Raw genomic sequence first — 55,708 nt, 5'->3', positions numbered from 1 at the left:
TCGTGCAGGTAGAGCTCATAAAGCTCTTCCACATAGGCAGCGTTTCCACCTGAAAGGTGGGCACTGTTCCACATGCGCTGCATCACGCTTTCTTGCATGCTTGGTCACCCTCGGTTAGGGGAACACCACCGGCGTCGACACCGAGCAAACTTGCAGAAGTCCGAATGCAGCGACCAAAACAAGCCACTTAGGATCACGCTGATAGTCCGGGTACCAGCCCGGATGCCCCTGCTTGTCTCATTTCTTCAAAATAAGAGCGGCAGCTTTGTGAGCTGCTGCTCAGGTTAAAACTACGGCGCCGGTTGAAGCCTGCGCCGTAGCATCTACGGGTACAGCGGTCCTACGGGTACAGCAGCTGAATCACACGCCGCTTTGCAGCAACATGTTACGTACGTGACCGATGGCCTTAGTCGGGTTCAGGCCTTTCGGACAGACGTTGACGCAGTTCATGATCCCACGGCAGCGGAATACGCTGAACGGGTCATCCAGTGAAGCCAGACGCTCGGCAGTCTTGGTGTCGCGGCTGTCTGCCAGGAAGCGGTACGCTTGCAGCAGAGCAGCTGGACCCAGGAACTTGTCCGGGTTCCACCAGAAGGACGGGCAAGAGGTCGAGCAGCAAGCGCACAGGATGCACTCGTACAGACCATCGAGCTTTTCACGCTCTTCCGGAGTCTGCAGACGCTCGATGGCCGGAGCCGGCGTGTCGTTCTGCAGGAATGGCTTAACCTTCTCGTATTGCTTGTAGAAGATGCTCATATCGACGACCAGGTCACGGATAACCGGCAAACCTGGCAGCGGACGAACGATCAGCTTGTTACCTTTTACGACAGAAGACAGCGGCGTGACGCACGCCAGACCGTTTTTGCCGTTGATGTTCATGCCGTCGGAACCGCAAACGCCTTCACGGCAAGAGCGACGATAGGAGAAACCTTCGTCCTGCTCTTTAATCAGGGCCAGCACGTCCAGCACCATCAGGTCTTTACCACCGGTATCGACCTGGAATTCCTGCATGAACGGCGCAGCGTCCTGATCAGGGTTGTAGCGATAAACACTGACTTGCAACATGGCGGCCACCCTTAATAAGTCCGAATCTTAGGTTCAAAAGTCGGAACAGTCTTCGGCGAGAAGTTCACAGCACGCTTGGTCACGCGCTTGTCACCCGGGAAGTACAGGGTGTGGCACAGCCAGTTTTCGTCGTCGCGATCTTCGTAGTCTTCACGGGCGTGAGCGCCGCGGGACTCTTTGCGGATCTCTGCAGCGATGGCGGTGGCTTCGGCCACTTCCAGCAGGTTTTGCAGTTCCAGGGCTTCGATACGAGCCGTGTTGAATGCCTGGCTCTTGTCGTTGATCTTGACGTTGGCGATACGGCCACGCAGATCAGCCAGCTGAGCAATACCCTTCTGCATGTATTCGCCGGTACGGAATACACCGAAGTAGTTCTGCATGCAGCTTTGCAGCTCTTTACGCAGAGTAGCGACGTCTTCGCCTTCGGTGCGCGAGTTCAGGCCATCGAGACGTGCCAGGGCAGCGTCGATGTCAGACTGGCGAGGGCGGGCGTAATCAACGCCTTCTTTCAGGGTCTGCTCCAGGAACAGGCCAGCGGCACGGCCGAATACCACCAGGTCGAGCAGCGAGTTGCCGCCCAGACGGTTGGCACCGTGAACCGATACGCACGCCACTTCACCTACGGCGAACAGGCCAGGAATGATCTGGTCCTTGCCGTCAGCGTCTTGAGTGATTGCCTGACCATGAATGTTGGTGGCAACGCCGCCCATCATATAGTGGCAGGTTGGAACGACCGGAATTGGCGCCACGGCTGGATCGACGTGAGCGAAAGTCTTGGACAGTTCCATGATGCCTGGCAGACGGCTGTGCAGAACTTCTTCACCGAGGTGATCGAGTTTCAGCATTACGTGGTCGCCATCCGGACCGCAACCGTTGCCGGCGATGATTTCTTTAACCATCGAACGAGCAACAACGTCACGACCCGCCAGGTCTTTGGCGTTCGGAGCATAACGCTCCATGAAACGCTCGCCGTGCTTGTTGATCAGGTAGCCGCCTTCACCGCGGCAGCCTTCTGTAACCAGTACACCGGCGCCGGCGATGCCGGTCGGGTGGAACTGCCACATTTCAATGTCTTGTACCGGCACGCCAGCACGCAGAGCCATGCCGACGCCGTCACCGGTGTTGATCAGGGCATTGGTGGTGGACGAGTAGATACGGCCTGCACCGCCAGTCGCCAGAACGGTGGCGTTAGCGCGGACGTACGAGGTTTCGCCGGTTTCGATGCAGATGACGATCATGCCGACAAAGGCACCGTCTTCGTTCTTCACCAGGTCGACGCCATAGTATTCATTGAGGAATACGGTGCCGGCCTTCAGGTTGGCCTGGTACAGGGTGTGCAGCAGTGCGTGACCGGTACGGTCGGCAGCGGCGCAGGTACGGGCAGCCTGGCCACCCTTGCCGAAGTCTTTCGACTGACCGCCGAACGGACGCTGATAGATGCGGCCCTGTTCGGTACGGGAGAACGGCAAACCCATGTGCTCGAGTTCGAAGACCGCTTCCGGGCCTACGGAACACATGTATTCGATAGCGTCCTGGTCACCGATATAGTCGGAACCCTTGACGGTATCGTACATGTGCCAGCGCCAGTCATCGTTCGGGTCTGCCGAAGCGATGGCGCAGGTGATGCCACCCTGGGCGGATACAGTGTGCGAACGAGTCGGGAAAACCTTGGTAACTACGGCAGTCTTGTGACCACCTTGTGCCAGTTGCAGCGCAGCGCGCATGCCGGCACCGCCGCCGCCAATGATGATGGCGTCGAACGAAAGCGTATTAACTGTAGTAGACATGAATCAGATACCCCAGAGAATCTGCACACCCCAGACGAAGTAAGCGAACATCGCAACGCCGCATACTGCCTGGAAAAGGAAACGTACTGCAGTCGCGGACTTGCCCAGCGCCATCGGCGTCAGGTAGTCGGTCGCGATGGTCCACATGCCGACCCAGGCGTGAGCGCCCAGGGCTACAAGGGCCAGCAGACTGAAGATACGCATCCCGTTGTGAGCGAACAGGCCATGCCATTGGTCGTAGCCGATGCCCGGATTCGCTGCGAGATATCCGATCAGGAAGATGAAATAAGCCGCGAGAACAACCGCAGACACACGCTGTGCCATCCAGTCATAGAGGCCCGAACGCGAAAGGTTCGTAACGCTGGTTACCATATCCAAACTCCTGCCAGAACGATCAACACCACGGAAACGGCGATGATAATTTTCGAGCCCAGGCGGCCGCCTTCCAGCGTCTCACCGATGCCCATGTCCATGATCAAATGGCGCACACCGGCTACCAGGTGATACAGAAGAGCGGACAGGAGGCCCCATGCTACGAACTTGGCCAGAGGGCTGGTCAAGGTTGCCTTCACGTCGGCAAAACCTTCCTCGGAACCCAGGGATTTGCTCAATGCATACAGCATGAAGCCAAGGCCCAGGAAGAGGATGATGCCGGAAACACGGTGAAGAAACGACGTAACGCCGGTGATGGGGAGTTTGATGGTCCTTAGGTCTAGGTTTACAGGTCGTTGGCTTTTCACGGCTTTTTTCACACTGAAGAGCCCCTAACAATCAGGGCAAAGTTGTTGGGGAGTGCACTGGTCAGGTAACCACCACCCAGGGATGCGACCCCCAATAAAGCAGGCCCAAAAGCCCCTGGCGGTCGGTGGCCGAGTATAGACAGTTAGGCTACTAATGACAACGCGTTCGCCTTCCCCTAATAGCTCATTGCACAAGTTGGATAAAAGGCGTAAATGGCAGTCAATTTCGAGGAAAAAGTCCGGTTAAAGCCTTCTGGAGCAAGACTTTAGGCAAATTGACATTCGAATTTATCTCACTATAGTGGTGCGGGCCCTGCGTGGGGGGTCTGTCTGATGATTTCAAGCATAAATAGGAGGCCACATGGCTGACAAAAAAGCGCAGTTGATCATCGAGGGCGCAGCCCCCGTCGAGCTGCCCATTTTAACCGGCACCGTTGGTCCCGATGTTATCGATGTTCGGGGCCTGACGGCCACGGGCCGTTTCACGTTTGACCCTGGTTTCATGTCGACAGCTTCCTGCGAGTCGAAGATCACCTATATCGACGGCGACAACGGCATTCTGTTGCACCGCGGCTACCCGATCGAACAGCTGGCTGAAAAGTCGGACTACCTGGAAACCTGCTATCTGCTGCTCAACGGCGAATTGCCGACCGCAGAACAGAAGGCCCAGTTCGTCAGCACCGTGAAAAACCACACCATGGTTCACGAGCAGCTGAAGACGTTCTTCAACGGCTTCCGTCGCGACGCCCACCCGATGGCCGTCATGTGCGGCGTAGTCGGCGCCCTCTCGGCCTTCTACCACGACTCCCTCGACATCAATAACCCGCAGCATCGCGAAATCTCCGCGATCCGTCTGGTTGCCAAGATGCCGACCCTGGCAGCGATGGTTTACAAGTACTCCATGGGCCAACCCATGATGTACCCGCGCAACGACCTGTCGTACGCGGAAAACTTCCTGCACATGATGTTCAACACCCCGTGCGAGATCAAACCGATCAGCCCGGTACTCGCCAAGGCCATGGACCGGATCTTCATCCTCCATGCCGACCACGAGCAGAACGCATCGACATCCACCGTGCGCCTGGCCGGTTCTTCGGGTGCCAACCCGTTCGCCTGTATCGCCGCCGGCATCGCTGCACTGTGGGGCCCTGCCCACGGCGGCGCGAACGAAGCTGTTCTGACCATGCTCGATGAAATTGGCGATGTTTCGAACATCGACAAGTACATCGCCAAGGCCAAGGACAAGAACGATCCGTTCAAGCTGATGGGCTTCGGTCACCGGGTTTACAAAAACCGCGATCCACGGGCCACCGTGATGAAGCAAACCTGCGACGAAGTGCTGAAGGAACTGGGCATCACCAACGATCCGCAACTCGAACTGGCCATGCGCCTGGAAGAGATCGCCCTGACCGATCCGTACTTCATCGAGCGCTCGTTGTACCCGAACGTCGACTTCTACTCGGGGATCATCCTCAAGGCGATCGGCATTCCAACCAGCATGTTCACGGTGATCTTCGCTTTGGCGCGGACTGTCGGCTGGATCTCCCACTGGAAAGAAATGCTCTCCAGCCCGTACAAAATTGGCCGTCCGCGCCAGTTGTACACCGGCTACGAGTCGCGTGATATCACCAAGCTGGAAGACCGCAAATAAGACCTGTCTTGCGATAACGTCTTGAGTTGTATCGGGAACGGCCTCTATTTATATAGGGGCCGTTTTTGTTTGTGCCGGGTTTGGTTGCCACTTTGATCGGGGTATATCCGTTTCTTCGGTAACGGCGGCTGGCGGTTCCGCTTTTACAGCGGGTTACTTGGAAAAGCCCCAAGTAACCAAGGGCTTTTGCCCCTTTCGTTCGGTGCCTCGCTAATGCAGCTCGCCTGCAGCTCTTGATCTTGATCCACCCGCCCCTTCGGGAGGCTGAGTGGAGGTGTTCATCCGGGGAGTGGCGCGCAGCGTCGTTCGACGCAGTCGAACTCATCGCATGTAGGTGCCAGCGAAGCCAACCGGAGGGCGATGCCCCCGGATGAATACCGGAGCGAAGGAACGCCGAGCCTGAGCGAGGGGCCGGACGCTCGGGGCGAGCCTTTTTTTGCTTACTTTTTTTGGCGTTTGAAAAAAAAGTGAGTCGCCGTAAGGGCGAAACCGCCAGCGGCCGTTACCGCAGGAATGGATATGGACTCGGTCAACAAACAGACAGGTCGGCTGTCAGGCCGCCTTCGCCGGCAAGCCGGTCTCGCTCCTACAAAGGGCGATAACCGCACAATAAAAAATGCCCCGATCTCTCGACCGGGGCATTTCTATTCAACCCAACTTACACAAACAATCTCGAAGCCTTAGTGCGAAACCGCCCCACTCGCCCCCAAACCAGTCTGCGAACGAACAAACTGCGGGAAAAACAACGCCCGCTCATTATCCGCAGCAGTCGACTTATCAGTGATCGAGAAGAACCAGATCCCCACAAACGCAATGATCATCGAGAACAGCGCCGGGTACTCATACGGGAAGATAGCCTTCTCGTGATGCAGGATCTGCACCCAGATGGTTGGCCCGAGGACCATCAAGCCCACGGCACTGACCAGACCCAACCAGCCACCAATCATCGCACCGCGCGTGGTCAGCTTCTTCCAGTACATGGAAAGCAGCAGCACCGGGAAGTTACAGCTCGCCGCGATGGAGAACGCCAGGCCCACCATGAACGCGATGTTCTGGCTTTCGAACAGAATGCCCAGACCGATCGCCAGCACCGCCAGGGCGATGGTGGTGATTTTCGAGACACGGATCTCGTCCTTCTCGTTCGCCTTGCCTTTCTTGATCACGCTGGCATACAGGTCATGGGACACCGCCGAAGCACCGGCCAGGGTCAGACCGGCAACCACCGCCAGAATGGTCGCGAACGCTACCGCCGAGATGAAGCCCAGGAAGATACTGCCACCGACCGCGTTGGCCAGGTGCACCGCTGCCATGTTGTTGCCGCCCAACAGCGCACCCGCCGCATCTTTGAAGGCCGGGTTGGTGCTGACCAGCAGGATCGCGCCGAAGCCAATGATGAAGGTCAGGATGTAGAAGTAACCAATGAAGCCGGTTGCGTACAGCACGCTCTTGCGAGCTTCTTTTGCGTCACTCACAGTGAAGAAGCGCATCAGGATGTGTGGCAGGCCAGCGGTACCGAACATCAGCGCCAGTCCCAGGGAGAACGCAGAGATCGGATCTTTCACCAGACCGCCCGGGCTCATGATCGCTTCACCTTTAGGGTGAACCTTGATCGCCTCGGAGAACAGTGCGTTGAAATCGAAGTTGACGTGCTTCATCACCATCAGCGCCATGAACGAGGCACCGGACAGCAACAGCACAGCCTTGATGATCTGCACCCAGGTGGTCGCCAGCATGCCGCCGAACAACACGTACATGCACATCAGGATACCGACCAGGATCACCGCAACGTGGTAGTCGAGACCGAACAGCAGCTGGATCAGCTTGCCGGCACCGACCATTTGCGCGATCAGGTAGAACGCCACCACCACCAGCGAACCGCAAGCGGACAACGAGCGAATCTGGGTTTGCCCGAGGCGGTAGGACGCCACGTCGGCAAAGGTGTATTTACCCAGGTTACGCAGACGCTCGGCGATCAGGAACAGAATGATCGGCCAGCCCACCAGGAAGCCGATCGAGTAGATCAGGCCGTCGTAGCCGGAGGTGAACACCAGCGCGGAAATACCCAGGAAGGACGCCGCGGACATGTAGTCACCGGCAATCGCCAGACCGTTCTGAAAGCCGGTGATCTTGCCACCCGCCGCATAGTAGTCGGCCGCCGATTTGTTTTTCTTGGAGGCCCAGTAAGTGATACACAAAGTCGCGCCGACGAAGACCACGAACATCAGGATCGCGGCGACGTTCAGCGGTTGTTTGGTCACTGCACCGGTCAAGGCGTCAGCCGCCCAGGCACCCGGTGCGAACACTGCGATGCTCAATAAAGCCATTAGACGCCGGATCATTGCTGAGCCTCCTTGAGAATCGCATTGTTCAGGTCGTCGAATTCGCCATTGGCGCGTCGCACGTAGATCCCGGTCAGGATGAAAGCCGAAAGAATCAGCCCGACACCGATCGGTATGCCCCAGGTTATCGATGACTCAGGGCTGATTTTCGCGCCCAGAATATGCGGCCCGTAAGCGATCAAAAGGATGAATCCGGAGTAAAGCCCAAGCATGATCGCCGAAAGAATCCAGGCGAACCTTTCTCGCTTACTAACCAGCTCCTTGAAGCGCGGGCTGTTTTGAATCGAGAGGTAAATGCTGTCGTTCATTGTTTTTATCCTCGCAGCACAGATGAAGTTGCAACGTGATCCACTTTATGCGGCTGCGGAACTGGTTCCAGACGACCTTAGTATTAGAACGACATGACAGAATCGCCATTTTCCAGCATGCAGAAAATAAAAGGCCCCTTGGCATTTGTGCCAAGGGGCCTTTAGAGGTGCTGACCAAACGCGTCAGCTCAGATTATTTGGTCCAGTCCGCAACGCGCTCCGGATGCTTGGCGACCCAATCCTTTGCGGCGGCTTCAGGTTTGGCACCGTCCTGAATCGCCAGCATGACTTCGCCGATTTCGTCTTTCGACGCCCACTGGAAGTTCTTCAGGAATTTGGCCACTTCCGGCGCCTTGGTGGCCAGCTCTTTGCTGCCGATGCTGTTCACGGTTTCAGCCGCGCCATAAACGCCTTTCGGGTCTTCCAGGAAGCGCAGTTTCCACTTGGCGAACATCCAGTGCGGCACCCAACCGGTGACGGCAATGGATTCGTTTTTCTTCTCGGCACGGGTCAGCTCGGCAATCATGCCGGCGCCGGAACTGGCCTTGAGTTGGTAACCGGTCAGGTCGTAGTCCTTGATGGCCTGCTCGGTCTTGAGCATCACACCCGAACCGGCGTCGATGCCGACGATACGTTTTTTGAAGCTGTCGTCGGTTTTCAGGTCATCAAGGGTTTTAGCCTTGACGTACTCAGGCACGATCAAGCCAATTTTCGCGTCCTTGAAGTTCGGGCCGTAGTCGACGACCTGGTCCTTGTTTTTGGTCCAATATTCACCGTGAGTCACCGGCAGCCAGGCGGACAGCATGGCGTCGAGTTTGCCAGTGGCCACGCCCTGCCACATGATCCCGGTCGCGACGGCTTGCAGCTTCACGTCATAACCCAGTTTCTGCTTGATCACTTCGGCCGCCACGTGGGTGGTCGCGACGCTGTCGGACCAGCCGTCAACGTAACCGATGCTCAGGGTTTTGCTCTCGGCATTGGCCATGGTGGAGCCAATCGCAAGCACCAGAGCGGCACCTGCGCCTAAAAGTCGTCGCATCTTCATCGTTACTTCCCCGAAAGTGCTGCGCTCGACGGATGCCGAGTCGCGTCAACGTATTGTTATGGTGCACAGCGCCCCCATCACGCCTCACCGCAAACTCGTTCGATCATCAGCGCGATTTATCAACGAGGGTACTGACGCCTCGATAATCAACCTGACGCCAACCGGAACCTGTGCTGTCTGCGACCTCAAGGCATCGAGAAACGACATCAGAAAGCCATTAATCACGACCACCTCTGATGCTCCCGCCGATCCGCCCGAACTTTGCATGTCAAAATCATGCAGGCCACCAAGCGTGGGGCAATTGCAGGTAACATGCGCGGCTTTGCTCCCAGACGGCCTGACCATGCCCGCGACATCACGCTTTCCTTTTTTTGCTTATTTATTTGCCTGCCTGCTGGGGCTTTTTGCCCTCGGCGGTTTTTGGTACGGACTCGGCAAACCGGTGATTCTGCCGGACGTGGCCAGCGCGACGCACAAGCTGCAATGCGCCTCCTACACCCCATTCGACAAAGATCAATCGCCGTTTGATCAGCCGTTCAAGTTGCGCCCCGAGCGCATGGACGCCGACCTCGCCCTGCTGGCCACCCGCTTCGAATGCATCCGCACCTATTCCATGACCGGCCTCGAGGCCTTGCCCGATCTGGCGCGCAAGCATGGCTTGAAGTTGATGATCGGCGCCTGGGTCAACAGCAATCCGGTGGACACCGAGAAAGAAGTCGACCTGCTGATTGCCTCCGCCAACGCCAACCCGGACGTGGTGACGTCGGTGATCGTCGGCAACGAAACCCTGTTGCGCAAGGAAATCACCGGCACGCAGCTGGCCAGGTTGATCAACAAGGTCAAAAGCCAGGTCAAGCAGCCTGTCACTTATGCCGACGTCTGGGAGTTCTGGCTCAAACACCCGGAAATCGCCCCGGCGGTGGACTTCCTGACCATCCACTTACTGCCGTACTGGGAGGATGAGCCTTCGAACATCGACGCCGCGCTGCAGCATGTTCGCGAAGTGCGTCAGGTGTTCGGCAACAAATTCGCGCCCAAAGACGTGATGATTGGCGAAACCGGCTGGCCAAGCGAAGGCCGTCAGCGCGAAACCGCCCTGCCGAGCCGGGTCAATGAAGCCAAGTTCATTCGCGCATTCGTCATCATCGCTGAACAGGAAGGCTGGCATTACAACCTGATCGAAGCCTTCGACCAGCCCTGGAAACGCGCCAGTGAGGGTGCGGTCGGTGGTTACTGGGGGCTGTTTGATGCTGATCGCCAGGACAAGGGCGTGCTGGCGGGTCCGGTGTCGAACGTGCCGTACTGGTCGCAATGGCTGGCGGTGGGGGGAGTGATTTTTCTCGGTACGTTGATCCTTGGCGGACGCGTACGCAGCACTCGCGCGGCACTGATTCTGCCACTGCTGGGCGCGCTGGCGGCCTGCTCGATTGGCGCGTGGGGCGATCTGGCGCGGGTGACCACGCGGTTTGCCAGTGAGTGGTTGTGGGTCGCGCTGCTGACGGGTTTGAATCTGTTGGTGTTGGCGCATGCAGCGCTGACGTTGAGTGCTCGCACGGGCTGGCGTGGGCAAGCCTTCACTGTGCTGGAACGCCGGGCGGGCTGGTTGCTGGCCGTGGCAGGTTTTGCGGCGGCGGTGATGATGCTGGAGCTGGTGTTCGATCCACGTTATCGCAGCTTCCCGAGTGTCGCGTTCATCCTGCCGGCGCTGGTTTACCTGTGCCGTCCGGTAAGCGTGCCACGTCGAGAGATTGCCTTGCTGACCTTCATCATCGGTGCCGGCATTGCGCCGCAGTTGTATCGCGAAGGTTTGCAGAACCAGCAGGCCTGGGGCTGGGCTCTGGTTAGTGTGTTGATGGTGGCGGCGTTGTGGCGCAGTTTGCGTGTTCGCAAGGGCTGATCTTCAGCGCAGCTGATGGCCCTTTCGCGAGCAGGCTCGCTCCCACATTTGATCTCCGTCGAACACAGAATGTGTGTTCACTGAGGATCTACTGTGGGAGCGAGCCTGCTCGCGATGACGGACTATCAGGCGCTACGAGACGCTCTGACCAACCGCAACCCCGCAATCACCATCGCAAACACCGCCATCGTCGTGTTGTACAACGCCAGCGCCGGAAACCCGAACACCAGCGCCAGCACCGCCAACCACCACCCTGCCCGGCCCGGCAACACAAAGCCGATCACCGCTGCCGCCAGGGCCGCCCAGCCCAACACCTGAAAATGAATCATCAGGCCCAGGTTGGAACGAACCACGCATTCCCAGCGACTCGCATCGTCGACGCAGAGACCGACCCACTGCGCATCCTCCATGAAGCCATAACGCGCGCCATAACTGGCGGCCAGCCATAAAGGCAGCAAGACAAGCAGCAGAATCACGGGCAGACGGCGGGACATATGGCACTCCAATAAGCGAAAACGGCGGCCAGCTTAATCTGCCGACAGCCTGACGCAAGCGTTAACAACAGTTAACTGGGCAGTCATTCGCTGCAAAGTGTATCTTCCCAGCTACCATTACTCCGAAATTAGGCCTGTTTGGTGCCGATGCATGGCACTTTGGCGCAACCCCTGTGGTCATAGCCTGCGAACTTCATCCGGCACCTTTCTCTCTAAGGGATCTAGTCATGCTCCGTTCCTTGCGCTTCGCCGCCCTGTTTGGCGGCCTTATTTTGAGTGCGTCCGCACTGGCGGTCGATATCGACGCCGCCAGTTATGGCTACCCCTTGACCAATCCGTTCGAGGCGACCATTGCGACGACACCGCCGGACCTGCGTCCGGAATTGCCGCTGGACGATGACATCGACCAGGAAACCCGCACCGTCACGTTGCGCCCGGAGCGTGAGTTCGAATTGCCGGACAACTTCTGGCCTGTAAAGAAACTGACCTATCGCATCGCCACCCAGGATAAAGCCGCACCGCTGATCTTCCTGATCGCCGGCACTGGCGCGCGCTATGACAGCAGCCTCAACGAATACCTGAAAAAGCTCTACTACAAGGCCGGCTACCACGTGGTGCAACTGTCGTCGCCGACCAGCTTCGACTTCATGAGCGCCGCCTCTCGCTTTGCCACACCCGGTATCACCAAGGATGACGCCGAAGACATGTACCGGGTGATGCAGGCCGTGCGGGCACAAAACCCGAAAGTGGCCGTCACCGATTACTACCTGACCGGTTACAGCCTGGGTGCACTGGACGCCGCATTCGTCGCGCACCTGGACGAAACCCGCCGCAGTTTCAATTTCAAGAAAGTCTTGCTGCTCAACCCGCCGGTCAACCTCTACACCTCGATTACCAACCTGGACAGACTCGTCCAGACAGAGGTCAAGGGCATCAACAACACCACCACGTTCTATGAGCTGGTGCTGGACAAACTGACCCGCTACTTCCAGCAAAAAGGCTACATCGACCTCAACGATGCCCTGCTCTATGACTTCCAGCAGTCCAAGCAGCACCTGAGCAACGAACAGATGGCCATGCTCATCGGCACCTCGTTCCGCTTCTCGGCCGCCGACATCGCCTTTACTTCGGACCTGATCAACCGTCGCGGCCTGATCACTCCCCCAAAAACCCCCATTACAGAAGGCACCAGCCTCACGCCGTATCTCAAGCGTGCGCTGCAGTGCGACTTCGACTGCTACATCACCGAACAGGTAATCCCGATGTGGCGCGCGCGCACCGACGGCGGCAGCCTGCTGCAACTGATCGACCAGGTCAGCCTGTACGCTTTGAAGGATTACCTGCACGACAGCCCGAAAATCGCGGTCATGCATAACGCCGACGATGTGATCCTCGGTCCCGGCGACCTCGGTTTCCTGCGCAGGACCTTCGGCGATCGCTTGACCGTTTATCCACTGGGCGGCCATTGCGGCAACCTTAACTACCGCGTCAACAGCGACGCCATGCTGGAGTTCTTCCGTGGCTAAATACCTCCTGCTTATCGCAGCGTTACTCTGTGCAGGCGTCGCCAATGCCGACAACAGCAAAGCCAACGCGCCGGTGGTCATCGACAATGACGGTTTCAAGGAGCCGTTGAGCAAACTCAAATTCAACCCGGGCCTGGATCAGCGCGAATTCGAACGCTCCAGCCTCAACGCACTGAACGTGTACGACCCGCTGGAAGAGTGGAACCGCCGGGTGTATCACTTCAATTACCGCTTCGACGAATGGGTATTCCTGCCAGTGGTCGACGGCTATCGCTACATCACGCCAAGCTTCCTGCGCACCGGCGTCAGCAACTTCTTCAACAACCTCGGTGATGTGCCGAACCTGATGAACAGCCTGCTGCAGTTCAAGGGCAAGCGTTCGATGGAAACCACCGCGCGCCTGCTGCTCAACACCACCATCGGCATCGCCGGCCTGTGGGACCCGGCCACCGCCATGGGCCTGCCGCGCCAGAGCGAAGACTTCGGCCAGACGCTCGGTTTCTACGGCGTCCCGGGCGGCGCCTACTTCGTGTTGCCGATCCTCGGCCCGTCGAACATCCGCGACACCGGCGGCCTGGCCGTGGACTTCACCGCCGAGAACGCAATCAACTTCCTGAACGTCGCCGAAGTCAGCTCCAATCACCCTGAAGTGTGGGTCCTGCGCAGCATCGACAAGCGCAACCAGACCGGCTTCCGCTATGGCCAGCTGAACTCGCCGTTCGAGTACGAGAAGGTCCGCTACGTGTACACCGAGTCGCGTAAGTTGCAGATTGCCGAGTAATTCCGGCAGCAACAAAAAAGGCCATTCGATGGGAGTCGAATGGCCTTTTTCATGCGTTTTTTCCAACACCACAAATCCCATGTGGGAGCTAGCCTGCTAGCGATGAGGCCAGCACAGCCAACATTTATGCCGACTGACACACCGCTATCGCCGGCAAGCCGGTCTCGCTCCCACATTTTCGGACAGTGCAAGGCTTTAGTCTTTGACTGCCTTCCAGATTTTGCTGATGGCCATCACACCCGCCAACACCACCGCACCCGCCACAATCCCCGCCACTGCATTCAACAACGTCGGCACGACAAACCCGGCACCACCCGCCCCCGCACTGACACTTTCGATCCAGTGATGAACCACCGGCACGCCGTGGGTGAGAATCCCGCCGCCCACCAGGAACATCGCCGCCGTTCCGATCACCGACAGGCTTTTCATCATGTACGGCGCCGCACGCAGAATCGCGCCACCGATGCTTTTGGCCATCTGGCCGGGCTTCTGGGTCAACCACAGGCCGAGGTCATCAAGCTTGACGATGCCGGCCACCAGGCCGTAGACGCCGATGGTCATGACGATGGCGATGCCCGAAAGCACGATGACTTGCTGGGTCAGCGACGCATCCGCCACGGTGCCGAGGGTGATGGCGATGATTTCCGCCGAGAGAATGAAGTCGGTGCGGATGGCACCCTTGATCTTGTCCTTTTCGAACGCCACCAGGTCGACCGCGGGATCTGCTACGGCTTCGACCAGTTCCGCATGCTCGGCCTGGTCTTCAGCCTTGCTGTGCAGGAACTTGTGCGCAAGTTTTTCGAAACCTTCGAAGCACAGGTAGGCGCCGCCGACCATCAGCAACGGTGTAACCAGCCACGGAATGAACGCACTGATCGCCAGCGCCGATGGCACCAGGATCAGTTTGTTGAGAAACGAACCCTTGGCGACCGCCCAGACCACCGGGATTTCCCGCTCGGCGCGTACACCGCTGACCTGCTGGGCATTGAGCGCCAGATCGTCGCCGAGCACGCCGGCGGTTTTCTTGGCGGCCATTTTGGTCATCAACGCCACGTCATCAAGTACGGCGGCGATGTCGTCGATAAGCAACAGCAAACTGCTTCCTGCCATGAATCAGGTGCCCTTCTTGAATGAATGCTGCGCAGCATAGCGTGGCCGAGCGCCACACGGGGCATTCTTGAGCGCCGCGCGAGGCCGGTGCTACCATGCGCAACCGCCAGAACAGGCAAGGAACCACCTGGTTTATGAGCACTATCCGCGAGCGCAACAAAGAACTGATCCTGCGTGCCGCCAGTGAAGAATTTGCCGACAAGGGCTTCGCTGCGACCAAAACCAGTGACATCGCAGCCAAGGCGGGTTTGCCCAAGCCCAACGTCTACTACTATTTCAAATCCAAGGAAAACCTCTACCGCGAAGTTCTGGAAAGCATCATCGAGCCCATCCTGCAGGCCTCGACGCCGTTCAATGCCGACGGCGTGCCCAGCGAAGTGCTGAGCGGCTACATCCGCTCGAAAATCCGCATCTCCCGCGACCTGCCCTTCGCTTCCAAGGTGTTCGCCAGCGAAATCATGCACGGCGCCCCACACCTGAGCGCAGACCTGGTCGAACAACTCAACAGCCAGGCCAAGCACAACATCGATTGCATCCAGACCTGGATCGACCGCGGCCAGATCGCCCCCATCGACCCCAACCACCTGATGTTCAGCATCTGGGCCGCCACGCAGACCTACGCCGACTTTGATTGGCAGATCACAGCCATTACCGGCAAGGCCAAGCTGGATGAAGAGGATTATGAAGCGGCGGCGCAGACGATTATTCGGTTGGTGCTCAAGGGGTGTGAGCCGGACTGATAGACCGCGGTGCGGCCATCGCTGGCAAGCCAGCTCCCACAGGTTTCTCTGTTGAATTCAAATTCTGTGATCGACACAAATCTCTGTGGGAGCTGGCTTGCCAGCGATGAAGGCGACTCGGTGCCGCTTCAAACCCAGATGGCATCCCAAAGCGGATAGTCCCCAAGCTTTTCAACAAGCCCGGCCCGCAATGGGTTTGCCACGACATACCGGGCCAACTTCACCAAGTCATCCTCCCGCCTCAACGCCCGGTCGTGAAAACCCTGCTGCCAAAGCGGTCCACCTCTACTTCTCGAAAGATTCACCGCCCTCGTAATCAGGGATTTAGTCTGGCGCATCAGCTTTCTGAGCGAACAGTTTTCCAATTCGACCAGCCAATGAAAATGGTCGGGCATGACGACCCAAGCCAATGATTTTGCCAATCCAAGATCTTGTGCTCGGCGAAATTGATGAACCACCAATCTGCCCAAAGCGAAGTCGGCAAAAATCGGCTCGCGATCCAAAGTGTTGGTGGTCAGTAAATAGATTCGGTTGGGTTCGGCATAGCGCCCCGTTCGCAGGCGATGTGAAGCGGGTAAATCTGGCATTCCTTTGCTTCTCTCATAATGGGTTCATGAAAGGCTAGCCCCGGAAATGCCGGATGATGATGCAGACTTTTAGCTGGATGTGTCTGGTAGAAAGCCATCGCGGGCAAGCCCGCTCCCACAGGGTCTGTTGGTGCACATGAATTCTATGAACATCCGCGATCCTTGTGGGAGCGGGCTTGCCCGCGATAGCAATGTGTCAGTCAGCGCAAATCAAGCACTCACCCCCGCATCCGCCCGCAACCCCAACGCCTCGATCGCATTAATCGCACACTGCTCATCAACATCCGACAGATCCCCGCTGATCCCCACCGCTCCCAGCACATTCCCGTCCTGATCCCGAATCAATACACCACCCGGTGCCGGCACCACACTGCCCTGCCCCAGACTGTTCAAAGCCGCAATAAACGCCGGACGTTGCTGGGCGTCCAGCGCCAGCAGGCGTGAGCCTTTGCCCAAGGCGATGGCGCCCCAGGCTTTGCCGATGGCGATTTGCGGTCGCAGCAGGCTGGCGCCGTCTTCGCGTTGCAGCGAGAGCAGATGCCCGCCGGCATCCAGCACGGCGATGGTCAACGGGGCCGCGGAAATTGCACGCGCGGCGGAGATGGCCTGACTGGTCAGGTTGACTGCCACTTTCAAGGTTAAAGCGCTCATGGTGCCGTCCTCATTTTGTTATAGGGAAAGCGGATGGGCTGCGCGGTTGTGCCGCAGACCGATGCAACAAATAGAACACAATGAGTTATATTTTTGTATACAATAATTATCGAAAAGCGCCACATGCGACGAAAAGCCACAGCAGAACAGGCTTCCGACGAATGAAACAGTCGCTTGAGAAAATGGATTGACCTGCGCCGTCCGCCGTGAATACACTCTGCGCAAAGCCACTTGTATACAATTACAAAACGTAAGAGGCACAAAACCATGAGCAAAATGAGAGCAATCGAAGCCGCCGTTCTGGTGATGCGCCGTGAAGGGGTTGATACCGCTTTTGGCATCCCGGGCGCCGCGATCAACCCGCTGTACAACGCCTTGCAGAAGGTCGGTGGCATCGATCACGTCCTCGCTCGCCACGTTGAAGGCGCCTCGCACATGGCCGAGGGCTACACCCGCACCAAGGCCGGCAACATCGGCGTGTGCATCGGCACCTCCGGCCCGGCCGGTACTGACATGGTCACCGGGCTCTACAGCGCCTCGGCCGACTCGATCCCGATCCTGTGCATCACAGGGCAAGCACCCCGCGCCCGGATGCACAAGGAAGACTTCCAGGCTGTCGACATCACCAGCATCGTCAAGCCAGTGACCAAGTGGGCAACCACCGTTCTGGAACCGGGCCAAGTGCCTTACGCGTTCCAGAAGGCTTTCTTCGAAATGCGTTCCGGCCGCCCAGGCCCGGTGCTGATCGACCTGCCGTTCGACGTGCAGATGGCCGAAATCGAATTCGACATCGATGCCTACCAGCCGCTGCCATTGGCCAAGCCGAGCGCGACCCGCGTTCAGGTGGAAAAAGCCCTGGCGCTGCTCGATCAGGCCGAACGCCCACTGCTGGTAGCCGGGGGCGGCATTATCAATGCCGACGCCAGCGACTTGCTGGTGGAGTTCGCTGAGCTGACCGGTATCCCGGTGATTCCAACCCTGATGGGCTGGGGCACCATTCCGGATGATCACCCGCTGATGGTCGGCATGGTCGGCTTGCAGACCTCGCACCGCTACGGCAACGCCACGATGCTGAAATCCGACGTCGTACTCGGCATCGGTAACCGTTGGGCGAACCGTCACACCGGCTCGGTCGACGTGTACACCGAAGGCCGCAAGTTCATTCACGTCGACATCGAAGGCACTCAGATCGGCCGCGTGTTCACCCCGGACCTGGGCATTGTGTCCGACGCCGCTGCCGCGCTGACCGTGTTCATCGAAGTCGCTCGCGAATGGCAGGCCGCCGGCAAACTGAAAAACCGCAGCGCCTGGCTGCAAGATTGCCAGCAGCGTAAAGCCAGCCTGCAGCGCAAGACGCATTTCGACAACGTGCCGGTCAAGCCGCAGCGCGTGTACGAAGAGATGAACCAGGTGTTCGGCAAAGACACCTGCTACGTCAGCACCATCGGTCTGTCGCAGATTGCCGGCGCGCAGTTCCTGCACGTCTACAAGCCGCGTCACTGGATCAACTGCGGTCAGGCAGGCCCGTTGGGCTGGACCATTCCGGCAGCGCTGGGCGTGGTCAAGGCCGATCCGACCCGCAAGGTCGTGGCACTGTCGGGCGACTATGATTTCCAGTTCATGATCGAAGAGCTGGCCGTGGGCGCGCAGTTCAAGCTGCCGTACATCCATGTTGTGGTAAACAATTCGTACCTGGGGCTGATTCGTCAGGCTCAGCGCGGTTTCGACATGGACTACTGCGTGCAGCTGTCCTTCGATAACCTGAACGCTCCGGAACTCAATGGTTACGGTGTCGATCACGTCGCGGTCGCCGAAGGCCTCGGTTGCAAGGCGCTGCGTGTGTTCGAACCGGGTCAGATCCAGCCTGCCCTGCGCAAGGCTCAGGAACTGATCGAAGAGTTCAAGGTGCCGGTGATCGTCGAGATTATTCTGGAGCGCGTGACCAACATTTCCATGGGCACCGAGATCAACGCCGTCAACGAATTCGAAGACCTGGCGCTGGTTGGCAACGATGCGCCGACGGCGATTTCGTTGCTGGACTAACAGCTGAACGCTCCTACAGAGGGGCCACACACATATACGGGAGACCACCATGCCGCGTTTCGCAGCCAACCTGTCCATGCTGTTCACCGAACAGGATTTTCTCGCCCGTTTCGAAGCGGCCGCCAAGGCCGGCTTCACTGGCGTGGAATACCTGTTCCCTTACGACTTCAGCTCCGCCGAGATCAAAGCGAAGCTCGACGCCAACGGCCTGACCCAAGTGCTGTTCAACCTGCCGGCCGGTGACTGGGCCAAGGGCGAGCGCGGTATCGCCTGCCTGCCGGACCGGGTCGAAGAGTTCCGCGCCGGTGTCGATCTGGCCATCGCTTACGCAAAAGTACTGGGCAACACCCAGGTCAACTGCCTGGCCGGTATTCGTCCACAAGGCGTCGACGATGCCACCGTGGAAAAAACCTTTGTCGCCAACCTCAAGTACGCGGCCGACAAGCTGCACGCGGCGGGCATCAAATTGGTGATGGAAGCGATCAATACCCGCGACATCCCGGGTTTCTATCTGAACAACACGGCGCAAGCCCTGTCGATTCGCGAGCAGGTCGGCAGCGCCAACCTGTTCCTGCAATACGACATCTACCACATGCAAATCATGGAGGGTGACCTGGCCCGCACCATGGCCGCGCACCTGGGCGAGATCAACCACATCCAGTTGGCCGACAACCCTGGGCGCAACGAACCGGGCACCGGTGAAATCAACTACCGCTTCCTGTTCGAACACCTGGACCGCATCGGTTATCAGGGTTGGGTTGGCTGTGAATACAAGCCGCTGACCACCACGGAAGCGGGTCTGGGCTGGCTGAAAACCCACAACGCAATCTGACGCTGACGCAGGACCACTGTGGCGAGGGAGCTTGCTCCCGCTGGGTCGCGCAGCGGCCCCAAAGCCATCCACAGTGGTGCATCAGGCAGAACCGGAACTCAGGTTTTGCGACGGCTTCGCAGTCGAGCGGGAGCAAGCTCCCTCGCCACAAGGTGTGTCGCGAAAAATAATTGGCAAGACAAAAACAAGAGGAATTTCTCATGGCTAAAATCGGATTTATCGGCACCGGCATCATGGGCCACCCAATGGCGTTGAACCTGCAGAAAGCCGGTCACAGCCTGTTCCTGTCGGCGCATCACGACGCCGCGCCTGCCGACCTGGTCGCCGCAGGCGCCATCGCCCTCGCCAACCCGAAAGAAGTCGCGCAAGAAGCCGAATTCATCATCGTCATGGTGCCGGATACCCCGCAGGTCGATGACGTACTGTTCCGCGCAGACGGCGTAGCGGCCGGTGTGGGCAAAGGCAAAATCGTGATCGACATGAGCTCGATCTCGCCCACCGCCACCAAAACCTTCGCGTCCAAAATCAACGAAAAAGGTGCGCAGTACCTCGACGCACCCGTGTCCGGCGGCGAAGTCGGTGCCAAGGCTGCGACCCTGAGCATCATGGTCGGTGGCGATGCCGACGCCTTCGAACGCGCACTGCCGCTGTTCCAGGCCATGGGCAAAAACATCACCCTGGTCGGTGGCAATGGCGATGGGCAAACCGCAAAAGTGGCGAACCAGATCATCGTTGCGCTGAACATCCAGGCCGTCGCTGAAGCCCTGTTGTTCGCCTCGAAAAACGGTGCCGATCCAGCCAAGGTACGTGAAGCGCTAATGGGTGGTTTTGCGTCATCGAAGATCCTCGAAGTGCACGGCGAGCGCATGATCAAAGGCACCTTCGACCCGGGCTTCCGCATCAGCCTGCACCAGAAGGACCTGAACCTGGCCCTGCAAGGCGCCAAGGAGCTGAACATCAACCTGCCGAACACCGCCAACGCCCAGCAAGTGTTCAGCACCTGCGCGGCCATCGGTGGCAGCAACTGGGATCACTCGGCGCTGATCAAGGGTCTGGAGCACATGGCGAATTTCTCGATTCGCGATAAATAACGCCCTGCACAAAACCCTGTGGGAGCGGACTTGTGTGGCGAGGGAGCTTGCTCCCGTTGGGTCGCGAAGCGGCCCCAAAAGCTTTGCGACTGCTTCGCAGCCGAGCGGGAGCAAGCTCCCTCGCCACACAGGCTAGCTCCCACAGGAACCCGAGTTGCCCTTCAAATAACAAGAATTCCGGGAGCCCGCCATGTCGGTCGATCCGCAACAATTCCTGCGCGAGCTGTTTGCCACAGCCATCGACGCGGCCCATCCGCAGCACGTCCTTGAAGCCCATTTACCCACCGATCGCAGCGGTCGGGTGATCGTCATCGGTGCCGGCAAAGCCGCAGCCGCCATGGCCCAGGTGGTCGAGCGCTGCTGGCAGGGTGAAGTGTCCGGTCTGGTGGTAACCCGCTACGGTCACGGCGCCCCGTGCGAAAAAATCGAAGTGGTCGAAGCTGCGCACCCGGTGCCGGATGCTGCCGGCCAAGCGGTCGCCAAGCGCGTCTTTGAACTGGTGAGCAACCTGACTGAAGACGACCGCGTAATCTTTCTGCTTTCGGGCGGTGGCTCGGCATTGCTGGCCCTGCCCGCTGCCGGCATCACCCTCGCCGACAAGCAATCGATCAACAAAGCCCTGCTCAAATCCGGCGCGACCATCGGCGAGATGAACTGCGTGCGCAAGCACCTCTCGGCGATCAAGGGCGGCCGCCTCGGCAAAGCCTGCTGGCCAGCCACCGTTTACACCTATGCGATTTCCGATGTGCCGGGCGACCTCGCCACGGTCATTGCCTCCGGCCCTACCGTGGCCGACCCGAGCACCTCGGCCGAAGCCCTGGCGATCCTCAAGCGCTACGCTATCGAGGTTCCGGCCTCGGTGCGCAACTGGCTGCAAAGCCCCGAATCGGAGACGGTCAAACCCGGCGATCCGAGCCTGGCGCGCAGTCACTTCCAATTGATCGCCCGTCCACAACAGTCGCTTGAAGCCGCAGCGGTGAAAGCACGTCAGGCCGGCTTCAGCCCATTGATCCTCGGCGATCTCGAAGGCGAGTCCCGCGAAGTGGCCAAGGTGCACGCCGGCATCGCGCGGCAAGTGGTCTTGCATGGCCAGCCATTGTCGGCGCCGTGCGTGATTCTGTCGGGTGGCGAAACCACGGTCACCGTACGCGGCAATGGCCGGGGCGGACGTAACGCCGAATTCCTCCTCAGCCTGACCGACAGCCTCAAGGGCCTGCCCGGCGTCTACGCGCTGGCCGGTGACACCGATGGCATCGACGGCTCCGAAGACAACGCCGGCGCGATCATGAACCCGGACAGCTACGCCCGCGCCGCCGCACTCGGTCTGAGCGCCAGCGACGAACTCGACAACAACAATGGCTACGGCTATTTCGCGGCGCTGGACGCACTGATCGTCACCGAGCCGACGCGCACCAACGTCAACGACTTCCGCGCCATTCTGATTCTCGAGAGCCCTAAACATGACGCCTGATAAAAAGGTCAAAATCCTCGCCACCCTCGGCCCGGCCACCGATGGCCTCGAAGACATCCGCGAGCTGGTACAGGCCGGGGTCAACATCTTCCGGCTGAACTTCAGCCATGGCGATCACGCCGACCACGCCCAGCGCTATCAGTGGATTCGTGAAGTCGAGCGTCAGCTGAATTACCCCCTGGGCATTCTGATGGACCTGCAAGGCCCGAAACTGCGGGTCGGCAAGTTCGCCGAAGGCAAGGTGCAACTGCATCGTGGCCAGGCCCTGCGCCTGGACCTCGACCCGACACCGGGCGATCAACGCCGGGTCAACCTGCCACACCCGGAAATCATCGCTGCGCTGGAGCCGGGCATGGACCTGCTGCTGGACGACGGCAAACTGCGTCTGCGCGTGGTCACCAAGTACGCCGACGCCATCGACACCACGGTGCTCAATGGCGGTGAGTTGTCGGACCGCAAAGGGGTGAACGTGCCGCAAGCGGTGCTGGAACTGAGCCCGCTGACCGCCAAGGATCGTCGTGACTTGAGTTTCGGTCTGGAGCTGGGTGTGGACTGGGTCGCGCTGTCGTTCGTGCAGCGCCCGGAAGATATCCGCGAAGCGCGTGAACTGATCGGCGACAAAGCATTTTTGATGGCCAAGATCGAGAAGCCGTCAGCGGTCACTCAACTGCGGGAAATCGCTGAATTGAGCGACGCGATCATGGTTGCCCGTGGCGACCTCGGCGTCGAAGTGCCGGCCGAAAGCGTGCCGCAGATTCAGAAAAACATCATCAGCATTTGCCGCGAGCTGGGTAAACCGGTGGTGGTGGCGACGCAGATGCTCGAGTCGATGCGCTTCTCCCCGGCCCCGACCCGCGCCGAAGTCACCGATGTGGCCAACGCCGTGGCCGAAGGTGCGGATGCGGTGATGCTGTCGGCGGAAACCGCGTCCGGTGAGTACCCGATGGAAGCCGTGCAGATGATGAGCAAAATCATCCGCCAGGTGGAAAACGGTCCGGACTATCAGACGCAACTGGACGTGAGCCGGCCGAAAGCTGAGGCGACGGTTTCCGATGCGATCAGCTGTGCGATTCGTCGCATCAGTAACGTGCTGCCGGTGGCCGTGCTGGTGAATTACAGCGAATCGGGTGCGTCGAGCCTGCGTGCGGCGCGGGAACGGCCGACCGTGCCGATTCTGAACCTGACGCCGAACTTGCAGACGGCTCGCCGCTTGACGGTCGCGTGGGGCGTGCACTCGGTGGTGAATGATCGACTGCGCCAGGTGGATGAAGTGTGCTCGACGGCGCTGGAGATTGCGCAGGCGCAGGGCATGGCGCAGCGCGGGGACACTTTATTGATTACGGCGGGTGTGCCGTTTGGGCAGCCTGGGTCGACTAACTCGTTGCGTATCGAGACGTTGATTTAAAGAACTACCCCTGTGGCGAGGGAGCTTGCTCCCGCTCGGCTGCGTAGCAGTCGTCTTCGGCATGACGGATTCCACAGAGAAACCGCATTCACCGATTTTGGGGCTGCTTCGCAGCCCAGCGGGAGCAAGCTCCCTCGCCACAGGGTTTATGCAAGACCTTGGTTTTTCCCACTGCCCTAGACTTCATCATGCCTGCCAACCACTTCAACACCCACTGCCCCGACTGGGCGACTGCCCTGCTCAACGGTTTCAGCCAGATCTTCCTCCAGCGCCATCCGCTGTGCGGCCTGCTGTGCCTGTTGGCGATTCTTTTTACCGCGCCAACCCTGCTCGGCGGTGCCCTGCTGGGCGGCGTCGCCGGTTTGCTCACCGCGCAACGTCGCGACTACGCCAAGGTCGATCGTCAGGCCGGGCTGTTCAGTTACAACGGCGTTCTGCTCGGCTTGCTGCTGAGCCTGTATTTCCCTTGGTCCGCGCTGTTACCGCCGCTGATCATTGCCGCTGGCGGACTGAGTGCCATGCTTACCCAGCAATGCTTGAAACGCGCCCGCGACCATCATTGCCTGCCGGCCTACACCGCGCCCTTCGTCGGCATGAGCTGGTTGCTGCTGTCGTTTGCCGGGCCACAACACCCCGCGCCGCTGATCGAAATGAACACGCTCAACCTGCTCGCCGCCCCCCTGAAGGGACTCGGTCAGGTGATGTTTCTCGGTCATCCGCTGGCGGGTGCACTGATTGCCGCAGGCTTGCTGATCGCCGACCGCCGCGCGTTTTTGTGGGCATTGCTGGGCTCCGTTGCCGGACTCGGGTTCGCCTTGCTGCATCACGAAACGTCAACCGCGCTACCGGGACTGGGCGGTTACAACGCCGTGCTCGCCGCCCTCGCCTTCAGCGGACAACACCGCCGGCCCTGGTTGCCACTGCTGGGCATTGCCCTTGCCGTATTGCTCACACCGGGCTTCGCCGCGCTCGGTCTGGCCACGTTGACCGCGCCGTTCATCCTCGCCTGCTGGCTGATCCGCGCCGGCATTCGCGTGCTGCGCCAGGCCGCCGTCGACAGTGCGCCTTGCGCTACCGGGGAGAATCACCCTAGGCTTCGCTGATTCTCGATTCAGGCGTTTTCCATGGACAGCAGCAAAAACTGGCGTGAAGACCTTTACGTCATGGTTTTCCAAAGCGACACCAAGGCCGGACGGCGCTTCGACGGCATCCTGCTGTTGATCATCCTCGCCAGCATCATCATCGTGATGCTCGACAGCATCGACACCGTCCACAAGAACTACGCCAACGTGCTGGCGTACATCGAGTGGGGCTTCACCGTCATCTTCGCCATCGAATATGGCCTGCGGCTCTACTGTTCGCCGAAGCCATTACGTTACGCGTTCAGCTTTTACGGACTGGTGGATTTGCTGGCGATCGTGCCCGGTATCCTCGCGCTGTATTACGCCGATGCGCAGTATTTGCTGATTATCCGGATCATTCGGATGCTGCGGATTTTCCGCGTGCTCAAGCTCAGTCCTTATCTGAAACAAGCCAATTACCTGATGTCTGCGTTGCGCGGCAGCAAGCAGAAGATCGTGGTGTTTCTGGTCAGCGTCTGCACGCTGGTGACGGTATTCGGCACCCTGATGTATGTGATCGAAGGCCCGGAACACGGCTTCACCAGCATTCCGAAAGGTATCTACTGGGCTATCGTGACGCTGACCACCGTAGGCTTTGGCGACATCGTGCCTAAGACGCCGCTGGGTCAGGTGATTTCGTCGCTGGTGATGATCACCGGTTACTCGATCATCGCGGTGCCGACGGGCATTTTCACCGCGGAGCTGGCCAACGCCATGCGCGGTGAACAGTTGCAACACGACTGCCCGGTGTGCAAGAAAAACAGCCACGAGCATGGCGCTGCATTTTGCTCGCGGTGCGGCAATGCTCTGTTCAAGAAACTGGAATAAGCAAAGTGCTTTTTAATCTTTAAAGGACTATGCGAGCGCAGTTATAGTCGCTGGCAAAATGCCTCACTTTTAATTTAGAACAAGGAATGCGCAGTGAAAAAACTCTTTGGCGCCTCACTTCTGGCCGCTGGCCTGGCACTGACCAGCGTGGCTCAAGCCGCACCGACTCTGCTCAACGTTTCCTACGACGTGATGCGCGATTTCTACAAGGACTACAACGCTGCCTTCCAGAAACACTGGCAAGCCGAGCATAACGAAAACATCACCCTGCAGATGTCTTTTGGTGGTTCCAGCAAACAGGCGCGCTCCGTGATCGACGGCCTGCCGGCTGACGTCATCACCATGAACATGGCCACCGACATCAACGCTCTGGCGGACAACGGCAAACTGGTTCCGGACAACTGGGTCACCCGCCTGCCGAACAACAGCGCGCCGTTCACCTCGGCAACGGTGTTCATCGTGCGCAAAGGCAACCCGAAAGCCCTGAAAGACTGGCCGGATCTGCTCAAGGATGGCGTGCAAGTAATCGTGCCAAACCCGAAAACCTCCGGCAACGGCCGCTACACCTATCTGTCGGCCTGGGGTTATGTGCTGAAGAACGGCGGTGACGAGAACAAGGCCAAAGCCTTCGTCGGCAAACTGTTCAAACAAGCGCCAGTGCTCGACACCGGTGGCCGTGCCGCCACCACCACGTTCATGACCAACCAGATCGGCGACGTGCTGGTGACCTTCGAAAACGAAGCGGAAATGATTGCCCGCGAGTTTGGCCGTGACCAGTTCGAAGTCATCTACCCAAGCGTCTCCGCCGAAGCCGAGCCGCCGGTGTCTGTGGTCGACAAAGTGGTCGAGAAGAAAGGCACCCGCGCTGCCGCCGAGGAATACCTGAAATACCTGTGGTCGCCGGAAGGTCAGGAAATTGCCGCCGCCAACTACCTCCGTCCCCGTGATCCGGCGGTACTGGCCAAGTACACCGATCGCTTCCCGAAAGTGGATTTCCTGTCGGTGGAGAAGACCTTTGGTGACTGGCGCACCGTGCAGAAGACTCACTTCAACGATGGCGGGATTTTTGATCAGATTTACAGCGGCCAGTAATTCCTGAGCGCAATGAAAAAGGCGACTTGAGAAGGTCGCTTTTTTTGTGGGCGTTTTTTGCCAAGCCACAGAACCACTGTGGGAGCAAGCCTGTGTGGCGAGGGAGCTTGCTCCCGCTGGGTCGCGAAGCGGCCCCAAAGATTTGCGACTGCTTCGCAGCCGAGCGGGAGCAAGCTCCCTCGCCACAAAGGCTCGCTCCCATAGGATTTGCGACAGGCAGCTACATCGGCGGCGTCACGCCATCCTTGCCGGCCGAAATCGACTGCGCCGTCAGCGTCCCGTCGGCACTCTGCGTCACGAACGTCACGATCTTCACGCCCACTTTCAGCAAGCTGCGATCCCCTGGCAACAGGTTCACAATCGGCACATCCTCCGGCACCAGAATCTTCTGCTGACCACCCTTGTAGTTGACGGTCAGCACACGGCCGTTGCTGACCACCAGATCACCGACGCTGCCATTGGTCATGCTGCTGCCCTTGGCCAGATCGAAGGGCCGATGGCCGTCGCCGCTGCCGGCCAGCTCCGGTGGGAAGACATGGACTTCCAGGGCTTTGAGCGAGCCGTCTTCCTGCGCAATGGCCGCCGAGCCTATGTAACTGCCGGGCTTAATATCTTCGATATTGGCCAAGGTGACGGCCCGGACCTTGGTGTCACTGGTCAGGTGGATATTCACGTTATCGCCACTGTTGACGTGAACTTTCAAGACGTCGGGGCTTACCCCGGTGATCTCGCCGCGTACGCCGATGCGCATGCCCGGCGCGTCGGCCGCCTGGGCGAGACTTGCCATAAACAACCCGATCAAAGCGCCGCAAATCAGGTGACGGAACATCGCGTTCATGAAAGTGCCCTTCCGGTTGTGAATCGTGAAGAGAGAACATAAGCACGCTATCGAACAAGATGTAAGTGAATGTATCATCAGACTTCGAAATTCTGGCGCATGGCTCATCGGCACACGGCACACGCCGGCGTCACTCATTCCGCAATGGAATGATTGCTATCACTCCAATCCCACTTCCGCCGTTCCGGCCAGCCGCTTAGCCTGCACGCATTCCATTTTGCTCAGCGAGACACGTTATGAATCCAGCGAACCAGGCGCAACACGGCGCCGCGACAATGACCAAAGGCATGGTGCTGCTGTTCGCCTTTTGCTGCGGCGCCATTGTTGCCAACATTTACTACGCCCAGCCGATCATCGGCCTGATCGCGCCGGACATTGGCCTGACCAACACCATGGCCAGCCTGATCGTTTCGCTGACCCAGATTGGTTACGCACTGGGCCTGTTCTTCCTGGTGCCGCTGGGCGATCTGCTGGAAAACCGCCGGCTGATGATCATTACCACGCTGGTGGCGATTGCCAGCCTGTTGGGCGCAGCGTTTACCGATCAACCCAACGTGTTTCTGTTGATCTCGCTGCTGGTGGGGTTCAGCTCGGTGTCGGTGCAGATCCTGATTCCACTGGCCGCGCACCTGGCCCCGGAAGAGACTCGTGGCCGGGTGGTCGGCGGAATCATGGGCGGTTTGCTGCTGGGTATTCTGTTGGCGCGGCCGGTGTCCAGCGTTGTGGCGGATCACTTCGGCTGGCGCGCGATGTTCGTGATCGCAGCCGTGTTGATGGCAGCGATCAGCATCGTGCTGGCCGTGACGATTCCCAAACGCCAGCCGGATCACAGCGCCTCTTATGGCCAATTGCTGGGCTCGCTGTGGACGCTGTTGCGCCAACAACCGGTTCTGCGTCAGCGCGCGTTTTACCAGGGTTGCATGTTCGCCACGTTCAGCCTGTTCTGGACTGCCGTGCCGCTGGAACTGGCGCGCAATCACGGCCTGTCGCAAACCCAGATCGCGATCTTCGCTCTGGTGGGAGCCATCGGTGCGATCGCCGCGCCGATCGCCGGTCGACTGGCTGACGCCGGCCACACCCGCATCGCTTCGCTGTTGGCCCTGCTGTTCGCCAGCCTGAGCTTCCTGCCAGCGTTCATCCATCCGGCCTACAGCGTCATTGGCCTCGCCGTCACCGGTGTGGTGCTCGACTTCTGCGTACAGATGAACATGGTCCTTGGCCAACGCGCGGTCTACGCCCTGGACGCCAAAAGCCGCAGCCGCTTGAATGCGCTGTACATGACCAGCATTTTCATCGGCGGCGCGTTTGGCTCCTCGGTCGCCAGTGCGGTGTATGAGCACGGCGGCTGGTTGTGGATCGTGATTGTAGGCAGCGCATTCCCGTTGTTGGCGCTGTTGCGGTTCTTGAGTGTTTCGCGGGAGCGTTCATTGGCGACGGTATAGCGTGTCAAAAGCTTCGTCGGAATGCCGCCCAGACCAAGCCTCGCCCCTGCGTAGGAGCGAGGCTTGCCCGCGAAGGCGACGTACCTGATTTCACTCAGTGTCGAACCAGCTTCTCCATCGCCGCATCTGCCAGAAAGGATGAGCGGCTTTTGACATTGTGCTCGCGCACATACCGGTCAATCCGCTGAATCACATAGCCGGGCAACGTGACATTGACCTTCTCGGTCTTGCCCATGTACGGCGCGATGTCCAGCTCCAGCATTCCCCATCCCATGTCGGCAAAGTCCGGGTTGCCACGATGGACGGCTGCCGAAGAAGGCATAGGAATCGCTTCCCCGTCAGCCGCTATTTCCTGAAGCATGATGTGGGCAATCTCGATCGCCGCGTTATAGGCGTCTTCAAACGTATCCCCGGCCGTTACGGCGCCCGGAATATCGGGGATCTGAATACCGATGGCGGTGTTCTCGTCGCCCCACTCGATACAGATTGGATATTGCATTATGGATCTCCTGCGTAACTGGCTGGCGGGCAGTAAAGCCCGGCGCGCCTCCTGATGCTTTTAACCGTCCCGATCGGTAAATCCTTTTTCGGGTGAGGGACGGGAATCGTGTACGGGTTGTATCGGTGGGTGAAGAGATGATGGCTGCCGGTAATCCGATCCAGCGTCCAGCCCGCCTCCTCCAGCTCCTTGATCAATAACCTGCTTTGCACCACCTGCCTCCTTGCTCCGGCCCAGACAAAAGTAACTCTAGAGTTATCTTTACTCAAGCACAAAAACCCTGATTACGACGTCCGGTTGTTTTACGAAGTGTGATTGCCGCCCAGCGCATACCTTCCAGAAGTGAATTCTTTTGCTCTGTGTGAGCCGTTACGCCGAGGTCGACCCGGATTACACTCAGCGCCCTGAGCCTGAAGCGATTCTGACGCTCCCACAGTTTGATCACGACAAGGACTTGAGATGGACCGTCTCGCCGCAATGGAAACCTTCGTCTACGTGGTGGAAACCGGCTCGTTTTCCGCCGCCGCACGACGGCTGAACATCGGCCAGCCCGCCGTGTCGAAAACCATCGCGCAACTGGAAGCACGGCTCGCGGTCCGGCTGTTGTTGCGCTCGACCCGTGGCCTGACGCCGACCGAAGCCGGGCTGGCGTTTTTCGAACGCGCCAGGCGCGCCATCGAGGAAGCCGACGAAGCGGACAAGGCGGCTCGGGGTGCGGCCAACGGGCTGACCGGCAACCTGCGCATCTGCGCCGCCGTGACCTTCGGCCGGATGCACATCGTTCCGCACCTCGGGCCGTTTCTCGAGCAAAACCCTGAATTGAACATCGACCTGATGCTCGACGACCGCAACGTCAACCTGGTCGAGGAAGGCGTCGACATCGCCCTGCGCATGGGCGCCCTGAGCGACTCGAACCTCACTGCGCGCAAGATCGCCGAATGCCGGCGTGTGGTCCTGGGCACGCCGACGTACTTCGAAAAACACGGCGAACCCGACTGCCCTGCCGATCTGAGCAAGCATCAGGCTGTCATCTACTCCTTGGGCGGTGGCGCCACCTGGCCGTTCAAAAACGCAGCCGAAGAACAATCCGTCATCGTCAACGGCAGGATTCGTGTCAGCGCCGCTGAAGGCCTGCGCGAAGCGGTGCTCGCCCATCAGGGGCTGACCATGGCGTCGCAGTGGATGTTTGCACCGGAGCTGGACAGCGGAGCGGTCAGGGAAGTGATGAGGGAGTGGTCGCTGCCGAATCAGGACCTGTGGGCGGTGTTTCCTACCGGGCGAATGGCGAGCGCCAAGGCCCGGGCGTTTGTGGAGTATGTGCGGGGGTTGTTGGTCAAGGAGATATGAAGAGGCCCTGACTCAAAATCAAAAGATCGCAGGCCTCGCCATCTCCGACATCACCGCGCGCACCGATGATCATCGTCGTACACGATCCTGTAGGAGTCTGCGATCTTTTTGCCGTTTAGCGCTATAGCACACACCCATCAAACCCAACCCTGACGTTCCCCGGCAACTCGCTGCTGTGCTCCAGCAACCACGCATCCAGCGTATGCCCGACATGCGTCAAGACCGCCAGCGCCGGTTGCAACTCTTCAATGCACTGCAGGGCAAGATTCAGATCGTTGTGATTGCGTGGTGTCTGCGGCTGCGGCGGTATCGAGCAGTCGAGCACCAGCAGATCCAGCGACTCACCCTGCAACCGTGCCGTAGTAGCGGGCGGCAGGCCGACCGTGTCGGTCAGGTAAGCGATTCGTCGACCCTCCCCCTCCAATAAGTAGCCCAATGTCGGTTTGGAGTGTTGCAGGGGTAACGCCTTGACGCGGAGCGTGCCGAACTGTCGGGTTTCAAATTGGGCAAACGGCTCGCTGAAATCAAGAATGCCCGGGTGCTTGTAGAGGTCCGCCAGGCCTTCCGGGTCGACCGGCCCATGCACCGGAATCACCAGCCCCTGGCCCCAGCGCAAATGCAGCAGCCCTTGGGCGTGATCGGCGTGGTAGTGGGTTTGAAGAATGCCGTTGAAGCTGCGCGGCGGGAAGCGTTCGGCCAGGTCCGGCAGGCCACTGTCGATCAGCCAGCGTTGGTCGCCGCATTCGATCAGCGCGCAACACGGTCGTCGTCGCCAGCGCTCATCGAGGCGCGCGCGGACGCAGGCCTGACATTCACAGCCATAGACCGGCACCTGTCGGGCATCGCCGGTGCCCAACAAGGTCAGGCGCATGGGTCGGGCTCGTCGATGCAGGCCAGCAGGTGCTCGACGGTGTGCTCCAGCGGCCCGGAGTTGTCGAGCACATGCACGCTCGGGTGCTCAACTGACAGGCGCTCACTGAAACGGTCATTACGCGCCAGCCGCTGATCGATCTCGGCCACCGACTCACGCCCGCGCGCCAGCAGGCGCTGGCGCAACACCGCAGGGTCCACGGTCAGCAACACCACCAGCATGTCCGGATAACGCTCACGGGTTTGCGGCAGATGCTCGCGTGAACCGTTGACCAGCACGTCGTCCCCCGTCGCCAGCCACTCGTCGATTTCCCGCGGGATGCCATAAGCCAGACCATTGGCCTGCCAGCTCAGGGCAAATGCACCCTGCGCCTGCATCTCGGCGAATTGCTGCATGCTGACGCCCAGCGCCGCCTCCCCGACCGCTTCCGCCGAGCGTGTGATGACCCGCCGCACGATACGACAGCCGCGTTCGGCTAACCGCGTTCGCGCAGCATCCAGCAGGCTGTCCTTGCCCGAACCTGAAGGCCCGATGAGATAGATCAACCTGCCTGACATCAAAACATCCTCTTCGCTTGTCGCCATACTTGCTGGACCACCGGCAAACCGTCCTGACTCCGTGCCTGCACCAGATCAGCGCGCAGGCCCGGGGCGATTTCGCCACGATCAATTAAGCCGGCGGCCCTGGCCGGGGCCAGGCTGACCATGCGTATCGCTTCGGCCAGATCGACCCGTTCGCTTTGCGCCGCCAGCGCAAACGCCGCTTGCAACAGGCTGGCCGGGTAGTAATCACTGGAAAGAATGTCCAGCAGGCCTTCCGCGGCCAGGTCTGCGGCGGCCACGTTACCCGAGTGGGAACCGCCGCGTACGATGTTCGGGGCGCCCATCAACACCTTCATGCCGTTTTGCTGACTGCCGCGTGCCGCCTCGGCGGTGGTCGGGAATTCGGCGATGGTCATGCCGTAACGCGCTGACTCTTCGACATGCGCCAGGGTCGCGTCGTCATGGCTGGCCACCGACAGGCCGCGGGCCAGGCAATGCTCGACAATCGCCGCGCGATAGCGGGTGCTGTACTCGCGGGAGTTGGCCTTCTGCAGCACGATGAATTCCTCCATCTGCGTAGTCGTCAGGTGATATTTGCCCATGTAGTACTCACGGTACTTGGATTCCATAACAAACTGGCGCTGGCCCGGCGAGTGGTCCATCACCGAGACCAGTTGCACCAGCGGATGCTCCACCAGGTCGCGGAATACGCTCAAGGTGTCTGGATGGCACAGTTCGCAACGCAGGTGCAGACGGTGTTCGGCACGGGTCAGCCCGGCGTCGGAGGCGCTGGAGATCGCTTCAAGCATCGCCGGCAATTTCTGCATGCGATTGCCTTTGGGGTTCACATCGCCGATGGAAATGGCGTCGAACACCGTGGTGATGCCGGCTGCGATGATCTGCGCATCGTGACTGAGCACCGCCGAGCGCGACGGCCAATCCACACCGGGGCGCGGGGTCATGTGTTTTTCCAGGTTGTCGGTGTGCAGCTCCACGAGGCCGGGCAACAGGAAATCACCGTTGAGGTCCTGAGCCTGAGGCAAGCGGCTCAGGCCTTCGGCAACGTCGGCGATCAAGCCGTCGCGCATTACCACGGAGCCGAGGAACACACGGTCAGCGGTGACCAGTCGGGCATTGCTGAGGATCTGTTCAGCGGACATTGGCGTATTCCTCGTGGTTCACAGCGGCTGGGGTCATGTCGAGATGGCGATCGGCAACGGCCTCGCGAGCGGTGCGATCGTGGAAGATGCCGATCAGCGCAGCGCCTGCTGCTTTCGCTTCATTCATCAGTTCCAACACCACCTGGCGATTGGTGTCGTCGAGGGACGCTGTCGGTTCGTCGAGCAACATCACCGGCCAGGCCACCATGAAGCCCCGGGCGATGTTCACCCGCTGCTGCTCGCCACCGGAAAACGTGCTGGGTGCCAGTTGCCACAGGCGTTGCGGGATGTTCAGACGGCTGAGCAACAGCTCGGCGCGCGATTGCGCCAGGTGTTTTGACCAGCCACGGGCCAGGGCCGGCTCCATCACCACGTCCAGGCAGGCCACCCGCGGGATCACCCGCAGGAACTGACTGACATAGCCCAGGGTTCGCTGGCGCACCTGAAGAATGTCGCGCGGCTCGGCGCCCACCATCTCCAGCCAGTGACCGTCATGTTGCACGCGGATGCTGCCGCCCGCCGGCAGGTAGTTGCCATAAAGGGTGCGCAACAAGGTGCTCTTACCGGCGCCGGACTGGCCATGCAGCACCAGGCATTCGCCGCCCGCCACACTGAAATCCACCCCGCGCAGTACGTTCAGGACCACGCCATGCTGCTGGTGCAGGGTGAAGGTTTTCGAGAGGTCACGGACCTCGATCAAGGTATTCATCGCTCGGACTTCCACAGATGGACAGGGCTTCACGGCTGCAACACCGAAGACACCAGCAGTTGCGAATAAGGGTGCTGCGGGTCGTCGAGGATCTGGTCGGTCAGGCCGGTTTCCACCACCCGCGAGCGCCGCATCACCATCAGCCGGTCCGCCAGCAAACGGGCCACGGCGAGGTCATGGGTAACGATGACCACCGCCAGGTCCAGTTCACGCACCAGCCCGCGCAGCAGGTCGAGCAAACGCGCCTGCACCGACACATCGAGGCCGCCCGTGGGTTCGTCCATGAACACCAGCCGCGGGCTCGACACCAGATTGCGAGCGATTTGCAGACGTTGCTGCATGCCGCCGGAAAAGGTCCGGGGCAAGTCGTCGATGCGCAGCGGGTCGATTTCCACCTGGCTCAACCAGTCAATCCCGGCGCCTCGCAGCTGCTGATAATTGCGCACACCCTGGGCCATCAGGCGTTCGCCGATGTTGGCGCCGGCGGAAACGCCCATGCGCAAACCGTCCCGGGGGTTCTGTTCGACGAAGCCCCACTCGGTGCGCAACAAGGTCCGGCGCTCGGCTTCACTGGCGCTGTACAGATCGAGCCATTCGCCCTGCTTGTCGCGGTAACCGATGCTGCCGTTGTGGGGCGGCAAGCGTCCGCTGAGCAGCGAGAGCAAGGTCGACTTGCCCGAGCCGGACTCGCCGACAATCCCCAGCACCTCACCGGGATACAGGTCGAAACTGACACCCTGGCAACCCTTCTCCGGGCCGTACAGCAGCGACAGGTCACGCACTTGCAGCAAAGGCTCGGTGGTCACGGACAGTTCGTTTTTCAGCGCCTGGTTCATTGGCCCTGCTCCTGCTGGCTGACGCGCTGGGCGCAGTAATAGGTGTCGGAACAGACGAAGCTCTGGGTCCCGGCATCGTCGATGATCAGCTCGTCGAGGAACGAATCGTGGCTGCCGCAAATGGCGCAGCACTCGTCCCACTTCTGCACTTCGAACGGGTGGTCCTCGAAGTCGAGGCTGGTGACTTTTGTGTACGGCGGCACCGCGTACAAACGCTTTTCCCGACCGGCGCCGAACAGCATCAGCGCCGGGCTCATGTCGAGTTTCGGGTTATCGAATTTGGGGATTGGCGACGGGTCCATCACGTAGCGTTCGTCGACCATCACCGGGTAGGCATAAGCAGTGGCGATGTGGCCGAAGGTGGCGATGTCTTCGTAGAGCTTGACGTGCATGACCCCGTAATCATTGAGGGCGTGCATGGTCCGGGTCTCGGTTTCGGACGGCTCGATAAAGCGCAACGGCTCCGGGATCGGCACTTGGTAGACCATGATCTGATCGGCGTGCAGCGGGGTTTCCGGGATGCGGTGGCGGGTCTGGATCACCGTGGCATCCGGCGTGCTTTCGGTGGTCATGACGCCAGCGGTGCGAGCGAAGAAACGGCGGATCGACACGGCGTTGGTGGTGTCGTCCGCGCCCTGATCGATGACCTTGAGCACGTCATCGGCACCGAGAATCGCCGCGGTCAATTGCATGCCGCCGGTGCCCCAGCCATAAGGCAACGGCATCTCGCGGCCACCGAACGGCACCTGGTAACCGGGGATCGCCACGGCCTTGAGCAAGGCGCGGCGGATCATGCGTTTGGTCTGCTCGTCGAGGTAAGCAAAGTTGTACGCCGCATCGCGTTCCGGCGCCCGGCCCTTCATAGGGTTGCTCAGGTCATTCATGGCTGTGGCCCTCGGCAGGCTTGCGCAGTTTGCGGATCAGTTCCAGTTCGGCCTGGAAGTCCACGTAGTGCGGTAATTTGAGGTGCGAGACAAAACCGGCGGCCTCGACGTTGTCGCAGTGCATCAGTACGAATTCTTCCTGCTGCGCCGGGGACACGATCTCTTCGTTGTACTCCCCGGCCCGCAATGCACGGTCGACCAGCGCCATGCCCATGGCCTTGCGCTCGGCGTGTCCGAAGGCCAGGCCGTAACCGCGGGTGAACTGCGCCAGCTCGGTGGCCGAGCCGACGAACTGGTTGACCATCTCGCACTCGGTCACTTCAATGCCGCCCAGGCAGATGGGGAAACCCAGTTCTTCGGGATCGATCCAGACCTCCACTTCACCGATGCGAATTTCCCCGGCGAACGGATGGTTGCGTCCGTAACCGCGTTGGGTGGAATAGCCCAGCGCCAGCAGAAAACCTTCGTCGCCACGGGCCAGGGCCTGCAAGCGTTGGGCGCGATTGGCGGGCAGTTCCAGCAGGTCGCGGGTGATGTCGGCGACGCTGTCGCTGTTGTCGGCTTCGTTCTTGATCAGGCCTTCCTTGGCCAGCAAACCCAGGACCCGTGGGCAGGGTTCGAGACTGGCGTTCGGGGTGGTTGGCGGTCCGGGATACTCGCCTTCGGCGAGCAGTGCAAAATCCAGCAGACGATGGGTGTAGTCGAAGGTCGGCCCGAGCAGTTGCCCACCGGGCACATCCTTGAAGGTGGCGGACAGACGCCGGCTGAGCTGCATGTTTGAGGTGTCGATCGGCAGGCTCGGGCTGAAACGCGGCAACGTGGTGCGGTAGGCACGCAGCAGGAAGATCGCTTCCACCAGATCGCCCGCTGCCTGCTTGATCGCCAGCGCGGCCAGTTCTTCGTCGTAGAGCGAGCCTTCACTCATCACTCGCGCCACGGCCAACGGCAGTTGCTGACGGATTTGCTCAATGCCCAGCTCAGTGATCGAGGTGTCGCCCCGGCGCTTTTTCGCCAGCAGACGGTGGGCATTGTCGATGGCTTGTTCGCCACCCTTGACGGCTACGTACATCAGATACGCTCCTGTGTAATACGGGTGCTACGCGGCAAACCAATCAAGTCCTGGCCGGCGGTGAAAAACAGATCCAGCCCCCGGGGGAATTCGTTGCGTCGCTCACGCTCGGACCAGAAACCCTCGGCCACCGGCAAAGCGACCGCGTGCGCGGTTTCGATCCCCGGACCTTTCCATACCAGACCTGCCCCACCACGCAGATCCGGTAACTGAACCAGCAAGGTGCAGGACTGATCGGGGTAACGGTCATTGCCATGTTCAAAGCCGCTGAGGTCGAGCAGATCCTCCGCCGCAAGCAACGCAAACCGCGCGGTCTCTCTGTTTGCGGTAAGGGGGCAACCACAGTGGAACGCCAGGTTGGCGCGGATCAGCGGCGTGTCGAAGGACGGTGCCAGCCACAGCGGCGTGTCGACATCCAGCAACGCCAGGCACAGCGCATAGGTGGCCGGCGCCAACCCTTCGAGGGTCGGTGTGGCGTGCAAGGTCTGGGTCAATCCAGGGCCAGCCAGTGCTTTGAGCGCGGCGCGAAAACCGCGCTGGGCATCCAGCACCGGGTCGGTAAACGCCGGTTGCAACAACGGTGCGCTCATCAGTTTTCGCCTCGCACAAGGGTGAAGAATTCGACTTTGGTGGCGGCGGTTTCCGCCTCTTTTTGCGCCCGGCGTTGTGCCTGGGCGTTGGCCAACGGCGTGATCACTTCATCCAGCCAGTGGCGCTGCTGCGCGCCCTGCAAATGCGCGTCGGCCAGGGCCGCCAACTCGGCGTGGACCTTGTCGCGCCCTGCCAGATAGCTGTAACCGGTGCGACCATCGGCCAGGCGCACCACGCAACGGGTCACGCTCATTTCGCCGACGTTGAACGGCGCGCCGTTGCCGCCCATGCGACCACGGACCAGCGTCATGCCGATTTCCGGAGCGCGAATCAGTTGGTACTCGACATCGCGCAGCGCAGCTTCGTGAGGCTGCAATTCGCTGCGACGAGCGCGGGCCAGCACGCCGATCCAGTGCTGCCGATCGGTGTGAGGAACAGGGCCGTGAATTGGGCCGTGAATTGAGTCGTGCATTGAGCTCTCCATCAGGTGACGACCTGGTACTGGAAGCGATCCGAACGGCTGGTGGACTGCGCCAGCTCCACCGGGCGGCCGTCGCGATCGCGGGAAAGGGTGAACACACTCAGCGCCGGCAAATGCCGCGGCATCATCAGCAACGCGGCTTCTTCGCGGCTGGGTAAACGGGCGCCGATCAGGCTCAGGGTGCGGGTCAGCGGCAGGTCGCGTTCGCTCAGGTACTGGCGAAGGGAACCGCCGGTGTAGTCCGCCAGCAATGGCGCGTGGCTGGCGCAATAGCGATGGCGGATCAGGCTGACTGGCTGGTGGTCGAGCTTGCGCAGGGTCTGCAACTCAATCATCGGCGCCATCTCGACCAGACCGAGGTGTTGCGCCTCTTCACGACTGGCGAAGCAATAACGTCGCTTGAGCAGGACGGCTTCGACGCCGATCCCCTGAGCCGACAACGACTGGCTGTAGGCACTGTCGGCGGCCATCGGATAAATCAGCGGCCGTTCCAGCACCTGTGTGCCCTTGCCCTGGCGGCGCAGCAGGCTGCCTTCGAACACCAGTTCATCGATGGCGCGGCGCAAGGTATGGCGGTTGACCCCGAAACGCTCGGCCAACTGCACCTCCGCCGGCAGGAAGTCGCCGGCCTGATAATCGGCCAGCTCGCGACGCAGGATGTCGGCCAGCTCGCGGTACACCGGCTCATCTTGTCTAGACAACTGCATGCTTAAAAAAAGCGCCCACGGGCACCCCTCCGAAATTCAGATGAACTGCTTGCGCAAGCGTTGCGACAGGATGTCGATCAGGCTCACCACGACGATGATCACCAGCAAGACTGCGCACGTTTGAACAAACTGAAAGGCGCGGATGTTCTCCCACAGAATCACCCCGATCCCGCCGGCACCGACCATCCCCACCACCGTCGCCGAGCGCACGTTGGCCTCGAACCGATACAGCGCGTAGGACACCCACAGCGGCATCACTTGCGGAATCACGCCGTAGATCACTTCTTGCAAGGCACTGGCACCGGTGGCGCGAACCCCTTCAACCGGGCCTGGATCAATCGCCTCGACCGCTTCAGCGAACAGCTTGGCAAGCACGCCAGTGGTGCTGATCCACAGCGCCAATACCCCGGCAAACGGCCCCAACCCGACAGCCACTACGAACAACATCGCGAAGACCATTTCGTTGATCGAGCGGAAGGCGTCCATCACCCGACGCAGCGGCTGGTGGATCCACCAGGGAGTGATGTTCTCGGAGCAGAGAATGCCCAGCGGCACCGAGCAGACAATCGCCAACACCGTGCCCCACAGGGCGATTTGTACGGTGACGATCATTTCCTTGAGGTAGGCGCGCCATTCGTGGAAGTCAGGCGGGAAGAAATCGGCGGCGAAGGTCGCCATGTTTCCGGAGTCACGGTACAGCGCCATCGGGTTCATCTCGGCGCCGTGCCAGGCCCAGGCCAGCAGAACCAGGAACAGGCCCCAACCGGCGTACTGCGGCCAGGTGCGCTTGCCGACAGCTTCAGCGTGCAGAGTGGTCATGAAGATTTCTCTAAAAAAGCGTTCAAAGAGGCGGGGCGCATAAGGAATGCCTGCTAAAAAAACCTGTGGGAGCGAGCCTGCTCGCGAAAGCGGTATGTCAGCCGACATCGATGTTGCATGTGTCGCCGTCTTCGCGAGCAGGCTCGCTCCCACAGTTACCGCACCGTGAATCAACCGGCGTTGGCTGCGGTCTTTTTGTCGCTGGTCTTTTCCAGCAAGCTCAGGCGTTCTTGCAGCTTGGCCAGCTCGGCATCGATCTCGGCCAGGCGCTTGGCCTTGTCCGCCGCCTCGAGCTTGGTGTCGGCGCTGATCGTGGTGCGCTGCTTGAACAGTTCAAGCTGACGGATCGGCAGCAGCTGGTCATCGCTGGACTTCAGGAACTTGCCCAGTTGCATGCCTGCAAGCACCGCTTTCTCCGAGTCGGTGTCGCCATAGCTGAAGATGAAGTCACGGATCTTGGTCTTCTCGCTGTCGCTCAGCGCCTTGCTCCACACCAGCGGGTCGGCGGGAATCAGCGGCGATTTCCAGATCACTTTGAGCATCGCTGCCTTGTCAGGCTGGGTGACTTCCAGGCGATCCCAGCTTTCGGTGTTGAACGTCGCCACGTCCAGTTGCCCCTTGGCCACGCTCAAGGCGTTGACCTCATGACTGGAGTTGAGGGTGCGCTTGAACGCGGTGGCGGCATCGACGTTGTTCTTGGCGAACACGTAGTAGCCCGGCACCAGATAGCCCGACGTGGAGTTCGGATCGCCGTTGCCGAAGGTCAGGTTCTTGGCGTTTTTCAGCATGTCGTCGACGGAGTTGATCGGGCTGTCCTTGCGCACGATCAGCACGCTCCAGTACCCGGCGGCGCCACTGGCGGCAGCGGTCTGGGCGAAGATCTCACCGTTGGAACGGTCCACGGCTTCGATGGCGGCCTTGTTGCCCAGCCAGGCGACATCAACCTTGTTGAAGCGCATGCCCTGGATCAGACCGGCATAGTCGGAGGCGAACGTGGCGTTGATTTTCAGGCCGGTCTTCTTCTGCATGTCATCCAGAAACGGTTGCCAGATGCTCTTCAGGTTTTGCGAAGACTCGGTGGACATGATGCCGAAGTTGATGGCTTTTTCTTCAGCCTGGGCGGTGCCCAGCACACAACTGGCGAGCAGAGCGGCGCCAGCAAAAACGCGACCGATACGGTTCAACATGGAAAGGATTCCTGAGGGTGCGTAGTTGGGGAAATGGAGCTATTCACACGCGAGCCAGCACCAGCCGGGGAGCGGGTTCGCTGCGGCGGGACTGGTCGGAGAACATCAGGCTGGTGTCGAGGTCGGCACCGTACAGATCGTTGAGGAACTGACTGCTCAGGTCGGCGGCGAGGCCATCGAAATGAATCCGCCCGCCCTTGAGTGCCACGGCACGGGGGCAATAGCGCGTGGCGTAGTCGACCTGATGCAGGGTGACCACCACGGTCTTGCCGTCGCGGCGGTTGATGTCGGCAAGGATTTCCATGACCTTGCGCGCCGATTCCGGGTCCAGGGAGGCGATGGGTTCATCGGCCAGAATGACCTCGGCACGCTGGGTCAGCGCTCGGGCAATGGCTACTCGCTGCTGCTGACCGCCAGACAAGGTCGACGCTCGTTGCGCCGCAAGATCGGCCAGGCCGACACGGTCCAGGGACTCCAGAGCGAAGCGCTTCTCCTCGGCATTGAACAGGCACAAATTGCCACGCCAGCGCGGCATGCGCCCCAGGCAACCGAGCAGCACGTTATCGAGCACACTGAGGCGGTTGACCAGGTTGAACTGCTGGAAGATGTAGCCAATGTCGGCGCGCAAACGACGAACCTTGCCATTGAGCCGCCCGGACGACTGCACTTCCCGACCCAGCACCTTGACGCTGCCGCCGTTGCTGCGATCGCAACAGGCCAAGCCTGCGAGGTGGCGCAACAAGGTGGATTTGCCGGAACCGGAAGCGCCAATCAGCGCGACCATCTCACCGGCCGCGATGGTGAGTTCGAGGTCGACCAGTGCGGTTTTGCGCGCAAAGGTCTTGTTCAGATGATCGACATGGATAGCTGCGTTCATGGGCTTCTCTGTCTGGTTGAACAGCCGTCCCTGGCCGCTTTGAAGTTCAACCGACTTTAGGCACGGGCTGTGTCAGCCCTATGACTTGCACAAGTCGCTGGATTAACCGTTTGATGAAGGTTTTGTGAAAGGTTGAGCCGGGGGTGCCGCTGAACCTGTGGGAGTGAGCCTGCTTGTGAAAGCTGTGTCATGGCTGGCTGGGGTTTTTGATCGTGGACATATCCGTTACCGCAGGAATGGATATGTACACCATCAAAACCTATGTCGCCGGACACACCGTCTTCGCGAGCAGGCTCGCTCCCACAAGGTCCAGTGGTAGTCCGCTCTTTCCCGCGCCCACAAAAAAGGCGACCCCGAAAGTCGCCTTTTGCGTTACTGCCCGAATTGCCGTCCCAGCCCACCCGGCACGCCATGGATATCCGTCTCTTCCCAAGGCCCATTCGGACTGATCGACCGGCTCCAGCCGTTGTTGAAGCGGTAATACGTGCGCTGGCGGTAGAAGGTATTGGTCTGGTCATCCAGCACGTAAACACCAAGCTTGGGATCCCAATGGCTGTTGCCCCCCGGTGGCGGCGCGAAGCTGGCGGAGGTGCGCGGCAGCGGTTTGGCAGGCTTGGCTGGAATGCCTGGCTTGCTCGGGGTCGGTGTCGTTGAAGGTGTCGGGCTGGGTTGTGAAGGCGGAATCGGTGGCAGCGGCGTCGGTTCCGGCCGCTGGACCGCACACGCGCTTAACCCCAAAACCAGACTGAGCAGGGTGATACGAGCGATAGCGGTCATGGTTGCGTTTTCCTGTTATTTGTCCGGACTGTCGATGGTCAGTTTTTGCGGCGCGGTGGTGCTGCTGGCCAGCGGCTGGCTGCGACCGATCCATTCGCCGGCGGTCGGTTGACCCGCACGGGAGATGCGCGCAACCAGTTGGACTTCAGGGAAGTTCGACAGTTTCAACTGCGGCATCATTGCGTCGGCATCGCCCAGTTCGACAGTCGCCGGCAAGTCAGCCACGGTCAGGCGTTTGGCGGCCAGTGGCGCCGGCGGACCATTGGTGGCGCGAGCGAAGATGAACACGCTGTCGCCCGGCTGAACCTTGGCTTTGAGCGCTGGCGCCAGATCGACGCTGACTTTGAGCAGCGCCGACTTGACCGCAGGCGCCTGGGCGACCTTACCGCCGCCGGCTTCGAGTTTTTCAGTGGCGCGGGCAATACCGCCTTGCAGCGCGGCCCGGGAGTTGTCGTCCGGCGGCAGCTGCGCCAGCAGACGATTCCAGAAGTCGATGGCGTCCTGATAACGCGCACTCTCAAACGCGGCAATGCCAAGCAAACCGAGGCTGGTGACTTCCTTCGGATCGGCTTTCAACGCTTCGTCGGTGAGTGCCTGAACCTTGTCTGACCACTTCTTGCCATCGGCGAAGTACTGAGCCTGCGCCCACTGGCCCAGCAGTTCCGGCTGACGACCGGCCAGGTTCACCGTGCGTTCGAAGATCTTCGCCGCATCGCCAGGACGATCCTGCGCCATGTAGGTCCGACCCAGGAAGTACAGGCCTTCTGCTGAATCCGGTTGAGCCGCGACGGCGCGCTCCAGGCGACGGGTCATCTCTTCCATCGACTGCGGTGCCTGAGAGAATTCGCGGGTCAGCTCGACCTTGTCGCTCGCGCCGAAATGCAGGTAGAGCCCAAGCCCCAACACCGGCACCAGGATCGCCGCCAGCAGTGGCCACGGTTTGCCCAGACGGGACACGCGTGGCGCTTCGACGCCTTCGGTGTCAGCGAGCAGTTCACGAGCCGCTTCGGCGCGACCGGTTTCCAGTTGCGCAGCGTTGAGCACGCCCTCTTCCTGCTCGGTTTGCAACTCAGCCACGCGTTCCTGATACAGCGCGACGTTCAGGGCCGTACGATCCTCTTCCAGCTGAGCGCGACGGCCACGCAGAACGGGGATCAGCAGAAAACTCAGGGCAACCAGAAGCAGCAGACCTGCAGCGAGCCAGAAATCAATCATTCTTGGTTTTATCCAACAGGTGGTCGAGGCGCTCGCGCTCCTCGGCAGAAAGCGAGTCCGGGGCATCAGTGCGCTGCACGCGACGACGGCGGACGATCACGGCGATGATCACAAAACCGCCCAGCAACAGGCCGGCCGGGCCGAACCAGAGCAAGGCAGTCTTGGCGTTCAGGGCGGGCTTGTAGCGGACGAAATCACCGTAGCGATCGACCATGAAATCGATGATCTGCTGATTGTCCTTGCCCTCGCCCAACATGCGGAAAATCTCTTTGCGCAGGTCGGCGGCGATCGGTGCGTTGGAATCGGCAATGTCCTGATTCTGGCACTTGGGGCAACGCAGCTCTTTGGTCAGCTCGCGAAAACGCTCGCGATCACCTTCTTTGGCGAACTCGTAGGTGTCGATGGCGGCGTGTGCCACGCCGGCCATGCTCAAGCCCAGTACAACAGCGGCTATCCAGCGCTTCATGGCTTGGCCTCATCGACCAGCGCCTGATACTTGGCCGCCAGTTTTTCGCGCCAGACCTGTTCGTCGATCACGCCGACGAACTTGTCGCGGATGATGCCTTTGGCATCGATGAAGAAAGTTTCCGGAGCGCCGTACACACCGAGGTTCAAGCCCAGCGTGCCCTCGTCGTCACGGATGTCCAGTTGATACGGGTTGTGGAATTCCACCAGCCACTTCAAGGCGTCCGCGTTGACGTCCTTGTAGTTGATGCCGTAGATCACCACGCCCTTCTCCGCCAGTTTGTTCAGCACCGGGTGCTCGACCCGGCAGGAAATGCACCAGGTGCCCCAGACGTTGACCAGTGCCGGTTTACCCACAATGTCAGCTTTGGTCAGGGTCTTGTCGCCCTGTACCGCGGGCAGGGAAAACTCCGGAAACGGCTTGCCGATCATTGCCGAAGGCAGCTCGGCCGGGTCCAGGTACAGACCGCGATAAAGGAACACAGCCACCACCAGAAAAATCACCAGCGGCAACAGCATCAACCAACGCCTCATGCCGTCGCTCCCGTCATGCCCAGTGCTTCACGCACGCGGCTTTTCACCTTGACCCGATATCGGCGATCAAGCGCCGCCAGCAGCCCGCCCAACCCGGTGAGCAGCCCGCCGAACCAGATCCAGCGCACGAACGGCTTGACGTGTACACGCACGGCCCAAGCGCCATCGCCCAGTGGTTCGCCGAGGGCGACGTAGAGATCACGCGTAAAACCGGCGTCGATCCCGGCTTCGGTCATCACCGAGTTCTGCACGGTGTACAGACGTTTTTCCGGGTGTAGCACGCTGATTTCCTTGCCGTCGCGGATCACCCGCACGGTGCCCTTGTCGGAGGTGAAATTCGGGCCTTCGAAGTGCTTTGCGCCTTCGAACACGAACTGGTAACCGCCCAGATTCATGGATTCTCCTGGTGCCAGGCGCAGGTCGCGTTCGGCACTGTTCTGACTCGACAGCACGACACCGAGCGCGCACACGGCGATGCCCAAATGCGCAACCTGCATGCCCCAGTAGCTGCGGGTCAGGGTCGGCAGGCCTTTGATCAAGCCTTTGTGGCGCGTCTTGTCGACAATGTCGCGCACGCCGGCCAGCAACACCCAGGCCGCAAGCATGAAGGTCGCGATCACCGCCCAGTTGAAGTCGCCATAAGCGACACCGGCCACCACGGCCAGCGCGGCGCTGCCGAGTAGCACCGGGGTCAGCATGCTCATCAGCCATTTGACCGGGGTGTCCTTCCAGCGCACCAGCATACCGACCGCCATCACCACCATCAGCAAAGCCATCAACGGAATGAACAGCGCGTTGAAATACGGTGGGCCGACCGACAGCTTGGCGCCGGTCATCGCATCGAGGATCAGCGGATACAAGGTGCCGAGCAGGATCATCGACGCCGCCACCACCAGCACCAGGTTGTTGCCCAGCAACAGGGTTTCCCGGGACCAGAGGTTGAAGCCGACATGGCTTTTCACCACCGGCGCGCGCAGGGCAAACAACGTCAGCGAACCACCGACCACGAACAGCAGGAAGATCAGGATGAACACGCCGCGCTCAGGATCGGAGGCGAAGGCGTGAACCGAGGTCAACACGCCGGAACGCACCAGGAACGTACCCAGCAGGCTCAACGAGAAGGCGGCGATGGCCAGCAACACGGTCCAGCTCTTGAACACGCCACGTTTTTCCGTGACCGCCAACGAGTGGATCAACGCGGTGCCCACCAGCCATGGCATGAACGAGGCGTTTTCCACCGGGTCCCAGAACCACCAGCCGCCCCAGCCGAGTTCGTAATAAGCCCACCACGAACCGAGGGTGATGCCGATGCCGAGGAAGGCCCAGGCGACGATGGTCCATGGACGCGACCAGCGCGCCCACGCCGCATCAAGACGGCCGCCGAGCAATGCGGCAATGGCAAACGCGAACGCCACGGAGAACCCGACATAACCCATGTACAGCATCGGCGGGTGAACGATCAGGCCGATGTCTTGCAGCAATGGATTGAGGTCACGACCGTCCGCTGGAATTTGCGGCAGGATGCGAGCGAACGGGTTCGAGGTGAGGATCAGGAACAGCAGGAAACCGGTGCTGATCATGCCCATCACCGCCAGCACCCGCGCCAGCATCACTTGCGGCAACTGCCGGGAGAACACCGACACCGCAAAGGTCCAGCCACCGAGGATCAACGCCCACAGCAGCAACGAACCTTCGTGCGCGCCCCACACGGCGCTGAATTTGTAGTACCACGGCAACGCGCTGTTGGAGTTGCTGGCGACGTAGGCGACGGAAAAGTCGTCGGCCATGAATGCGTAGGTCAGGCAACCGAAGGCGAACAACAGAAAGGCAAACTGGCCCCAGGCGGCCGGCTGAGCCAGGCTCATCCACAAGCGGTCACCGCGCCAGGCACCCAGCAACGGCACCACGGCTTGAACCAGCGCGAAACACAGCGCCAGAATCATCGCCAGGTGGCCCAATTCAGGGATAAACAGCCCTGAACCATAAAGAGCAGATGTCATCAATTAACCCTCTTTCGCAGGAGTGGGTGCCGACTGGCCGCTGTCTTTCAGGGCCTTGGTCACTTCCGGCGGCATGTATTTCTCGTCGTGCTTGGCCAGCACTTCGTCAGCCACCACTACGCCGTCGGCGTTGAGCTTGCCCAGGGCGACGATGCCCTGCCCTTCGCGGAACAGGTCCGGGAGGATGCCGCGGTAAGTGATGGTCACGGATTTGTTGAAGTCGGTGACGATGAATTTCACGTCCAGCGAATCGCCAGAACGTTGCAGCGAACCTTTCTCGACCATACCGCCGGCACGAATGCGCGTGTCTTGCGGCGCTTCGCCATTGGCGATTTGCGTCGGTGTGTAAAACAGATTGATGTTCTGCTGCAGGGCGCTCAGGGCCAGGCCGACGGCAGCGCCGACACCGACCAGGATCGCGAGAATGATGATAAGACGCTTTTTGCGCAGCGGATTCACTTGCCGTTCTCCCGGCGCAGACGACGCGCCTCTTGTTGCAGATACCGCTTGCGGGCCAGGACCGGCGCCGCCACGTTGAGGGCCAGCACCACCAGGCAGATGCCATAGGCTGACCAGACATACAGGCCGTGATGGCCCATGGCGAGAAAGTCGCCGAATGAAGCAAAACTCATCGAGCGGCCTCCAGACTGTTCTGCACTTCTGCCTTTACCCAACTGGCGCGAGCTTCACGCTTGAGCACTTCAAGGCGCATGCGCAGCAGCAATACCGCGCCGAAGAAACAGTAGAAACCCAGCGCCGTCAGCAGCAGTGGCAGCCACATCTCGGCCGGCATTGCCGGTTTTTCGGTGAGGGTGAAGGTCGCGCCCTGATGCAGGGTGTTCCACCACTCCACCGAGTACTTGATGATCGGGATGTTGATCACGCCGACAATCGCCAGCACCGCGCAGGCCTTGGCCGCACTGTCACGATTGCTGATGGCGTTGCCCAGCGCAATGAGACCGAAGTACAGAAACAGCAGAATAAGCATGGACGTAAGTCGCGCATCCCAGACCCACCACGAGCCCCAGGTCGGCTTGCCCCAGATCGCGCCGGTGACCAGCGCCACGGCGGTCATCCAGGCACCGATGGGGGCCGCGCATTGCAGCGCGACGTCGGCCAGTTTCATCTTCCAGACCAGCCCGACGATCCCGCACACCGCCAGCATCACGTAGATGGACTGCGCCAGCATGGCGGCCGGAACGTGGATATAGATGATGCGAAAACTGTTGCCTTGCTGGTAGTCAGGCGGCGCGAAGGCCAGGCCCCAAACGACACCGACGCCGATCAGCAACAACGCGGCAATGCTCAGCCACGGCAGCAATTTGCCGCTGATGCCGTAAAACCATTTGGGTGAGCCGAGCTTATGAAACCAGGTCCAGTTCATTGCAGTTTCCATCACGGTTGCTACTCGCCATCATGAGTAGCGAAGGGTCTGCCTTTCTTAAAAGAAAGCGATCAAAAATTGATCAGACCTCATTATTATTCGCCGACGCTGATCTTCAGGCCAGCAGCTATTGCAAAAGGTGTCAGGGTTATCGCCAGGGCGGTCAAGCTGCCAAGCCACAGGAGATAACCGGTCGCCGGCATGCCCTGCAAAGCCGCCTGCAAGGCGCCACTGCCGAGAATCAACACCGGGATGTACAACGGCAGAATCAGCAGCGCCAGCAACAGGCCACCACGCTTCAACCCCACCGTCAGGGCTGCGCCTACCGCACCGAGCAAGCTGAGCACCGGTGTACCGAGCAACAGGGAAAGCAGCAACACCGGCAGACAGGCGGTTGGCAAACCGAGCATCAACGCCAGCAATGGAGCGAGCAAAACCAGTGCCAGACCAGAGAAGGCCCAGTGTGCCAGCACCTTGGCCAAAACCAGAAGAGGCAGGGGGTGCGGCGAAAGGACCCACTGCTCAAGGGAACCGTCTTCGAAATCACTGCGGAAAAGCCCGTCCAGCGAGAGCAGAACCGATAAAAGGGCCGCCACCCAGACCAGTCCCGGAGACAAGGTTTGCAACAATTGAGACTCGGGGCCGACCGCCAACGGGAACAGCGAAACCACGATCGCGAAGAATACGAGCGGATTGGCCAGTTCCGCCGGACGGCGGAACAACAAGCGAGCCTCACGGGCGACCAACAGGCCGAAAACACTCATACGGCCCAGTTCCCCAAATCGATGTCGCGATAACCGACCGGCATCCGGTTCAGCGTGTGGTGAGTGGTCAGCACGACCATGCCGCCGCGCTCACAGTGCGCGGCCAGGTGTTCTTCGAGTTGCGCCACGCCTTGCTTGTCGAGTGCGGTGAATGGCTCGTCGAGGATCCACAGTGGCGGACTATCCAGGTACAGACGCGCCAACGCCACGCGGCGTTGCTGACCAGCGGACAGGGTGTGACAGGGAACATCTTCGAAACCGCGCAGTCCGACAGCGGCAAGCGCAGCCCAAATGGCTTCATGGGAGGCCGGTTGATGCAGGGCGCAGAGCCAGCTGAGGTTTTCTTCCGGTGTCAGCAAATCCTTGATGCCTGCGGCATGGCCGATCCACAGCAGGTTGCGCGCCAGTTCACTGCGTTGTTCGTTCAACGGCTGGCCGTTGAGCAGCACTTGACCGGCGGTCGGCTGCATCAGGCCCGACAGCAGACGTAAAAGGCTGGTTTTGCCACTGCCGTTGGGGCCGCTGATTTGCAACATTTCGCCACTGGCCAGTCTCAATTCGAGATTTTCGAAGAGCAGCCGAAGGTCTCGCTCACAGGCGAGTGCAACGGTTTGCAGGACAGGACTGGTCAAGAGATCACGGGCCTTTTGCGGTTCAAGTCGGCGGCGGAGCAGCCGCTAAAGAGATGCAGCATAGATGCATTGGCGGCCTGTTCTAGAGAGCTGCGTCAAACAATTGCAATGTTTTCGCCACTCTCCGAAAGACGGGCGGCATTATACATGCCATGCCCTACTCTAAAGAGGGCAATTTCCTCAGGTTGTGACCGCGTATGACAGGCGAAATGAACATCCTCCCGCTACCACCCACCACGCCCGCGACGTCGCGGCCGCAGGGGGTGAGTGGCGATTTGCTCAAGCTGCTGACGCCGATGGAGGGCCTGATCACCGCCGGCCAGACCGCCAAAGCCGAAGTACTGTCGCTCAAGCAGGCGGATCAGACCTTTCAACTGCTGCTCAAGGTCACCCTCGAGAGTGGCCGTCAGACCACGGTTCAGGCCACCAGCAGTCAGCCGTTGCCTCAGGGCACGAACCTGGCGATCACTCAGCCATCGGCGAGCAACCTGGCCATCACCGTGCAACAGGCTATCGCCTCCAGCGTCGCCACCCTCACCCGCCTCGACACGGCGCAACTGCCGGTGGGCACCTTGCTGCAAGGCAAAGTGCTGACGTCCCAGGTGCTGCCGCAAGTGCCGGGGCAGCCGACGGTGTTTCGCTCGCTGGTGAGCCTGCTCAACACGTCACTGAGCGGCAGCACCCTGAGCATCGACAGTCCGACGCCTCTGCGCATCGGCACTTTGTTGAGCGCGCTGGTGCAAGACACCCAGACCCTGAAATTCGTCCCGCTGAGCAACCGTCAGGAGCAATTGGCAGTCACCCAGCAACTCGTCAGCCAGCAAAGCCGCCAAGGCTCGCTGGACGGACTGCTCAAACTCCTGCAAAACCTGCCAGCCTCGAACCAGACCTCCAGCGACCTGCGTGCCGCCGTGGACAAGCTGCTCGCCGGCCTGCCGGATGTTCAGCAACTGAGTACGCCTAAAGGCCTGGCCTTGGCACTGGCCAATAGCGGCCTGTTTCTCGAAGCGAAACTGCTCACCGGGCAAAACCCGACACTGGCGCCAGACATGAAAGGCGACCTGCTCAAGCTGATCGCGCAACTGAGCCAGGGGTTGCCGGCCAACACCAACCTCAACGCGATCATTGCTGCCAATACCCTGGCCCAGACCATGCCGAGTTTCGTGCGCAGTGCCCTCGGCATGCTCGGTCAGGTCAGTGCCAAACCGCAGCCGACCAGTTTTCCCCTGCCCGAGCGTTTCCTGCAAAGCCTGGACGGTGAAGGTGATCTGGAGCACTTGCTGCGTTTGGCGGCCGCGGCGGTTTCACGCCTGCAGAGCCATCAACTGTCGAGCCTGGAGCAGACCGGCGTCACGGACGACGGTCGGCTGATGAGCACCTGGCAACTTGAAATCCCGATGCGCAATATGCAGGACATCGTGCCGCTGCAGGTCAAGTTCCAGCGCGAGGAAGCCCCCGAAAAAGATCAACCCAAGGAACGCCGTGACGAACGCGAACCCAAGCAACAACTGTGGCGCGTCGAGCTGGCGTTCGACATGGAGCCGCTGGGCCCCCTGCAAATTCAGGCGCAGTTGATCGAGGGCAGCCTGTCCAGCCAGCTGTGGGCCGAACGACCCTACACCGCCAGCCTGATCGAGAGCAATCTGGCCGGGCTGCGCGAACGCTTGCTGGCGTCAGGCCTGAACGTCGGCGATCTCGATTGCCACCACGGCACACCACCCCAAGGGCCGCAAACCCGTCTCGAACAACGCTGGGTCGACGAAACCGCATGAGAAATTCCGATACGCCACGCCAGGCCATCGCCCTCAAATACGATGGCACCCACGCCCCGACCCTCACGGCCAAGGGCGACGAAGAGCTGGCGGAAGAAATCCTGAAGATTGCCCGCGAATATGAAGTGCCGATTTACGAAAACGCCGAGCTGGTGAAGCTGCTGGCAAGGATGGAACTGGGGGACAGCATTCCGGAGGAGTTGTATCGCACGATTGCCGAGATCATTGCGTTTGCGTGGAATTTGAAGGGCAAGTTCCCTGAAGGACATGATCCGAGTGCGCCAATGATCGAGAAGGACATCACTGATCGCGGGGATGATTACTGAGGTTTCGAAGACGCCTTCGCGAGCAAGCTTTGCTCCTACGGAATCCAGGTGTTCGCGAATGTTGTGAACGCCAGTAATCTGTAGGAGCAAAGCTTGCTCGCGATAGCGATTTCAGCCGAGTCGCAACAATCAGTTCTTGTGCAACTTGCTCATCAACTCCGCCTCAGCCTGGGTCAACCCGCAGGACTGAGTCAGCTCATCAACACTCGCGCCCATTCCGACCAGGCGTGCTGCCTGGGCGAACGACAGGCTCGACGGGTCGCGCTGTTCAAGCTGAGCCAGCTTGTCCGGCAACGGCCCGACGACGGCGCGCAGTTCGTGCAGGTCTTCACCCATGCGCACGTTGCCGCTCTGATAGTCGTCAACGCGCTTGGCCAGGTCCTTGATGCGCTGATCACGCAGCGCATCGCCCTGGGCCTGTTGCGCAGCGATCTGCCGCTGGCCTCGAATGTACGCCAGAAACATCGCCAGCGTGCCTGCCCAGAAAAGGAACAGGACAATGACCGCAACCTCAAGAATCAATCAGATACTCTCCAGTTCCGACCATTCTTCTTCGCTCATCATCTTGTCCAGCTCGACCAGGATCAGCAATTCGTTGTTCTTGTTGCACACGCCTTGAATGAACTTGGCGGACTCTTCGTTACCCACGTTCGGCGCGGTTTCGATTTCCGACTGACGCAGGTAAACCACTTCGGCCACGCTGTCGACCATGATGCCGACCACTTGCTTGTCGGCTTCGATGATGACGATCCGGGTGTTGTCGCTGATCTCGGCATTCATCAGGCCGAAGCGCTGACGGGTGTCGATCACGGTGACCACGTTACCGCGCAGGTTGATGATGCCCAGCACGTAGCTCGGGGCACCCGGGACCGGGGCGATTTCGGTGTAGCGCAGGACTTCCTGAACGCGCATCACGTTGATGCCGTAGGTTTCATTGTCCAGTTTGAAGGTTACCCATTGCAGGATCGGATCTTCGGAACCCTTTGCAGACGACGCCTTATCATTCATACCCTGACCCCTCGAAAAACCGCCCTAGCGGTGTGTGTTCGTTGCGATGGCAAGTCACTTGCCCCGCCTGTTTTTATGTCGGTTTGTGGACCGGCTTGCTGCCGCCCATGTGCTTTGCCCCACCGCTGGCGATCAGCTCGGCCAGTTCGGAAACGTCAAGCAACGCACACATGTGTTCAATCACCGTGCCCGCCAGCCATGGCCGTTGACCACGGTGACTGCGCCACTTGATTTCGTTCGGATCCAGGCGCAACGAGCGGCTGACCTGATGCACCGCCAGCCCCCACTCGTAGCCCTGAACCGAAATAACGTATTGCAGGCCCTGACGGAAGTCATCGCGATAGCGGTCGGGCATGACCCAACGGGCGGTATCGAGAACTTTCAGGTTGCCCGCCTGGCTCGGCAGGATCCCGAGGAACCAGTCCGGCTGACCGAACAGCGGTGTCAGCTCATGCCCGGCCAGTGAATAAATCGAGCCCAGGCACACCAGCGGCACCGCCAGGGTCAACCCGGCAACATCGAACAACAGGCATTCGAACGGCTCGGCGGCCCAGGCAGGACGACCGTCGGTTTCCACCGGTGGCGGCGTGTTGCTCGGCGGCAGATGAACTTCGACGATCGGCGGCACCAGGGCTTGCAGCAGCGGTGCGATGGTCGAGACGGGCGCCAGAACCGGCGCCGGCGCCTCGATCAGCGCCACCGGGGCTTTCACCACAGGTGCTGCGACCGGTGCGGCAACGGCTGCCGGTTTCTCGGCCGGTTTCTGCGCATCACGCGCCTGCTCTTCAAGCACCGCAGCCTGGAACTCGTCCAGCGCCGCTTCTACCTCGACCACCTCGGGAATCGCTTCGATTTCCGACGGCAACTCTTCGGTCGCTTCCATCAGCAAGCTTTCCAGATAAGACTGGAGCGCAAGTTGTGGACGGGAAGTGATTTTTACCGGGCGATTCATCTCACGCCACCTGCGCAACGGATTGCTGCGTCAACATGTGCTTGAGCAGCGCGCGGTAGGCCATCACGCCGCGGCTCTTGCCGTCGAATTGCGAAGGCGTCACGCCGGCACGGCTGGCGTCGCGCAAACGCGTGTCAACCGGGATGTAGCCTTGCCAGATTTCTTCAGGGTACTTGTCGCGTAATACCCGCAAGGTCCCAAGAGACGCCTGGGTGCGCCGATCAAACAGGGTCGGCACGATGCTGAATGCCAGTGGAAGTTTGCGTGAGCGGTTGATCATCGCCAGGGTGTTGACCATGCGCTCCAGGCCTTTGACCGCCAGGTGCTCGGTCTGCACCGGTATCACCAATTGCTGACTGGCCGCCAAGGCATTGACCATCAACACACCGAGCAACGGCGGGCTGTCGATCACCGCGTAATCGAAGTCCTGCCACAGTTGCGCCAGGCTCTTGGCAATCACCAGGCCCAAGCCACTCTGGCCCGGCGACTGACGCTCAAGCGTCGCCAGTGCAGTGCTCGACGGCAGCAACGAAATACTCGCGTGACTGGTGGGCAACAGCAACTGACCGGGCAAGCCTTGCGGCACGCTGCCCTTGTGCAGGAACAGGTCGTAGCTGCTGTGTTCCAGGCTGTCGGGGTCATAACCGAAGTAGCTGGTCATCGAGCCGTGGGGGTCGAGATCGACCACAACCACGCGCTTGCCCGCCTCGGCCAGTAACCCGGCTAAAGCGATGGAGGAAGTGGTTTTACCAACACCACCCTTTTGATTGGCAACGGCCCAGACTCTCATTCGGATTGTTCCACCCGGTCGGGTCGACCGGGAAATAGCTCAACGTATTAATGCGGGTGACGGAGAATTGACGGCGCTCTCTCGTCCCGGCGACTTGACCGGTGCAGGTGCAGTTTGTGTGCCAGCACGCTTCAACGCGGCATCCGGTTGCGCATGGGCGGTTCCGGTGCCGGTGAGGCTGCGACGTACATCGAGATTTCGTGACACGACCAGCACCACGCGACGGTTGCGCGCCCTGCCCTCTGCCGTGGCGTTGTTGGCCACCGGCTGGAATTCGCCATAACCCACCGACGCCAGTCGACCCGGATTCACACCCTGCATCGCCAGCATGCGCACGATGCTCGCCGAACGCGCCGAGGACAATTCCCAGTTGGTCGGGTACTGCGCGGTGCGGATCGGTTGATCATCGGTGAACCCTTCGACGTGAATCGGGTTGTCGAACGGCTTCAGGATCGCTGCGACTTTATCGATGATGTTGAACGCCATGTCGCTGGGCATGGCATCGCCGCTGCCGAACAACAGGCTGGAATTGAGTTCGATCTCGACCCACAGCTCATTACCGCGAACGGTCATCTGATTGGAGCTGATCAAGTCGCCGAACGCTGCGCTGATGTCATCGGCGATGCTTTTCAGCGGATCACTGGCCCCGGCAATCCCGGCGTCGACCTGCTCGCTGTCCTTGACCAACGGCTTGGCCGGGGTCACGGTTTTCGGACGCTCTTCACCGATGGGGATTGGCTTGAGCGCGCGATCCGAATCGGTGAACACGCCGATCAACGCTTCCGAAATGATCTTGTACTTGCCTTCGTTGATCGAAGAGATCGAGTACATCACCACGAAAAAGGCGAACAGCAACGTAATGAAGTCGGCATAGGAAACGAGCCAGCGTTCATGGTTTACATGTTCTTCAGGTTGCCGACGACGAGCCATGATCCATTACCCCCATCAATCCATGAAGCCCTGAAGCTTCAACTCAATAGAGCGAGGGTTTTCACCTTCGGCAATCGACAGAATGCCCTCCAGCAGCATTTCGCGATAACGCGATTGGCGCAATGCAACGGATTTGAGTTTGGCCGCAATCGGCAGCAGCACCAGGTTGGCACTGGCCACGCCGTAGATGGTGGCGACGAAGGCCACGGCAATACCGCTGCCCAATTGCGACGGATCGGCCAGGTTGCCCATGACGTGGATCAGGCCCATCACCGCACCGATGATGCCGATGGTCGGCGCATAGCCGCCCATGCTTTCGAAGACTTTGGCGGCTTCGATGTCGCGGCTTTCCTGGGTGTAGAAATCCACTTCCAGAATGCTGCGAATCGCTTCCGGCTCGGCGCCGTCCACCAGCAGTTGCAGACCTTTGCGCGAGTAAGCGTCGGGTTCGGCGTCGGCCACGCCTTCCAGACCGAGCAGACCTTCCTTGCGGGCGGTCAGGCTCCAGTTCACCACGCGGTCGACACCGCCGGCCAGGTCCACGCGAGGCGGGAACAGGATCCAGCCGAGAATCTGCATGGCGCGTTTGAAGGCGCTCATCGGTGATTGCAGCAGCGCCGCACCGACGGTCCCGCCGAGCACGATCAACGCCGCCGGACCGTTGGCCAGCGCGCCGAGGTGACCGCCTTCAAGGTA

The 55,708-nt window shown here is 60.3% G+C and carries 61 protein-coding genes (2 of these 61 cut by a window edge); 17 read left to right on the top strand and 44 right to left on the bottom strand.

Features of this window, described 5'->3' with window-relative positions:
• The 5 genes from KJF94_RS05070 to sdhC all read right to left on the bottom strand — a co-directional run.
• Window positions 1-98, bottom strand: partial view of a 2-oxoglutarate dehydrogenase E1 component gene (locus KJF94_RS05070; protein WP_214381625.1) — the beginning only. It extends 2,734 nt beyond the left edge of the window; 98 of the gene's 2,832 nt are visible here — the first part of the coding sequence; its start codon is at window positions 96-98; its stop codon lies beyond the left edge, outside the window.
• A gap of 262 nt (window positions 99-360) precedes the next feature.
• Complete coding sequence (locus KJF94_RS05065; RefSeq protein ID WP_157711726.1) at window positions 361-1,065, bottom strand: succinate dehydrogenase iron-sulfur subunit; 705 nt, start codon at window positions 1,063-1,065, stop codon at window positions 361-363.
• A gap of 11 nt (window positions 1,066-1,076) precedes the next feature.
• Window positions 1,077-2,852 (bottom strand): succinate dehydrogenase flavoprotein subunit, encoded by a 1,776-nt coding sequence (gene sdhA, locus KJF94_RS05060; RefSeq protein ID WP_027922415.1) that lies wholly within the window; start codon window positions 2,850-2,852, stop codon window positions 1,077-1,079.
• A 3-nt stretch (window positions 2,853-2,855) separates the two neighbouring features.
• Window positions 2,856-3,224 (bottom strand): succinate dehydrogenase, hydrophobic membrane anchor protein, encoded by a 369-nt coding sequence (sdhD, locus tag KJF94_RS05055; protein ID WP_007977503.1) that lies wholly within the window; start codon window positions 3,222-3,224, stop codon window positions 2,856-2,858.
• Window positions 3,218-3,604, bottom strand: coding sequence for a succinate dehydrogenase, cytochrome b556 subunit (sdhC, locus tag KJF94_RS05050; RefSeq protein WP_214381623.1), 387 nt, complete (start codon window positions 3,602-3,604; stop codon window positions 3,218-3,220). Before sdhC ends, sdhD begins: the two co-directional genes overlap by 7 nt.
• A 349-nt stretch (window positions 3,605-3,953) precedes the next feature.
• Between sdhC and gltA the strand changes: the two genes are divergently transcribed.
• A complete protein-coding gene (gene gltA, locus KJF94_RS05045; RefSeq protein WP_084322328.1) occupies window positions 3,954-5,243 on the top strand; it encodes a citrate synthase in 1,290 nt (429 codons plus the stop codon).
• Between the two features lie 680 nt (window positions 5,244-5,923).
• Here gltA and KJF94_RS05040 read toward each other — a convergent pair.
• The 3 genes from KJF94_RS05040 to KJF94_RS05030 form a co-directional block, all read right to left on the bottom strand.
• Complete coding sequence (locus KJF94_RS05040) at window positions 5,924-7,582, bottom strand: cation acetate symporter (protein ID WP_214381622.1); 1,659 nt, start codon at window positions 7,580-7,582, stop codon at window positions 5,924-5,926.
• Window positions 7,579-7,890 carry a DUF485 domain-containing protein gene (locus tag KJF94_RS05035; RefSeq protein ID WP_214381621.1) on the bottom strand — a complete coding sequence of 104 codons (312 nt, stop codon included), beginning with the start codon at window positions 7,888-7,890 and terminating at the stop codon, window positions 7,579-7,581. The genes KJF94_RS05040 and KJF94_RS05035 overlap by 4 nt, the downstream gene beginning before the upstream one ends.
• A 193-nt stretch (window positions 7,891-8,083) precedes the next feature.
• Window positions 8,084-8,935: a glycine betaine ABC transporter substrate-binding protein gene (locus tag KJF94_RS05030; protein ID WP_008039894.1), complete on the bottom strand. Its 852-nt coding sequence runs from the start codon at window positions 8,933-8,935 to the stop codon at window positions 8,084-8,086.
• 343 nt (window positions 8,936-9,278) lie between these two features.
• Between KJF94_RS05030 and KJF94_RS05025 the strand changes: the two genes are divergently transcribed.
• Window positions 9,279-10,832 (top strand): glycoside hydrolase family 17 protein, encoded by a 1,554-nt coding sequence (locus tag KJF94_RS05025; protein WP_250548221.1) that lies wholly within the window; start codon window positions 9,279-9,281, stop codon window positions 10,830-10,832.
• 125 nt (window positions 10,833-10,957) lie between these two features.
• On the opposite strand, the gene KJF94_RS05020 is transcribed toward KJF94_RS05025, so the two are convergent.
• Window positions 10,958-11,326: a hypothetical protein gene (locus KJF94_RS05020; protein ID WP_214381619.1), complete on the bottom strand. Its 369-nt coding sequence runs from the start codon at window positions 11,324-11,326 to the stop codon at window positions 10,958-10,960.
• Between the two features lie 227 nt (window positions 11,327-11,553).
• Between KJF94_RS05020 and KJF94_RS05015 the strand changes: the two genes are divergently transcribed.
• Window positions 11,554-12,852, top strand: a complete 1,299-nt coding sequence (locus KJF94_RS05015; RefSeq protein WP_214381618.1) for a serine/threonine protein kinase — start codon at window positions 11,554-11,556, stop codon at window positions 12,850-12,852.
• Window positions 12,845-13,633 (top strand): MlaA family lipoprotein, encoded by a 789-nt coding sequence (locus KJF94_RS05010; RefSeq protein WP_214381616.1) that lies wholly within the window; start codon window positions 12,845-12,847, stop codon window positions 13,631-13,633. Before KJF94_RS05015 ends, KJF94_RS05010 begins: the two co-directional genes overlap by 8 nt.
• A 195-nt stretch (window positions 13,634-13,828) precedes the next feature.
• Here the strand turns inward: KJF94_RS05010 and KJF94_RS05005 are convergent, their stop codons facing one another.
• Window positions 13,829-14,743, bottom strand: a complete 915-nt coding sequence (locus KJF94_RS05005) for a DUF808 domain-containing protein (protein WP_214381614.1) — start codon at window positions 14,741-14,743, stop codon at window positions 13,829-13,831.
• A gap of 134 nt (window positions 14,744-14,877) precedes the next feature.
• On the opposite strand from KJF94_RS05005, the gene KJF94_RS05000 reads away from it, so the two are divergent.
• Complete coding sequence (locus tag KJF94_RS05000; protein WP_008039884.1) at window positions 14,878-15,483, top strand: TetR/AcrR family transcriptional regulator; 606 nt, start codon at window positions 14,878-14,880, stop codon at window positions 15,481-15,483.
• Window positions 15,484-15,611: 128 nt separating this feature from the next.
• Here the strand turns inward: KJF94_RS05000 and KJF94_RS04995 are convergent, their stop codons facing one another.
• Window positions 15,612-16,070: an REP-associated tyrosine transposase gene (locus KJF94_RS04995; protein ID WP_214381612.1), complete on the bottom strand. Its 459-nt coding sequence runs from the start codon at window positions 16,068-16,070 to the stop codon at window positions 15,612-15,614.
• 210 nt (window positions 16,071-16,280) lie between these two features.
• Complete coding sequence (locus KJF94_RS04990) at window positions 16,281-16,721, bottom strand: GlcG/HbpS family heme-binding protein (protein WP_214381610.1); 441 nt, start codon at window positions 16,719-16,721, stop codon at window positions 16,281-16,283.
• A 267-nt stretch (window positions 16,722-16,988) separates the two neighbouring features.
• On the opposite strand from KJF94_RS04990, the gene gcl reads away from it, so the two are divergent.
• The 8 genes from gcl (at window position 16,989) to KJF94_RS04950 (ending at window position 26,604) form a co-directional block, all read left to right on the top strand.
• On the top strand, window positions 16,989-18,764 hold the full coding sequence (gene gcl, locus KJF94_RS04985; protein ID WP_214381608.1) for a glyoxylate carboligase: 1,776 nt from the start codon (window positions 16,989-16,991) through the stop codon (window positions 18,762-18,764).
• A gap of 49 nt (window positions 18,765-18,813) precedes the next feature.
• Window positions 18,814-19,596: a hydroxypyruvate isomerase gene (hyi, locus tag KJF94_RS04980; protein WP_214381606.1), complete on the top strand. Its 783-nt coding sequence runs from the start codon at window positions 18,814-18,816 to the stop codon at window positions 19,594-19,596.
• A gap of 200 nt (window positions 19,597-19,796) precedes the next feature.
• Entirely contained in the window at window positions 19,797-20,687 is an 891-nt protein-coding gene (locus KJF94_RS04975) for a 2-hydroxy-3-oxopropionate reductase (protein WP_214381605.1), read from the top strand.
• Window positions 20,688-20,877: 190 nt separating this feature from the next.
• Entirely contained in the window at window positions 20,878-22,158 is a 1,281-nt protein-coding gene (locus KJF94_RS04970; protein WP_214381603.1) for a glycerate kinase type-2 family protein, read from the top strand.
• A complete protein-coding gene (pyk, locus tag KJF94_RS04965) occupies window positions 22,148-23,563 on the top strand; it encodes a pyruvate kinase (protein ID WP_084320597.1) in 1,416 nt (471 codons plus the stop codon). Before KJF94_RS04970 ends, pyk begins: the two co-directional genes overlap by 11 nt.
• Window positions 23,564-23,751: 188 nt before the next feature.
• Window positions 23,752-24,666, top strand: coding sequence for an urea transporter (locus KJF94_RS04960; protein WP_214381601.1), 915 nt, complete (start codon window positions 23,752-23,754; stop codon window positions 24,664-24,666).
• 21 nt (window positions 24,667-24,687) lie between these two features.
• Entirely contained in the window at window positions 24,688-25,512 is an 825-nt protein-coding gene (locus tag KJF94_RS04955; protein WP_214381599.1) for an ion transporter, read from the top strand.
• A gap of 93 nt (window positions 25,513-25,605) precedes the next feature.
• Window positions 25,606-26,604 (top strand): sulfate ABC transporter substrate-binding protein, encoded by a 999-nt coding sequence (locus KJF94_RS04950; protein WP_214381597.1) that lies wholly within the window; start codon window positions 25,606-25,608, stop codon window positions 26,602-26,604.
• 220 nt (window positions 26,605-26,824) lie between these two features.
• Here the strand turns inward: KJF94_RS04950 and KJF94_RS04945 are convergent, their stop codons facing one another.
• Entirely contained in the window at window positions 26,825-27,442 is a 618-nt protein-coding gene (locus tag KJF94_RS04945) for a hypothetical protein (RefSeq protein WP_214381595.1), read from the bottom strand.
• Window positions 27,443-27,678: 236 nt separating this feature from the next.
• Here KJF94_RS04945 and KJF94_RS04940 point away from each other — a divergent pair, with 236 nt between their 5' ends.
• A complete protein-coding gene (locus KJF94_RS04940; protein ID WP_214381593.1) occupies window positions 27,679-28,884 on the top strand; it encodes an MFS transporter in 1,206 nt (401 codons plus the stop codon).
• 94 nt (window positions 28,885-28,978) lie between these two features.
• Here the strand turns inward: KJF94_RS04940 and KJF94_RS04935 are convergent, their stop codons facing one another.
• Together KJF94_RS04935 and KJF94_RS04930 are read right to left on the bottom strand one after the other, a co-directional pair.
• Window positions 28,979-29,383 carry a type II toxin-antitoxin system HicB family antitoxin gene (locus tag KJF94_RS04935; RefSeq protein ID WP_214381591.1) on the bottom strand — a complete coding sequence of 135 codons (405 nt, stop codon included), beginning with the start codon at window positions 29,381-29,383 and terminating at the stop codon, window positions 28,979-28,981.
• A complete protein-coding gene (locus tag KJF94_RS04930) occupies window positions 29,383-29,595 on the bottom strand; it encodes a type II toxin-antitoxin system HicA family toxin (RefSeq protein WP_214381589.1) in 213 nt (70 codons plus the stop codon). Before KJF94_RS04930 ends, KJF94_RS04935 begins: the two co-directional genes overlap by 1 nt.
• A 247-nt stretch (window positions 29,596-29,842) precedes the next feature.
• Between KJF94_RS04930 and KJF94_RS04925 the strand changes: the two genes are divergently transcribed.
• The gene (locus KJF94_RS04925) at window positions 29,843-30,730 is read left to right on the top strand and encodes a LysR family transcriptional regulator (protein ID WP_214381587.1); all 888 of its coding nucleotides are present in this window, start codon (window positions 29,843-29,845) and stop codon (window positions 30,728-30,730) included.
• 121 nt (window positions 30,731-30,851) lie between these two features.
• Here KJF94_RS04925 and phnP read toward each other — a convergent pair whose 3' ends face one another.
• The 23 genes from phnP to ccmA form a co-directional block, all read right to left on the bottom strand.
• A complete protein-coding gene (gene phnP, locus KJF94_RS04920; protein WP_214381585.1) occupies window positions 30,852-31,601 on the bottom strand; it encodes a phosphonate metabolism protein PhnP in 750 nt (249 codons plus the stop codon).
• Window positions 31,592-32,158, bottom strand: a complete 567-nt coding sequence (phnN, locus tag KJF94_RS04915) for a phosphonate metabolism protein/1,5-bisphosphokinase (PRPP-forming) PhnN (protein WP_214381583.1) — start codon at window positions 32,156-32,158, stop codon at window positions 31,592-31,594. The genes phnP and phnN overlap by 10 nt, the downstream gene beginning before the upstream one ends.
• Entirely contained in the window at window positions 32,158-33,303 is a 1,146-nt protein-coding gene (locus tag KJF94_RS04910) for an alpha-D-ribose 1-methylphosphonate 5-triphosphate diphosphatase (protein WP_214381581.1), read from the bottom strand. The genes phnN and KJF94_RS04910 overlap by 1 nt, the downstream gene beginning before the upstream one ends.
• A complete protein-coding gene (gene phnL / locus KJF94_RS04905) occupies window positions 33,293-34,012 on the bottom strand; it encodes a phosphonate C-P lyase system protein PhnL (RefSeq protein ID WP_214381579.1) in 720 nt (239 codons plus the stop codon). Before phnL ends, KJF94_RS04910 begins: the two co-directional genes overlap by 11 nt.
• A gap of 29 nt (window positions 34,013-34,041) precedes the next feature.
• Window positions 34,042-34,848: a phosphonate C-P lyase system protein PhnK gene (phnK, locus tag KJF94_RS04900; protein ID WP_214381578.1), complete on the bottom strand. Its 807-nt coding sequence runs from the start codon at window positions 34,846-34,848 to the stop codon at window positions 34,042-34,044.
• The gene (locus KJF94_RS04895) at window positions 34,845-35,711 is read right to left on the bottom strand and encodes an alpha-D-ribose 1-methylphosphonate 5-phosphate C-P-lyase PhnJ (RefSeq protein WP_214384726.1); all 867 of its coding nucleotides are present in this window, start codon (window positions 35,709-35,711) and stop codon (window positions 34,845-34,847) included. The genes phnK and KJF94_RS04895 overlap by 4 nt, the downstream gene beginning before the upstream one ends.
• Before the next feature lie 13 nt (window positions 35,712-35,724).
• Window positions 35,725-36,801 carry a carbon-phosphorus lyase complex subunit gene (locus KJF94_RS04890; RefSeq protein ID WP_214381577.1) on the bottom strand — a complete coding sequence of 359 codons (1,077 nt, stop codon included), beginning with the start codon at window positions 36,799-36,801 and terminating at the stop codon, window positions 35,725-35,727.
• Complete coding sequence (gene phnH / locus KJF94_RS04885) at window positions 36,801-37,391, bottom strand: phosphonate C-P lyase system protein PhnH (RefSeq protein WP_214381576.1); 591 nt, start codon at window positions 37,389-37,391, stop codon at window positions 36,801-36,803. The genes KJF94_RS04890 and phnH overlap by 1 nt, the downstream gene beginning before the upstream one ends.
• The gene (gene phnG, locus KJF94_RS04880; RefSeq protein WP_214381575.1) at window positions 37,391-37,864 is read right to left on the bottom strand and encodes a phosphonate C-P lyase system protein PhnG; all 474 of its coding nucleotides are present in this window, start codon (window positions 37,862-37,864) and stop codon (window positions 37,391-37,393) included. The genes phnH and phnG overlap by 1 nt, the downstream gene beginning before the upstream one ends.
• A gap of 11 nt (window positions 37,865-37,875) precedes the next feature.
• Entirely contained in the window at window positions 37,876-38,580 is a 705-nt protein-coding gene (gene phnF / locus KJF94_RS04875) for a phosphonate metabolism transcriptional regulator PhnF (RefSeq protein WP_214381574.1), read from the bottom strand.
• Window positions 38,581-38,616: 36 nt separating this feature from the next.
• Window positions 38,617-39,399, bottom strand: coding sequence for a phosphonate ABC transporter, permease protein PhnE (phnE, locus tag KJF94_RS04870; protein WP_034146313.1), 783 nt, complete (start codon window positions 39,397-39,399; stop codon window positions 38,617-38,619).
• A 170-nt stretch (window positions 39,400-39,569) separates the two neighbouring features.
• Complete coding sequence (gene phnD / locus KJF94_RS04865; protein WP_214381573.1) at window positions 39,570-40,586, bottom strand: phosphonate ABC transporter substrate-binding protein; 1,017 nt, start codon at window positions 40,584-40,586, stop codon at window positions 39,570-39,572.
• Window positions 40,587-40,629: 43 nt separating this feature from the next.
• Window positions 40,630-41,463 carry a phosphonate ABC transporter ATP-binding protein gene (gene phnC, locus KJF94_RS04860; protein WP_214381572.1) on the bottom strand — a complete coding sequence of 278 codons (834 nt, stop codon included), beginning with the start codon at window positions 41,461-41,463 and terminating at the stop codon, window positions 40,630-40,632.
• Between the two features lie 372 nt (window positions 41,464-41,835).
• Complete coding sequence (locus KJF94_RS04855; protein ID WP_214381571.1) at window positions 41,836-42,240, bottom strand: hypothetical protein; 405 nt, start codon at window positions 42,238-42,240, stop codon at window positions 41,836-41,838.
• Window positions 42,241-42,255: 15 nt separating this feature from the next.
• Window positions 42,256-43,455 carry a c-type cytochrome biogenesis protein CcmI gene (gene ccmI, locus KJF94_RS04850; RefSeq protein WP_214381569.1) on the bottom strand — a complete coding sequence of 400 codons (1,200 nt, stop codon included), beginning with the start codon at window positions 43,453-43,455 and terminating at the stop codon, window positions 42,256-42,258.
• The gene (locus KJF94_RS04845) at window positions 43,448-43,921 is read right to left on the bottom strand and encodes a cytochrome c-type biogenesis protein (RefSeq protein ID WP_214381567.1); all 474 of its coding nucleotides are present in this window, start codon (window positions 43,919-43,921) and stop codon (window positions 43,448-43,450) included. Before KJF94_RS04845 ends, ccmI begins: the two co-directional genes overlap by 8 nt.
• On the bottom strand, window positions 43,918-44,454 hold the full coding sequence (locus KJF94_RS04840) for a DsbE family thiol:disulfide interchange protein (protein ID WP_084320589.1): 537 nt from the start codon (window positions 44,452-44,454) through the stop codon (window positions 43,918-43,920). The genes KJF94_RS04845 and KJF94_RS04840 overlap by 4 nt, the downstream gene beginning before the upstream one ends.
• Entirely contained in the window at window positions 44,451-46,454 is a 2,004-nt protein-coding gene (locus tag KJF94_RS04835) for a heme lyase CcmF/NrfE family subunit (protein ID WP_214381565.1), read from the bottom strand. Before KJF94_RS04835 ends, KJF94_RS04840 begins: the two co-directional genes overlap by 4 nt.
• Before the next feature lie 3 nt (window positions 46,455-46,457).
• Complete coding sequence (ccmE, locus tag KJF94_RS04830; RefSeq protein ID WP_054596313.1) at window positions 46,458-46,913, bottom strand: cytochrome c maturation protein CcmE; 456 nt, start codon at window positions 46,911-46,913, stop codon at window positions 46,458-46,460.
• Window positions 46,910-47,086 (bottom strand): heme exporter protein CcmD, encoded by a 177-nt coding sequence (gene ccmD / locus KJF94_RS04825; protein ID WP_017337208.1) that lies wholly within the window; start codon window positions 47,084-47,086, stop codon window positions 46,910-46,912. The genes ccmE and ccmD overlap by 4 nt, the downstream gene beginning before the upstream one ends.
• A complete protein-coding gene (locus KJF94_RS04820) occupies window positions 47,083-47,838 on the bottom strand; it encodes a heme ABC transporter permease (protein ID WP_157714069.1) in 756 nt (251 codons plus the stop codon). The genes ccmD and KJF94_RS04820 overlap by 4 nt, the downstream gene beginning before the upstream one ends.
• A 95-nt stretch (window positions 47,839-47,933) precedes the next feature.
• Entirely contained in the window at window positions 47,934-48,602 is a 669-nt protein-coding gene (ccmB, locus tag KJF94_RS04815; protein ID WP_084320586.1) for a heme exporter protein CcmB, read from the bottom strand.
• Window positions 48,599-49,234, bottom strand: a complete 636-nt coding sequence (gene ccmA, locus KJF94_RS04810; RefSeq protein ID WP_214381562.1) for a cytochrome c biogenesis heme-transporting ATPase CcmA — start codon at window positions 49,232-49,234, stop codon at window positions 48,599-48,601. The genes ccmB and ccmA overlap by 4 nt, the downstream gene beginning before the upstream one ends.
• Window positions 49,235-49,431: 197 nt before the next feature.
• On the opposite strand from ccmA, the gene fliK reads away from it, so the two are divergent.
• Both fliK and KJF94_RS04800 read left to right on the top strand, forming a co-directional pair.
• Window positions 49,432-51,006 (top strand): flagellar hook-length control protein FliK, encoded by a 1,575-nt coding sequence (fliK, locus tag KJF94_RS04805; RefSeq protein WP_214381560.1) that lies wholly within the window; start codon window positions 49,432-49,434, stop codon window positions 51,004-51,006.
• Entirely contained in the window at window positions 51,003-51,332 is a 330-nt protein-coding gene (locus KJF94_RS04800) for an EscU/YscU/HrcU family type III secretion system export apparatus switch protein (protein ID WP_214381558.1), read from the top strand. Before fliK ends, KJF94_RS04800 begins: the two co-directional genes overlap by 4 nt.
• A 129-nt stretch (window positions 51,333-51,461) precedes the next feature.
• Here KJF94_RS04800 and KJF94_RS04795 read toward each other — a convergent pair whose 3' ends face one another.
• The 6 genes from KJF94_RS04795 to KJF94_RS04770 all read right to left on the bottom strand — a co-directional run.
• Complete coding sequence (locus tag KJF94_RS04795; protein ID WP_017337202.1) at window positions 51,462-51,854, bottom strand: DUF2802 domain-containing protein; 393 nt, start codon at window positions 51,852-51,854, stop codon at window positions 51,462-51,464.
• A complete protein-coding gene (locus KJF94_RS04790; protein ID WP_008024622.1) occupies window positions 51,855-52,340 on the bottom strand; it encodes a chemotaxis protein CheW in 486 nt (161 codons plus the stop codon). It abuts the gene before it with no gap.
• Between the two features lie 73 nt (window positions 52,341-52,413).
• Window positions 52,414-53,292 (bottom strand): CheW domain-containing protein, encoded by an 879-nt coding sequence (locus KJF94_RS04785; protein WP_214381556.1) that lies wholly within the window; start codon window positions 53,290-53,292, stop codon window positions 52,414-52,416.
• 1 nt (window position 53,293) lies between these two features.
• Entirely contained in the window at window positions 53,294-54,082 is a 789-nt protein-coding gene (locus tag KJF94_RS04780; protein WP_214381554.1) for a ParA family protein, read from the bottom strand.
• A 39-nt stretch (window positions 54,083-54,121) separates the two neighbouring features.
• A complete protein-coding gene (gene motD / locus KJF94_RS04775; protein WP_214381552.1) occupies window positions 54,122-55,012 on the bottom strand; it encodes a flagellar motor protein MotD in 891 nt (296 codons plus the stop codon).
• A 15-nt stretch (window positions 55,013-55,027) separates the two neighbouring features.
• On the bottom strand, window positions 55,028-55,708 hold the 3' portion of the coding sequence (locus KJF94_RS04770; RefSeq protein WP_017337198.1) for a flagellar motor protein. It continues 60 nt past the right edge of the window; 681 of the gene's 741 nt are visible here — the last part of the coding sequence; its start codon lies off the right edge, out of view; its stop codon occupies window positions 55,028-55,030.

The sequence above is a fragment of the Pseudomonas hormoni genome (genome assembly GCF_018502625.1).
GTDB lineage: Bacteria > Pseudomonadota > Gammaproteobacteria > Pseudomonadales > Pseudomonadaceae > Aquipseudomonas > Aquipseudomonas hormoni.
The sequence above is the reverse complement of the archived record's forward strand: the minus strand, read 5'-3'. Positions and strand labels throughout refer to the sequence as shown.

Bases quoted from the DNA above. Each gene is read 5' to 3' on its own strand.
- KJF94_RS05065 (WP_157711726.1), bottom strand. From the start codon at position 1,065: ATGTTGCAAGTCAGTGTTTATCGCTACAACCCTGATCAGGACGCTGCG.
- sdhA (WP_027922415.1), bottom strand. From the start codon at position 2,852: ATGTCTACTACAGTTAATACGCTTTCGTTCGACGCCATCATCATTGGC.
- sdhD (WP_007977503.1), bottom strand. From the start codon at position 3,224: ATGGTAACCAGCGTTACGAACCTTTCGCGTTCGGGCCTCTATGACTGG.
- gltA (WP_084322328.1), top strand. From the start codon at position 3,954: ATGGCTGACAAAAAAGCGCAGTTGATCATCGAGGGCGCAGCCCCCGTC.
- KJF94_RS05040 (WP_214381622.1), bottom strand. From the start codon at position 7,582: ATGATCCGGCGTCTAATGGCTTTATTGAGCATCGCAGTGTTCGCACCG.
- KJF94_RS05035 (WP_214381621.1), bottom strand. From the start codon at position 7,890: ATGAACGACAGCATTTACCTCTCGATTCAAAACAGCCCGCGCTTCAAG.
- KJF94_RS05030 (WP_008039894.1), bottom strand. From the start codon at position 8,935: ATGAAGATGCGACGACTTTTAGGCGCAGGTGCCGCTCTGGTGCTTGCG.
- KJF94_RS05025 (WP_250548221.1), top strand. From the start codon at position 9,279: ATGCCCGCGACATCACGCTTTCCTTTTTTTGCTTATTTATTTGCCTGC.
- KJF94_RS05020 (WP_214381619.1), bottom strand. From the start codon at position 11,326: ATGTCCCGCCGTCTGCCCGTGATTCTGCTGCTTGTCTTGCTGCCTTTA.
- KJF94_RS05015 (WP_214381618.1), top strand. From the start codon at position 11,554: ATGCTCCGTTCCTTGCGCTTCGCCGCCCTGTTTGGCGGCCTTATTTTG.
- KJF94_RS05005 (WP_214381614.1), bottom strand. From the start codon at position 14,743: ATGGCAGGAAGCAGTTTGCTGTTGCTTATCGACGACATCGCCGCCGTA.
- KJF94_RS05000 (WP_008039884.1), top strand. From the start codon at position 14,878: ATGAGCACTATCCGCGAGCGCAACAAAGAACTGATCCTGCGTGCCGCC.
- KJF94_RS04995 (WP_214381612.1), bottom strand. From the start codon at position 16,070: ATGCCAGATTTACCCGCTTCACATCGCCTGCGAACGGGGCGCTATGCC.
- KJF94_RS04990 (WP_214381610.1), bottom strand. From the start codon at position 16,721: ATGAGCGCTTTAACCTTGAAAGTGGCAGTCAACCTGACCAGTCAGGCC.
- gcl (WP_214381608.1), top strand. From the start codon at position 16,989: ATGAGCAAAATGAGAGCAATCGAAGCCGCCGTTCTGGTGATGCGCCGT.
- hyi (WP_214381606.1), top strand. From the start codon at position 18,814: ATGCCGCGTTTCGCAGCCAACCTGTCCATGCTGTTCACCGAACAGGAT.
- KJF94_RS04975 (WP_214381605.1), top strand. From the start codon at position 19,797: ATGGCTAAAATCGGATTTATCGGCACCGGCATCATGGGCCACCCAATG.
- KJF94_RS04970 (WP_214381603.1), top strand. From the start codon at position 20,878: ATGTCGGTCGATCCGCAACAATTCCTGCGCGAGCTGTTTGCCACAGCC.
- pyk (WP_084320597.1), top strand. From the start codon at position 22,148: ATGACGCCTGATAAAAAGGTCAAAATCCTCGCCACCCTCGGCCCGGCC.
- KJF94_RS04960 (WP_214381601.1), top strand. From the start codon at position 23,752: ATGCCTGCCAACCACTTCAACACCCACTGCCCCGACTGGGCGACTGCC.
- KJF94_RS04955 (WP_214381599.1), top strand. From the start codon at position 24,688: ATGGACAGCAGCAAAAACTGGCGTGAAGACCTTTACGTCATGGTTTTC.
- KJF94_RS04945 (WP_214381595.1), bottom strand. From the start codon at position 27,442: ATGAACGCGATGTTCCGTCACCTGATTTGCGGCGCTTTGATCGGGTTG.
- KJF94_RS04940 (WP_214381593.1), top strand. From the start codon at position 27,679: ATGAATCCAGCGAACCAGGCGCAACACGGCGCCGCGACAATGACCAAA.
- KJF94_RS04935 (WP_214381591.1), bottom strand. From the start codon at position 29,383: ATGCAATATCCAATCTGTATCGAGTGGGGCGACGAGAACACCGCCATC.
- KJF94_RS04925 (WP_214381587.1), top strand. From the start codon at position 29,843: ATGGACCGTCTCGCCGCAATGGAAACCTTCGTCTACGTGGTGGAAACC.
- phnP (WP_214381585.1), bottom strand. From the start codon at position 31,601: ATGCGCCTGACCTTGTTGGGCACCGGCGATGCCCGACAGGTGCCGGTC.
- phnN (WP_214381583.1), bottom strand. From the start codon at position 32,158: ATGTCAGGCAGGTTGATCTATCTCATCGGGCCTTCAGGTTCGGGCAAG.
- KJF94_RS04910 (WP_214381581.1), bottom strand. From the start codon at position 33,303: ATGTCCGCTGAACAGATCCTCAGCAATGCCCGACTGGTCACCGCTGAC.
- phnL (WP_214381579.1), bottom strand. From the start codon at position 34,012: ATGAATACCTTGATCGAGGTCCGTGACCTCTCGAAAACCTTCACCCTG.
- phnK (WP_214381578.1), bottom strand. From the start codon at position 34,848: ATGAACCAGGCGCTGAAAAACGAACTGTCCGTGACCACCGAGCCTTTG.
- KJF94_RS04895 (WP_214384726.1), bottom strand. From the start codon at position 35,711: ATGAAGGGCCGGGCGCCGGAACGCGATGCGGCGTACAACTTTGCTTAC.
- KJF94_RS04890 (WP_214381577.1), bottom strand. From the start codon at position 36,801: ATGTACGTAGCCGTCAAGGGTGGCGAACAAGCCATCGACAATGCCCAC.
- phnH (WP_214381576.1), bottom strand. From the start codon at position 37,391: ATGAGCGCACCGTTGTTGCAACCGGCGTTTACCGACCCGGTGCTGGAT.
- phnG (WP_214381575.1), bottom strand. From the start codon at position 37,864: ATGCACGACTCAATTCACGGCCCAATTCACGGCCCTGTTCCTCACACC.
- phnF (WP_214381574.1), bottom strand. From the start codon at position 38,580: ATGCAGTTGTCTAGACAAGATGAGCCGGTGTACCGCGAGCTGGCCGAC.
- phnE (WP_034146313.1), bottom strand. From the start codon at position 39,399: ATGACCACTCTGCACGCTGAAGCTGTCGGCAAGCGCACCTGGCCGCAG.
- phnD (WP_214381573.1), bottom strand. From the start codon at position 40,586: ATGTTGAACCGTATCGGTCGCGTTTTTGCTGGCGCCGCTCTGCTCGCC.
- phnC (WP_214381572.1), bottom strand. From the start codon at position 41,463: ATGAACGCAGCTATCCATGTCGATCATCTGAACAAGACCTTTGCGCGC.
- KJF94_RS04855 (WP_214381571.1), bottom strand. From the start codon at position 42,240: ATGACCGCTATCGCTCGTATCACCCTGCTCAGTCTGGTTTTGGGGTTA.
- ccmI (WP_214381569.1), bottom strand. From the start codon at position 43,455: ATGATTGATTTCTGGCTCGCTGCAGGTCTGCTGCTTCTGGTTGCCCTG.
- KJF94_RS04845 (WP_214381567.1), bottom strand. From the start codon at position 43,921: ATGAAGCGCTGGATAGCCGCTGTTGTACTGGGCTTGAGCATGGCCGGC.
- KJF94_RS04840 (WP_084320589.1), bottom strand. From the start codon at position 44,454: ATGAGGCGTTGGTTGATGCTGTTGCCGCTGGTGATTTTTCTGGTGGTG.
- KJF94_RS04835 (WP_214381565.1), bottom strand. From the start codon at position 46,454: ATGACATCTGCTCTTTATGGTTCAGGGCTGTTTATCCCTGAATTGGGC.
- ccmD (WP_017337208.1), bottom strand. From the start codon at position 47,086: ATGAGTTTTGCTTCATTCGGCGACTTTCTCGCCATGGGCCATCACGGC.
- KJF94_RS04820 (WP_157714069.1), bottom strand. From the start codon at position 47,838: ATGAACTGGACCTGGTTTCATAAGCTCGGCTCACCCAAATGGTTTTAC.
- ccmB (WP_084320586.1), bottom strand. From the start codon at position 48,602: ATGAGTGTTTTCGGCCTGTTGGTCGCCCGTGAGGCTCGCTTGTTGTTC.
- fliK (WP_214381560.1), top strand. From the start codon at position 49,432: ATGACAGGCGAAATGAACATCCTCCCGCTACCACCCACCACGCCCGCG.
- KJF94_RS04800 (WP_214381558.1), top strand. From the start codon at position 51,003: ATGAGAAATTCCGATACGCCACGCCAGGCCATCGCCCTCAAATACGAT.
- KJF94_RS04790 (WP_008024622.1), bottom strand. From the start codon at position 52,340: ATGAATGATAAGGCGTCGTCTGCAAAGGGTTCCGAAGATCCGATCCTG.
- KJF94_RS04785 (WP_214381556.1), bottom strand. From the start codon at position 53,292: ATGAATCGCCCGGTAAAAATCACTTCCCGTCCACAACTTGCGCTCCAG.
- KJF94_RS04780 (WP_214381554.1), bottom strand. From the start codon at position 54,082: ATGAGAGTCTGGGCCGTTGCCAATCAAAAGGGTGGTGTTGGTAAAACC.
- motD (WP_214381552.1), bottom strand. From the start codon at position 55,012: ATGGCTCGTCGTCGGCAACCTGAAGAACATGTAAACCATGAACGCTGG.